Source organism: Stenotrophomonas sp. HMSC10F07, assembly GCF_001807895.1.
GTDB classification, from domain to species: Bacteria; Pseudomonadota; Gammaproteobacteria; order Xanthomonadales; family Xanthomonadaceae; genus Stenotrophomonas; species Stenotrophomonas sepilia.
The window spans coordinates 30873-74378 of the sequence record NZ_KV791374.1 but is presented as its reverse complement, the minus strand read 5'-3'; the positions used below and the strand labels follow the sequence as shown (position 1 = coordinate 74378).

The following is a 43506-nucleotide window of genomic DNA, read 5'->3' as shown; positions in this document are numbered from 1 at the left end:
TGGGGGCTCGATGGCGCCATTCATGGCGCCAACGGTCCTGGTCAGCCCCCTGCGCCATCACCAGATGATTTCACGCGAGCGCGGGAAGTAACGGCGGCGAGCAAGTAAAACGAAAACGCCGGGCAATGCCCGGCGCGTCGCACCCCGTCTGGTGGAGAGCCCCCCTTTGTTAAGGGGGGCGCGCCCCTGGGAATCGCAGGAGCGATTCCCAACGTTGCTATGCAACGGCCCGAAGGGCGCATGCCATGGATGGCATGCGTAGCGGCGCGGGGGATAGGTGGAATGCGGGGGCAGTTCTGGCGAACCGCCTCGCGGTTCGTCAGAACTGCCCACCGAACGTGAATTGCAGGCGTTCGATCTTGTCATCGTCTTCCTTCTTCAGCGGGAAGGCGTAGCTGATCGAGATCGGGCCGACCGGGGCGCGCCACAGCAGGGCCACACCGGTGGATACGCGCAGCTCGTTGGCCTTGAAGTTGTCCACGCCGGTATACACGTTGCCGAAGTCGACGAAGGCCGACACGCGCGCCGACGGGCTGTCGAACAGGCGCGGGAAGTAGGCTTCCACCGAACCGACGGTCTTCAACGAGCCACCCAGCGGCTGGCCTTCCGGATAACCAGTAGTGACTTCGCGCGGGCCGAGGGTGTTGTCCTCGAAGCCGCGTACCGAGTTGGTACCACCGGCGTAGAAGTTCTCGAAGAACGGCAGGCCGCTTGCGGTGACGGTGCGGGTGGTGCCATCCGGATTGGTCAGCGTACGGGTGTAGTCCTTGCCGTAGGCATCGCCGTAGCCGATTTCGGCGCGGGTGTTGATCACCAGCGACGGCATGATCGGCCAGTACTTGCTGATCTGGTAGTTCAGCTTGTAGTACTCGATGGTCGAACCCGGCAGCGTGGTTTCCAGGCCCACGCGCTGGTAGGTGCCGCGGGTCGGCATGAAGTAGTCGTTGCGCGAGTCGCGCGCCCAGCCCAGCTCGGTGCGCCAGGCATGGAAGGTGCGCTTACCGACGGCGTTGATGTAGTCGATGATCGACTGCGGGGTGGAGCCCTGGTAGGTGGTGATCTGGTTGCTGTCGATGCCGAACATCAGCGAGACGGTGTCGGTCTCGGTCAGCGGCACGCCGAACACCACCTGCGCGGCACCGTTGGTGCTGTTGTACTGCGCGGTGTTGAAGTCGGAGTAATCCAGTTCGCGCCAGGACAGGTTGTAGCCCAGCGACACGCCGTCATCGGTGAAGTACGGGTTGGTGTAGCTGAAACCGTAGCGCTGCAGGTAGCTGCTGCGCGAGGCTTCGACCGACACGCGGTTGCCGCCACCGAGGAAGTTGTTCTGCGACAGCTGCACCGAGGTGGTCATGCCGTAGGACTGCGAGTAACCCAGGCCGAACACGAAGCTGCCCGAGGTGGTTTCCTTGACGTTGTAGACGACGTCGACCTGGTCGTTGCTGCCGCTGACGGCCGGGGTCTCCACTTCCACCGATTCGAAGTAGCCCAGGCGCTGCAGGCGGATCTTGGAGCGGTCGATTGCGGCCTGCGAGTACCAGCTGTTCTCGAACTGGCGCATTTCGCGACGCATCACTTCATCGGACGTGCGGGTGTTGCCGCGGAACAGGATGCGGCGCACCGACACGCGCGGGCCGGGCACGACCTGCATGTTGATGGCCACGGTCTGCTCGGCGCGGTTGGTGGTCGGAATCGGGTTCACCTTGGCGAACGCGTAGCCGATGTTGGACAGCGAATTGGTGATGGTGTCCGAGCTGAATTCCAGCAGGGCACGCGAGAACGTGTCGCCGGACTTCTGGATCACCATGCGCTCGACGTCCTCCTGCGGGAGGATGGTGTCGCCGCTGACCTTGATCTCGGAGATCTTGTACTGCGCACCCTCGGTCACGCCCGCGGTCAGGAACATGTCGCGCTTGTCGGGGCTGATCGAGACCTGGGTGGAATCGATGCTGAAATCGACGTAGCCGCGATCCAGGTACCAGGAGTTGAGCTTTTCCAGGTCGCCGGACAGCTTTTCCTTGGAGTACTGGTCGTCACGGCGGTACCACGACGCCCAGTTGTGCTCCTTGGACTCCCAGGTCTCCAGGATGTCCTTGCTCTCGAACTTCTCGGTGCCCACCAGGTTGACGTGGCGGATCTTGGCGGCCTTGCCTTCCTTGATGGCGATGGCGATGTCCACGCGGTTGCGGTCCAGCGGGCTCACCGTCGGGGTGATGTCGACGTTGTACTTGCCACGGTCGTTGTACTGGCGGCGCAGTTCCTGGGTCACGCGGTCCAGGCTCAGGCGATCGAAGGTGCCGCCCTCGGTCAGGCCGATGTCGGACAGGCCCTTGAGCAGCTGGTCGGACTTGATGTCCTTGTTGCCGGTCACGGTCAGCTTGTTGATCGCCGGGCGTTCCTTGACGGTCACCACCAGGATCGTGCCCTGGCGGTCCAGCTGCACGTCTTCGAAGAAGCCGGTCTTGTACAGGGCGCGGATCGTCTCGCCGACCTTGTTGTCGGTGATCGTCTCGCCGCGTTCAACCGGCAGGTAGGTGAACACCGTGCCCGAGCTGATGCGCTGCAGGCCATCGACGCGGATGTCGCTGACAGTGAAGGGCTCGGCTGCCTGGGCCAGGGCGGGAGCGCCGGTGACGGCGGCGAGGGCGAGGGCCAGCAGGCGGCGATTGGGGAGTCGCGTCATGTCACGTCCGGTAGGAAGGTCGATTTCATTGGTGCGGGATGCCGACGCTGTAGACGGCAACAACGTGGAAAAGTTCATCGCGGGACCAGGCCGAGGATGTCGTTGTAGAACGCCAACCCCATCAGCCCGGCCAGCAACGCCAGGCCGATGTATTGGCCGGCGGCGATGGCACGCTCGCTCAGCGGGCTGCCCTTGACCAACTCGATAAGGTAATACAGCAGGTGGCCGCCGTCCAAGATCGGGATCGGCAGCAGGTTGATGATGCACAGGCTGAGCGACAGCAGGGCAAGGAACTGCAGGAACCAGTCGAGGCCGCGCTTGGCCGAGACATTGGCCACGCGGGCGATGGTGACCGGCCCGGAAACGTTCTGCAGCGAGGCCTTGCCGGTCACGATGCGACCCATCATGCCCAGCGAGTCGGCGGCCAGGCGGCCGGTCTCGCGCACCGCCACGGTCACCGCATCCAGCGGGCCATAGCGCAGCAGGGTGTCATAGGCGGGGCTGTAGCTGGTGGGGAAGCCGACGCCGATCTGCCAGACCGGATTGCCCTTGCCGTCCTTGCCCTGGCGCGGGGTGACTTCCAGCGCCAGGCGCTCGCCGCCACGCAGGACCTCGATCATTCCCGGCCCGCCGGCACGGCCCAGGGCCTGGATCTCGCCGATCACCTGGTCGACGCTGTCGATGCGCTGGCCATCGATGGCCACGATCAGGTCGCCTGGCTGCAGTTGCCCTGCCACCACGGAGTCCGCAGTCAGCGATTCCACTTGCGCCGGCTGCAGCCACGACTGCCAGTGCAGGCCAGCCAGGATCGGCACCCGCCGCTCATCGAAACCCGCCGGCAGCTGCGACAGCGGCAGGGTGCGCGTGCGTACCTGGTCGGCCGTATCCAGCACTTCCAGCTTCACGTCGCGGCGGTCCATCGCGGCTGCGGTCAGCGCCATGCTGGCCTCGCCGAGGGTGACCACCTGGCGGTCGTCCACGCGCAGCACGCGGTCGCCGCTGGCCAGGCCGGCACTGGCGGCGATGCCGCTGACACGGCCGATGGTGGGCGAGTAATCCTGCTTGCCGATCACGAACATCGCCCACAGCAGCAGGATGCACAGCAGCAGATTGGCGATCGGGCCGGCGGCAACGATCGCGATGCGCTGCCAGACGGTCTTGTGGTTGAAGGCCTGGCCGCGCTCGTGCGGGTGGACTTCGACCTCGCGTTCGTCGAGGAACTTCACGTAACCGCCCAGCGGGATGGCGGCGATGGCGAACTCGGTGCCGTGCCTGTCGCGGCGCGACCACAGCGGCCGGCCGAAGCCGACCGAGAAACGCAGGATCTTGACCCCGCACAGGCGCCCGACCCAGTAATGCCCGAACTCGTGGAAGGTGACCAGCAGCCCGAGGCTGACGATCATCCACCAGACCGATCCGATGAAGTCAGTCATGCAGGCTCACAGTGGTGGGCAGGGGCGGCGGCGTCATGCTGGGCGAGGCGGTCGTTCAGGCGGCGTCGATGGCGTTCAGGGTGAGCTGGCGTGCCCGCTGGTCGGCGGACAACAGGATCTCCAGTGTATCGGCTGGCTGGGTCGGCAGTGTTGAAAGAGCGTTAGCAACCAGCTCCGGGATCGTCAGGAAACCGATCCGGCCCTGAAGAAACGCTGAAACTGCCTCTTCATTGGCGGCGTTCAGTACCGCCGGTGCGGTGCCGCCGGCCTGCATCGCCTGCCAGGCCAGCGCCAGGCAGGGGAAGGCGTCAGTATCCGGGGCCTCGAAATCCAGGCGGCCCTGGGCCAGCAGGTCCAGCCCGGCCACGCCCGATTCGATGCGCTGCGGCCAGCCCAGGCCGACGGCGAGAGTGGTGCGCATGTCCGGCAGGCCCATCTGGGCCAGGGTCGAGCCATCGACGAACTCGACCAGCGAATGGACCAGGCTCTGCGGGTGCACCAGCACCTCGATGCGCTCGCCGGGCACGCCGAACAGGTGGTGGGCCTCGATGACTTCCAGGCCCTTGTTCATCAATGTCGCCGAATCGACCGAGATCTTCGGTCCCATCGACCACTTGGGGTGGGCAACGGCCTGGGCCGGGGTGACCTGGGCCAGTTCGGCGCGGCTGCCGCCACGGAACGGGCCGCCGGAGGCGGTCAGCAGGATCCGGCGCACGCCGGCGCCGTCGACACTGGCATCGCGCGAGCGCAGGCACTGGAAGATCGCGCTGTGCTCGCTGTCGATCGGGATGATTTCGGCACCGGCACGTTCGGCCGTCCGGGTCAGCAGTTCGCCGGCCAGCACCAGCGATTCCTTGTTGGCCAGCAGGACGCGCTTGCCGGCGGCCGCGGCAGCCAGGGTCGAGGACAGGCCGGCCGCGCCGACGATGGCCGCGACCACGGTATCGCAGGCATCGCTGGCGGCCAGTTGGTCCAGCGCGGCCTGGCCGGCATGGGCCTCGGTGGCAAGGCCGGCCTCGCGCAGGCCGTCACGCAGTTCGGCGAACAGCGATGCGTCGGCGATCACCGCGTGCGCGGGTCTGTGCTGGCGGCACAGCGTCAGCAGCGCCTGCACCTGGCGACCGGCAGCGAGCACCGTGGCCTGGTAGCGGTGCGGGTGGCGGGCGATCACGTCCAGCGTGGAGGCGCCGATCGAGCCGGTAGCGCCGAACACGGCGACCCGGCGCAGGTCTGCAGCAGCATTCATGGTCAGAACCCGAAGATTTCCTTGCCCAGCGCGAACACCGGCACGGCGGCGAGGACGCCGTCGACCCGGTCGAGCACGCCACCGTGGCCCGGGATCAGGTGGCCCGAGTCCTTGGCGCCGGCATGGCGCTTGATCAGGCTCTCGAACAGGTCGCCCAGGACCGAGGCGAACACCGCTACCACTGCGGTGATCAACAGGCCGGGCAGGTGTGCGGCATCGATGCCAGCCAGCCAGCCCAGGCCGAGGGCCACGGCGACACCGGCCAGCAGGCCGCCGAACAGGCCTTCCCAGGTCTTGTTGGGGCTGATCCGCGGCGCCAGCTTGTGCTTGCCGAAATGGCGGCCTGCAAAATAGGCGCCCGAGTCGGCCGCCCACACCAGCGCCAGCGCAGCCAGCAGCCACAGGTGGCCCTGCTGGCCCGGCGGATCGCCGCCGGCATGGATCAGCACCAGCGCGGCCCAGGCCGGGACGATGGCCAGGGTACCGGCCAGCATCTTCAGGATCCGCGAGGGTGCCGACGGCTGTGCACCGAAGTTGAAGAAGCGCAACCAGAGCAGCGCGGCCAGCCACCAGGCAACGCCCGCCAGCGTGGTTATCTGGAACAGGACCAGGGTGCTGCCATCGGCCCAGACCAGCAGCACCATCAGCAGCAGGTTCAGCACCAGCAGCACGGTGCGCGCCAGGGTGTCTTCGATACCGGCCAGCTTCAGCCATTCCCACAGGCCGATCAGCAGCACGGCGGCGGCGGCGGCGGCCAGCCATTGCGTGGGCAGCAGCAGGATCGCCGCAATGGCTAGCGGCGCCATGATCAGCGCGGCAAGGACTCGGGTCTTGGTCATGGGCTGGAAGTCTCGGTGGCCAGTGCGGCAATCTGGGCGCTGGTCAGGCCGAAACGACGCTCGCGACCGGCATAGGCGTCGAGCGCCTGCTGCAGCTGCTCGGCGTCGAAGTCCGGCCACAGGGCCTCGGTGAACCACAGTTCGGTATAGGCGAGCTGCCACAGCAGGAAGTTGCTGATGCGGGTGTCGCCGCCGGTGCGGATGAACAGGTCCGGCGGCGGCAGGTCGGCCAGGGCCACCTGGCTGCCCAGCAGCGCTTCGTCGATCTGCTCGGGCAGCAGGCGACCGGCCGCCACTTCGACGGCCAGGGCGCGCGCGGCGCGGGCGATGTCCTGGCGGCCACCGTAGCTGGCAGCGATCGACAGGGTCAGGGTGGTGTTGTCGGCGGTGCGCTGCTCGGCCAGCTGCATGCGGCTGACCAGCCCGGCGCCGAAGCGCTCGCGTTCGCCGATGAAGCGCACGCGCACGCCACGCCGGTGCAGCTCGTCCACTTCGCGGTCGAGTGCACCGAGGAACAGCTTCATCAGCGCGTCCACTTCCTCCTGCGGCCGGCCCCAGTTCTCGCTGGAGAAGGCGAACAGGGTCAGCGCCGGAATGCCCAGTTCAAGGCAGCGCTCGATGGTGCGGTTGACCGCGCGCGCGCCGGCACGGTGGCCGATCACGCGGGGGCGACGGCGCTGCTGTGCCCAACGCCCGTTGCCATCCATGATGATGGCAATGTGGCGGGGCAGGGAGGCAGGCAACGGAGGCGGGACTGAAGGCATCGACTTCAGACCGACAGCAGTTCTTTTTCCTTGTCGGCAACGACCTTGTCGACGTCCTTGATGTTGGCGTCGGTCAGCTTCTGGATGTCGTCTTCGCCGCGCTTCTTCTCGTCTTCGCTGATCGCTTTGTCCTTGACCAGCTTGGCGATTTCCTTGTTCGCGTCCTGACGGATGTTGCGGATCGCGATCTTGGCGCCTTCCCCTTCCTTCTGCACCTGCTTGACCAGCTCCTTGCGGCGCTCTTCGGTCGGCGGCGGCATGTTGATGCGGATCGCGGTGCCCAGCGTGTTCGGAGTGAACTCGGCATTGTAGAGACCCTTTTCGATCTCCTTGATCATGCCTTTGTCGAACGGGGTGACCAGCAGCGAGTGGGCGTCGGCGTTGGAGATCGACGCGACCTGGTTCAGCGGGGTGCTGGCGTTGCCATAGGCGCTGACCGTCACGCGGTCCAGCAGGGCCGGGGTGGCACGGCCGGTCCGGATGGAGGTGAGGGTGTGCTTCAGAGCGTCAATGCTCTTGGCCATGCGCGTCTGCGCGTTGTTCTTGATGTCGTTGAGCATCGCCCGGTCCTGGATGTATCTGGAATCGGGCGATTATAGGCGAATACGGGACGCTGCCGGGCCTGAATCGGCCCGGTCGTCGCTTTGCGCTCAGGCTCAGGCCGGGTCGCGGCCCTGGACCAGGGTGCCGATGTTCGCGCCGTTGAGGATCTTCAGCAGTTCGCCCGGCTGGCCCATGTCGAACACGCGCATCGGCAGGTCGCTGTCGCGGGCCAGAGCGAAGGCCGCTGTGTCCATCACTTCCAGGCCGCGGCGGATCACTTCGTCGTAGCTCAGGCTGTCGAAGCGGACCGCATCGCTGTGCTTGTTCGGGTCCTTGTCGTACACGCCATCGACCTTGGTGGCCTTCAGCAGCAGGTCGGCGCCGATCTCGATCGCGCGCAGTGCGGCGCCGGAGTCGGTGGTGAAGAACGGGCTGCCGACGCCGGCAGCGAAGATCACCAGGCGGCCCTTTTCCAGGTGGCGGATGGCGCGGCGGCGGATGTAGTCCTCGCACACGTCGTTGATCTTGATCGCGCTCATCACCCGGGCCTTGGCACCCAGCTTCTCGAGGGCGTCCTGCATGGCCAGGGCGTTGATGACGGTGGCCAGCATGCCCATCTGGTCGCCGGTTACGCGGTCCATGCCGCCGGCGGCCAGGCCGGCGCCGCGGAAGATGTTGCCACCTCCGATCACCAGCGCCACTTCGGCACCGGCCTGCTGGGCTTCGATGACCTCACGGGCGAGGCGATTGATGATCTTGGGGTCGATGCCGTAGTCCTCGTCTCCCATCAGCGCCTCCCCGGACAGTTTCAGAAGGATGCGGCGATAGGCGAGCTTGGACATGTGGACCTCGGGTGCGTGGAAATCGCGGGCGATTCTACGCGCATGCGGCGTTGTGCCAAAGTGTTTTGTGCACTGCGGCGCAGAATCCGATGGTTCGCCCCGGTCGGCCGGGGCGTCCCGTTCAGCCCAGTTCGGCGCTGGCCGTGGCTGACAGCTCGTCATGGCCCAGCGCCCCCGGCGAGCGGGCGATCACCCGGTTGCGGCCCAGGTTCTTGGAGCGGTACAGCACGTCGTCGGCCGCGCGCAGCAGGTCCTGGACGTCGGCGAAGCGCTCGTAGCCGCCCTGGGTGGCCACGCCGGCGGAGAAGGTGACGAAAAGCGGCCCGCCCTCCAGCTCGGCCATCGGCGTGGCGACGATGTTGGCCAGCACCCGGCGGATCACGTCCAGGGCCACGCTTTCGCTGGTGTTGGGCAGCAGCGCGACGAACTCCTCGCCGCCGAAGCGGGCCACGGTGTCGCTGTTGCGCAGCTGGCCCTGCAGCTTGCCGGCGAACGCGCGCAGCACCTCGTCACCGGTCAGGTGGCCGTGGGCGTCGTTGATCTTCTTGAAGTCGTCCAGGTCGATGAAGGCCACCGACAGTGGCCAGCCCTGGCGGCCGGCACGCAGGAATTCCTGCTCCAGCACCGCTTCCAGCTGGCGGCGGTTGAGCACGCCGGTCAACGCATCACGATGGGCCTGGTCGGCCAGGCGCTTGGCGCGCGCCTCGAATTCGTCGGCACGGCGGCGTGCCTGGTCGGCATCCTGCAGTTCGCGCAGGTTGCGCAGCGTGGCCAGTTCCTGCGCATGATCGATCAGCTCGCGCACCCGCGCCGGAGAATTGAGGCCGGCATCGAACAGGCTGGCGATGTCGGGCAGGGCCTCGCTGATGCGGGCCAGCACCTGGTCGAAGCGCGCGCTGTCCAGCTCCAGGCGGTCGTGCACCTGCTGCAGGGCGCGCTCGCGCGCGGCATCGGCGTCGCTATCCAGCCAGATGTCGGCCACTGCGCCGGACAGTTGCACGCAGGCCTGGAATGGCGATTCGGCGGCGTCCTCGTCCTCGCTGTGGCTGATGCTCTCCACCAGGTAGCGGGGCAGGCCCCATTGCTCGGCCACCCAGGCGCCGACGTCGGCGTGGCTGCAGCCCAGCGCCTCGCGCTCGAGGGAAACCAGGTCGATGTTGTCGCGTGCTTCGCGCAGCAGCGGCAGGTAGCGCTCCGACTCGGCCTGGGCCAGGCACAGCACGCCCAGGTCCTGCAGCAGTCCGGCCAGCATCAGCTCCTCCAGCCGGCGAAGGCCGCGCGCCTGGCCCAGCTGGCTGGCCGCCAGGGCACTGAGGATGCTGCGCTTCCACGCGCGCTGGCGCAGGTCATGATCGGCGCCACCGCCGGTCAGGCCCTGGGTGACGGTGAAGCCGAGGGCGAGGCTGATCGTGGCGTTCAGGCCCAGCATGGTCAGCGCCTGGCCGAGGTTCTCGATGCGGCGGCGGCTGGCATACAGCGGCGAATTGGCGATGCGCAGCATGCGAGCGCTCAGCGCCATGTCGATGGCGATGATGTCGGCGGCGGTGGCGATGTCCGCTTCCGGGTCCTGAGCCAGTTCGATGATGCGCAGGGCAATACCGGGTGGCGAAGGCAGGTTGCGGCAGAGCGCCAGGGCAGCTGTCAGCTCGGGAGGCATGTCGGGTCGTTCAATTCCATTGGGGCAAGAATACCTAGGAATGCATCACAGTCCGCGATTTTCGTTCCTGCTAAGTGACTGAGGATTCCCTGCGACTGAGTATCGGCTTGATTCGAGCGCAACGCAAAGGTGCCGGGACGGGTGTGCGCACCGTCGGATCTGGCCATCCACGGGTGGAGCGGCCATAAAAAAAGAGCCGCGGTTTCCCGCGGCTCCTTCTGGTCGTTTCACAGCCGAAGGGCTGGAATCAGACCTGCATCGCCTTGGCAACTTCGGCGGCGTAGTCTTCCACCACCTTTTCGATGCCTTCGCCAACGATCAGCAGCTTGAAGCCTGCCACGTCCGCGCCAGCGGCCTTGACCACCTGCTCGACGGTGGTGTCGCCCAGCACGTAGGTCTGGCCGTACAGGGTCACGTCGCTGACGATCTTGTTGATCTTGCCGCTGATGATCTTTTCCAGGATGTCGGCCGGCTTGGCCTTGTCCTTCTCGGTCATCTTGGCCAGCTCGATTTCCTTTTCCTTTTCGACGAACTCGGCCGGAACGTCCGCAGCCTTGTTGTGCGGCGGCTTCAGCGCGGCCACGTGCATCGCCAGGCCACGGGCCAGCTCGACGTCGCCGCCGATCAGGTCGACCAGCACGCCAACCTTGCCGTTGGTGTGGACGTAGGCACCGATGTTGCCGGTGGTGTCGACCTTGACCATGCGGCGGATCTGGATGTTCTCACCCAGGGTCTGCACGGCGGTGGCGCGGGCTTCTTCAACGGTGCGGCCGTCGGCCAGCGTGGCGGCCTTCACGGCTTCGACGTCGGTGGCGCCCGATGCCAGGGCAGCGGCAGCGACGGCGTTGACGAAGGACTTGAAGTTGTCATCGTTGGCGACGAAGTCGGTTTCCGAGTTGACTTCGACCAGCACGGCCTTGCCGCCGTCCTGGGCCAGGCCCAGACGGCCTTCGGCGGCCACGCGGTCAGCCTTCTTGTCGGCCTTGGCAGCGCCGGACTTGCGCATGGCTTCAGCAGCGGCGTTGATGTCGCCGTTGGCTTCGGTAAGCGCCTTCTTGCATTCCATCATGCCGGCGCCGGTGCGCTCGCGCAGTTCCTTGACCAGGGAAGCAGTGATTTCCACGGGATTACCTCACGAAAGAAAGGGGTTGGGCCGGCATGGTGGCCGGCCCGTGTGACACGGTCCTGTCACGCGCCAGGGGCTGCGTGCAGGGAGGGTGGACGCCGGGCGTCCACCCGGGGCCTGGATCAGGCCTGGGCGTCGTCGCCCTTCTTGGCAGCCTTCTTGGCCGGAGCGCGGCGGGCCGGCTTCTCTTCGCCTTCAGCAGCGGCTTCAGCGAACTCTTCCTCGCGCACCGAAGCGGCGTGCGGGGCAGCGGCCTTGCCTTCCAGCACGGCGTCGGCAGCGGCGCGGGCGTACAGCTGCACAGCGCGGATGGCGTCGTCGTTGCCCGGGATGGCGTAGTCCACCAGTTCCGGGTTGTAGTTGGTGTCGACCACGGCGATGACCGGAATGCCCAGCTTCTTGGCTTCCTTGATCGCGATGTCTTCGTGGCCGATGTCGATCACGAAGATGGCGTCCGGCAGACGGTTCATGTCCTTGATGCCGCCCAGCGAGGCTTCCAGCTTGTCGCGCTCGCGACGCAGGCCCAGCACTTCGTGCTTGACCAGCTTCTCGAAGGTGCCGTCGGTTTCACCGGCTTCCAGTTCCTTCAGGCGGGCAACCGACTGCTTGACGGTACGGAAGTTGGTCAGGGTGCCGCCCAGCCAACGCTGGTTCATGAACGGCATGCCGCAACGCTCGGCTTCTTCCTTGATGGTTTCGCGGGCGCTGCGCTTGGTGCCCAGGAACAGGACGGTGCCGCGCTTCTGGGCAACCGACGAGATGAAGTTCATCGCATCGTTGAACAGCGGGACGGTCTTTTCCAGGTTGATGATGTGGATCTTGCCGCGGGCGCCGAAGATGTACGGAGCCATCTTCGGGTTCCAGTAGCGGGTCTGGTGGCCGAAGTGGACGCCGGCTTCCAGCATCTGACGCATGGTGACCTGGGGCATTGCAATACTCCTGATATGGAACCAGCGATTCCGCCCGCGGGATAGGTATGCGGGACGCGTGGAAGCGCGATCGGTTCCGGGGTTGGGCTTCCCTGTTGCCTCCGTGGCCGAACTCCTCGCGGAGCACCCCGGCACGGATGGGGGCAGCAGGTGTGGATTCACCGGTGACGTCCGGTGTGGACGGGCTCCCGCGCACGCAGGCGGCAGGAACCCGGTCGATTATAGCCCGCTGGGGGCGCCCGCTGCAATTGCAGGGTCAGATGCGGCCAGATCGACCTCGCGGCCGTCCTGCAGACGGGCCCGGAAGTGGCCGCCCACATAGCCATCGGGGCGGGCAGGCAGGGGCCAGCGGCGTTCATGGCCTGCGAGGATATAGCCGGCCAGCCCGGCCACCAGCAGCGACGATTGGCCGTCGGCCGCTATGAATCGCAGATCGTGCAGGCGGCCATGCAGCGTACTGGAATTGCTGAGTCGCAGCATGGTCTGAGGCCCAAGTGCCTCGATGCGGGCCTGCAGCCGGGCATGCAGCGCTGGCGCCGCTGGGCCGCGGAACAACGGCAGCGAGTAGCGGGGCAATCCCGGCAAGGCCGGCGCCAGTACGATCCGATAGGCCTGTTCACCCACCGATGCTGGCGGACCGCCTGGCAGCAGCCAGACGCGCTGGGTGCTGCCAGGGGCCAGGTCCAGCCGCGCAGGGCTGACCCGGATCCGGTCGCTGGGCTGCAGTCGTTCGGCGTCCAGTTGCTGCTCCCAGGCCAGCACCTGCACCTGCCCCTGCCAGCGGCCGGGCCCCGGATTGCGCAGCCACAGTTCGGCGCGGCCGCCTTCGGCGGGTAGCTGCAGGGTGGTCGGCAACAGCTCCAGCGCCGCCGAGGGCTGCGCCAGCAGCAGTCCAAGCAGGATCAGCAGCGCGCGCATCAGTAGATGAGGGTCACGGAAGGCATTGCACTGTCGTCTGTCGCCGGTGGTGCGAGGTCGCGGACCTGGGGCGGCACCTTGGGGGCGTCACTGCGCTGGTGGGGCGCCGCGCAACGGGGAGCGCCGCCATCGTCGCTGCAGGATTCGACCACGGTCAGCCGGATCTGCAGCGTGCTGCTGCGCGGTTCGGCGCGCGCCGGCGTGCTGGCGACCAGCATCGCCCCGATCAGAAATGCGCGAACCACCTGCCACCCACCGTGCTGAAAGACTCGCTGCGCGGTATCGGCCGGATGCGCCGCAACTGTAGCGCCGAGCCCGCGCTCGGCACGGCCTTCGTCCGGTGGGTGCCGACCGTTGGTCGGCACGCAGGTCAGTAGGTGATCGTCACCGTCACCAGGTCGTTGTAGGTGCCGGCCGGGGGCTGGCCGGTGACCGGCGGTACCCGGCCGTAGATGGTCAGCTGCTGTGCGCTTCCGGTGCCGGTGCTGCTGGCCGTGTCGACCGTCAGGGTGTTGCCCCAGCGCTGGCTTCGTGCCGGATCCCGGTACAGCTCGTAGGGCAGGTAGTAGGTGCTGTTGCCGATGGTGGTGGCCATGCGCCGGGTGGTGGTGGCGGCGGGATTGTTCTGGCCGTTGTTCAGGCCGACCTGGAAGGCGGTGTTCTTCAGGCAGGTCAGGGTGAGGGTGGCGGTCTGGTCGATGTTGGCCGGGATGCCGCCGGTGACGTTGCCGAAATTCATGTTGGTGGTGACGTAGCTGCCGCATTGCGGCAGCACGTTGGCGGTAGCGGTGAAACTGAAGGCCGCGCTCGCGCTGTTGGTACCGGTGGCGCCGCCGTTGCATGTGGCGGGGACGGTGGCGCTACCGGCCAGCACCTCGTTCCAGGCCCAGGTCAGCACCACGCTGGCACCGCTGAAAGTGCTGCTGTACGCGCCGGAGGCCAGGACCTGGTTGGCCGGAATCTGACCGAACAGCTGCACAGTCTGCGCACCACTACCGCCGGTCAGCAGCGGTACGTTGTAGCTCATGGTCAGCTCCTGCGCTGGCGGCGTGCCGCGCGGGACCAGGCCAGTGACCTGGCCGAAGCTGGCGTTGTTGTACAGCTGGAAATTCATCGTGTCGCCGGTAGAGGTGGCCATCGTGCGGAACGTGGAACTGCTGCCGCCGCCACTGCCTGCGCCGATGCCCACGCAGACGCGCACGCCGGTGGTGGCCAGCAGGCTCAGCGCGGCGGTGGTGCAGGTCACCGTGATGTTGAGGTTGGCCGTGCTCGGGCCGGGTGCATTGCTGTTGATGTTGCCGAACGGCAGGGTCGGATCGGCGACCGCCGTGCAGACCGCGGTGGCGCCGGCCGGCGCCGGTGCCAGCAGGCCGGCCCACAGCAGCAGGAAGAGCAGCAGCACCCTCATGGCGCCACCTCCGGAATGCACTGCTGCGGTGCCGGCTTCGGGCGGGCACCGGACGCCACCACCTTGGGCAGGTCCGGTACCTTCACCCGGCACGGGCCATGGCTGGTGGTGACGTACAGCACGCTGCCGGCGGCGACATCTTCCAGGTAGAGCAGGCCGTCGTAGCCGACCGTGGCCTGGCGACCGTCAGGCAGCTGCACCTCGCTGCCCACCTCCAGAGGCTGGCCGTCCATCGCCAGCAGGGTCAGGCTCAGTGACGACCGCGAACGCAGCTGGAAGGTCACGCGGGTGCCGGCGCGCTGGCGCGGCGTGACCCAGTCCTCGATGCGGTCGGCACGCATGTCTTCGGGCAGGTCCAGGGTGTCGATCGAGACCCGGTTGCGCTGCCAGGACAGCAACGGACTGACCAGCAGCAGGCCGCGATCGTCGGTGACACCGATCAGGCGGTTCTCCAGCCGCACCGGGACGCCGCCGACGCCATTGGTGCTGATCACCGCGAACGCATCGGATACCTCGCGCGTGGCGAAGGCGTGCCCGCCCATCCATACCAGGCTGCCGCTGGCACTGGCGTAGGCATAGTTGAGCCCGCCCTGGCGCGAGGCGCCGAATGAATAGCGGCCGACATCGTTGAGGATGCCAACTTCGGCCAGGCCGCCGTTGCCGTCCTCGCCGTGGCGCAGCTGTGCGCGCCAGCCGACGCCGCCGGCACTGCCATCGCCGGGTACCGGCTGGGTCACGTCCGCCACCCAGCTCTGGCTGTCGCCGTTGCGCTGGCTGGAGAGGCTGGCCTGGCGATTGTTGCCCAGGCTGGCAGTCATCGACAGGTAGATGCTGCGGTCATCGCTGCGGGCCAGGTTCTGGTTCACCGACAGGTAGGCCGACCAGCGTTGGCTCCAGGTGCGCGACCAGAACAGGCTGGCATAGCGGTTGTCGTCGCCGTCGGGGTAGCGCAGGCGCAGATAGCTGGCGCTGAGCGTGCCCAGCCGCAGCAGGTCCAGGCCGACCGTGGCCTGCTCGCTGATGCTTGGTGGCAGGTTGCCCTGCAGCGCGCCCAGGTCGCGGTAGTCGCCGTGGCTGCGCACGCTGCGCAGATTGACGTTGAAGCGACGGTTGTTCCAGCTGTAGCCCAGCGCCCATTGCCCACCCTGCAGGCCGTGGTAGTTACTGTGCGCATAGGCGGCATTGAACACGCCGGCGGCGCCGAGCAGCCACCAGCCGCCAATGCCGCCCTGGGCCAGGCCGCCGCCGCCTTCGGCATGCGCCTCGCCGGTGAACGCGTCGGTGACACCGCCGCGCCAGCTGGCGCTGGCCACCGTGCGATCGTCATAGGCGAAGGAGCGCTCGCCGAAATCCCGGCGCAGGTGGCCGACGCCGACCGACCAGTCCGACAGGCCCTTGGCCAGCAGCTGCTGGGTGCCGTAGAAGCTGAAGTCCAGCGTCTGCATGCGTCCGAATGCGTCGGTCACTACCACCTGCGCGTTGCCGGTGCCGCTGATGCCGGGCTGTGCTGCGAGCTGGAAGGGACCGACCGGCACCTGCCCGCTGTACTGGCGCAGGCCATCGACATACAGCTCGACCGTGGAGGGCACCACGGCCTGGCCGAGGAAGCTCGGCGTGGGCGTCAGCACGCGGTAGGGCTGCAGGCCATAGTTGCGGCCGATCTGCAGGCCACCCAGGCGCACGGGGCGGGTCCAGTCGACGAACCCACTGTAGAAATCGCCGACCTCCAGGGTCGTTGCGCTATCGGGGAAATCCAGGCTCCAGCGTGTGTCCAGGCGCACGCTGGAGCCGCGCCAATGGCGATCGCCGGGTTGCTGGTAGCGGCGGCTGATGGCGGTGTTCTCGAAAGTGCCATTGCCGATACCGAACACGCGCAGCTCCGAGCTCAGGCTGAGGGTGCCGAGCGTGTCCACCCGGCTGCCGTAGACGTCGTAGTTGAGCAGCACGCCGGGCGAGGCGCTGCCGGTGGGGGCGCGCGTCTGCGGGCGGCTGAGCACGGTGGTGGGCAGTGTCAGCTGGTCCAGCGGCACGTCCAGCGCCAAGGTCTGCATGTGGGCGTCGTAGCGCACCACCGCACCGCTGATCTGGTCCAGGTAGACCGGTGCATCGCCGCTGGCGTTGAAGCCGAGCTGGCGCAGCACTTCGGGGCTGGCCTGCAGCCGCCCACGGTTCTCGGTGAACGGCAGCAGGCCGCGCGGCGTGCTGTTGAGCGACACATCCAGGTACAGCGTCTGGCTGGCGGTCAGTGGGGTGGGGGCGGGCAGGATCGCATCGGCCGACACGCCGGATACATCAGCCGCCGTGGCCACGCCGGACACATCGGCGGCCTCGGTCGCCGCGGGAGCCAGGGCAGCCAACAGCGCGCCCATCAACGCCTCAGCGAGCCGGTGGGGGCGACAGCGGCGTCTGTTCCGACTCGCCATTGAGCTTGGCCGTGATCTGGTCGTTGTCGCGGTCGATCGCCGTGCGTTCGATCGGCCAGCGCATCACCTGGCCGGGCAGTACGTAGCCCAGCAGCCCGGGATGGACGATGCGCGGGCGCGTGGCGCTGCCCAGCGCGAGATCGGCGATCTGAGCGTAACTGTTGCCCGAATTGGCTACTTCGACGCCGTTGCGGCCGTCCGCCAGCTTTACCAGCCGGGCCTGCAGCTGCGGCGCCAGCGTGCCGGCCGAGGGCTGCACGAACACCGGGATCGAATAGCGCAGGACGAACTGCATGCCACCCGCGCGGGTGGCCAGGTCGGGCACCTCGTCAACGATCAGGCGGTAATGTTGCTGTGCCGCTGGCGGTTCCTTGTCCGCACGCATGACCCGCACCAGCTGCTGCTGTCCGGCGGCCAGTTCCTGCATCGGTGGAGTGGCCATCAACGCATCGGTGGGCAGCAGCTGTTCCTGGCCGTCCTGCTGCACCCAGCGGAACACGCGTACCTGCAGCTTCACCGGTGAGGTGCCGCTGTTGGTCAGCCACAATTCGCCGGCACGCTGGCGGGCTTCCAGCTGCAGGCTGGTCGGGGCCACCTGCAGGCTGGTAGCGCCGGCGGCCGCGATGGCGAGCAGGTACAGGGCGAGCAGCGCCACGCCGGTGGCGCGCCACGGGCGGGATCCGGCCATGCGGGCGTGCTCCATCAATAGGTGATCGTGGCGGTAACCGTATCCAGGTAGCTACCGGCGGCCGGGTTGTTGGTGCTCAGGTTCAGGATCTGGCCGTAGACGATGTAAGGCACGGCCAGGCCGGTGCCGATGCCGGCCTGGGTGTTGGTGCCGGTTGTGGCGCCCCAGACCAGGGTATGTGCGGCATCCTGGTAGAGCTGGTAGCCGACGTAGTTGTTGGCGGTCACCGCCGCATTGGTGTTCTTCATCCGCCGGGTGGTGACGTCATTGGCGGTGCTGGCATTGGCGCCCGCATTCAGCGAGATCGTGTACGGGGTCAGTGCCGAGCACTGGGCGGTCACCGTGCCCTGGCCCAGGGTGGGCGTGGTGGTGGTTGATGCCGCGGTGCCGAAGTCCACGTTGGTCGCGGCCGCCGCCGTGATGGTGCAGGCCTTGGTGACCACCAGGGTGACATTGAAGGTGGTGGTGTCGGCGGCCATTGCCGGGCTGGACAGCAGGAACCCGGCCACGGCCCATGCCAGCGGGGATCGAACTGGGGATCGCATGAACAACCTCCCTGACCCGAAGGTCCGTTGAACAAGGCGAAGACGGCACGTTCGGTGCCGCTTTGACGACGGTGGTTCCAGCTTAGGAGGCGTAAGTGTCTGTAATCCGTGATAAATAGGCAGACAAAAGAGCGGAGGCCATCACGCTTTCACTTACCTTGCCGGAACCGTGCATGACCCGGATCGGCAGTTGGGTGGCGTTCGTTCAGATTGCGGCCGGATCGGCGATAATGGGTGCCATGAGCGTGAATCTGAAAACCCCGCAGGAAATCGAGATGATGCGCATCGCCGGCCGCCTGGCCAGCGAAGTGCTCGACATCGTCACCCCCCACGTCAAGCCCGGTGTCACCACCGAGGAACTGGACCGCATCTGCCACGACCACATCGTGAACGTGCAGGGCGCGATTCCGGCCAACGTCGGCTACCGCGGCTTCCCGAAGACCGTGTGCACCTCGGTCAACAATGTCATCTGCCACGGCATCCCCAGCGAAGGGAAGGTGCTCAAGGATGGCGACATCATCAATATCGACGTCACCGTCATCAAGGACGGCTGGCACGGCGACACCAGCCGCATGTACTTCGTCGGCACCCCGTCGGTGATGGCCCGCCGCCTGGTGGAAACCACGTACGAAGCCATGTGGCGCGGCATCCGCGCGGTGCGCCCGGGGGCCACCCTGGGCGACATCGGCCATGCCATCCAGAGCTATGCCGAAGGCGAGCGTTTCAGCGTGGTGCGCGAGTACTGCGGCCACGGCATCGGCAAGGTCTACCACGACGAGCCGCAGGTGGTGCATTACGGCCGCCCGGGCCAGGGCCTGGTGCTGCAGCCCGGCATGACCTTCACCATCGAACCGATGATCAACGAGGGCACCCGCTACAACAAGGTGCTGCCGGATGGCTGGACCGTGGTGACCAAGGACCGCAAGCTGTCGGCGCAGTGGGAGCACATGGTCGCGGTCACTGAGACCGGCGTCGACGTGCTGACGCTGTCGCCGGGCGAGTCGCAGGTCTCCTGACGATGCTGCCGGCGAGTTCGCTGCTGGACACGCCGGCCGCGTCGCTCAACGACCCGGACTGGGCTGCTGCCGCGCGCCAGGCGCTGCAGCAGGCCGACGCGCGCCTGTATCGCCGCTTCGACCAGGGCGACAACATCGAGCGCCTGCTGGCGCTGCGGGCGCGCGCGGCCGACCATCTGATCCGCCTGGCCTGGCAGCGTTGCCTGCCGGCCGACAGCGGCCTGTCGCTGTTCGCGGTCGGTGGCTATGGCCGGGGGGAACTGTTTCCGCGTTCGGACATCGACCTGCTGGTGTTCGGCGACCCGCCCGCACAACTGGCGCATGAAGCGGCATTGGCACGCTTGTTCGCGCTGCTGTGGGACTGCGGATTGGCGGTCAGCCATGCGGTGCGTTCTGCATTGCAGTGCCGCGAGGCGGCGGCTGACCAGACCGTGCTGACCGCGCTGATCGAGGCGCGTCCGATCCTGGCTGATGATGCAGCGCGCCGTGCGCTGCGCGAGGCCATCGACGACCGCGAGCTGTGGCCGGCGCGTGCCTTCTTCCTGGCCAAGCTGGAAGAGCTGCGCAACCGCCACCAGCGCTTCGGCGACACTGCCGACAACCTGGAGCCGGATCTCAAGGATGGTCCCGGCGGCCTGCGCGATCTCAACACGCTGGGCTGGATGGCGCTGCGCGCCTTCGGCGTACGCGACCTGGAAGCGCTGGTCGGCCTGGGCCACCTGGGTGCCGACGAAGCGGCTGCGCTGAAGCGCGAGCGTGCGGTGCTGGCGCGGCTGCGCTTCGGCCTGCACCTGGTCGCGCGCCGTCCGGAAGAGCGCCTGCGTTTCGATTACCAGAAGACCCTGGCCGCGCGCCTGGGCTTCGAAGACGATGCCGAGAATCTCGGTGTCGAGAAAATGATGCAGGGCTTCTACCGCGCCGCGCTGGTGGTGCGCCGGATCAGCGACCGCCTGCTGCAGCGCTTCGAGGAACAGTTCGATGGCGAGGCCCAGCCGGAACCGCTGACCGTGGGCTTCTCCCTGCGCCGCGGCTACCTGGCCGCCAACGAGGCCGACTGGCCGCGCGGTGACATCGGCCAGGTGTTCGCCCTGTTTTCCAGCTGGGCCAACAATCCGCAGGTGCGAGGCCTGCATTCGCTGACCGCGCGCGCGCTGGCCGAAGCGCTGCCGTTGTTGCCGGCCTACGACCAGGCCGATGCCGATGCACGCGAGCAGTTCCTGTCCCTGCTGCGCGGCCAGCGCCCGGTCGACACGCTTTCGCGCATGGCGCGGCTGGGCGTGCTTGGCCAGTGGATCCCCGCGTTTGCCCAGGTCAGCGGGCGCATGCAGTTCGACCTGTTCCATGTCTATACGGTCGACCAGCACACGCTGATGGTCCTGCGCAACATCGGCCAGTTCGCCAGCAGCCGTGCCGACGAGCGCTTCTCGATCGCGCACGAAGTGTGGCCACGCCTGCGCAAGCCGGAACTGCTGCTGCTGGCCGGCCTGTTCCATGACATCGCCAAGGGCCGCGGCGGCGACCACTCGGAACTGGGTGCGGTGGACGCGCGTGCGTTCTGCCAGGCGCATGCGCTCAGTGGCACCGATACCGAGCTGGTGGCATGGCTGGTCGAACAGCATCTGCGCATGTCGGTGACCGCGCAGAAGCAGGACATCGCCGATCCGGTGGTGATCCATCGCTTCGCCACCCTGGTCGGCAGCCGCGACCGCCTGGACTACCTGTACCTGCTGACCTGTGCCGACATCGCCGGCACCAGCCCGAAGCTGTGGAATGCCTGGAAGGACCGCCTGCTGGCCGACCTGTACTTCGCCACCCGGCGCGCGCTGCGCGAGGGGCTGGAGCATCCGGTACCGGCCGCCGAACGCGTGGCCGAGGCACGTGACAGCGTGCGCGCACTGGTGCGCGAGCAGGGTTACGACGATGCCACCATCGATCGCCAGTTCGCGGTGATGCCGGATGAGGGCTTCATTCGTCTGCGCCCCGAGCAGCTGGCCTGGCAGGCAGCCGCGCTGGTACCGGTGAAGCAGGGCCAGGCGCTGGTGAAGGTGCGCCGGATCAGTGTGGATGACCCGGCGCTGGAAGTATTCGTGCACTCGCCCGACCGCGACGGCCTGTTCGCCGCGATCGTGATGACCCTGGACCGCAAGGGCTATGGCATTCACCGCGCACGCGTGCTGGACGGTCCGGCCGATACCATCTTCGATACCTTCGAAGTGAACCCGGCCGACACGTTTGCCGATGGCAGCAGTGCCAACCTGGAGGCGGCGCTGCGCGAGGCACTCAGTGGTGACCTGGCGCGCCTGCGGCCGTCGCGCCGTGTGGTACCGCGGCAACTGCGGCACTTCCGCTTCGCTCCGCGCATCGAGTTCCGCGATGAACCGGGCGCAACCCGTTTTGCCCTGGTCGCTCCCGACCGTCCCGGCCTGCTGGCCGATGTGGCGTTCGTGCTGCGCAACCAGGGCCTGCGCGTGCATGATGCGCGCATTGCCACGTTCGGCGAGCGCGCCGAAGACACCTTCGTGATCAGTGACGAACACGACCTCCCCCTGACTGAACCTGCCCGGCAGCAGCTGCATGACGCAATGCTGGCCTGCCTGGACCCTGATCGAAACGCCGGAGACCCCGCCTGATGGCCACCAAGCCCGCCAAGAAGACCGCCGCGACCCCCAAGAGCGCAGCGGCCCGGAAACCTGCTGCAGCCGCACCGGCCGCAAAGAAGGCCACTGCGCCGAAGAAGGCCGCTGCGGTGAAGGCCCCGGCGAAGAAAATGGCTGCGGTCAAGCGTGCTGTGAAGAAGCCGGCCCCGGCCAAGAGCGCCGAAGCCGTCCGCGCCGAAACCATCGCCCGCAAGTCGCTGCGCAAGCCGTCTGCACCCGGCGTGGAAGAACTCAAGTTCGGCATCGAAAGCGCCTTCGAGCGCCGCGCCACGTTGACCCTGCATGAGCTGGAAGGCTCGACCAGGCCGCTGGTCAACCGCGTGATCGACGGCCTGGAGAGCGGTGAATTCCGCGTCGCCGAGCCGGACGGCCAGGGCGGCTGGAAGGTCAACGAGTGGCTGAAGAAGGCCGTGCTGCTGTATTTCCGCGTCAACGACATGGCGGTGGTCGATGCACGACCGGCACCGTTCTGGGACAAGGTCGAATCGCGCTTCGCCGGCTATGACGAAGCGAAGTTCCGCCGTGGCGGCGTGCGCGTTGTGCCCGGTGCGATCGCCCGCCGCGGCACGTACTTCGGCAAGGACGTAGTGCTGATGCCGAGCTTCACCAACATCGGCGCCTACGTCGGCGAAGGCACCATGGTCGATACCTGGGCCACCGTCGGTTCCTGCGCGCAGATCGGCCAGCACTGCCACCTGTCCGGCGGCGCCGGCATCGGCGGCGTACTGGAGCCGCTGCAGGCCAGCCCGACCATCATCGAGGACCACTGCTTCATCGGTGCGCGTTCGGAAGTGGTGGAGGGCGTGGTGGTGGGCCACCACAGTGTGATCGGCATGGGCGTGTTCCTCAGCCAGAGCACCCGCATCTACAACCGCGCCACCGGCGAGATCAGCTACGGCTACATCCCGCCGTACAGCGTGGTGGTGTCCGGCTCGCTGCCGAGCAAGGACGGCACCCACTCGCTGTACTGCGCGGTGATCGTCAAGCAGGTTGATGCCAAGACCCGCGGCAAGACCAGCGTCAACGACCTGCTGCGCGGCCTGGCCGACTGAAGGTGAGTGCGCCGGAGGACCTGGCGCAGTCCGCGATCTACCGGCATCCGTCCGACAACGCGTTCGGACGGATGCTGCCGCGCCTGCTGCACGCTCCGCGCTGGACCCGGTTGCGCCGGGCACTGTCGCGGCGCTGGCCGATGCCGGTACTGGTCAGCGACGTGCGCGACGTGGTCTACGCGAGCTGGTGGGTCGATGTGCGCCATGCCCCGCCAGCGCCACCTGGCCATCACTACGTGGTCCATGCAGGACGCACGCCTTACACCGTTCTCAGCTATCGCCATGGCCACTTCGGGCCGGCGCTGGCGGGACCGCTGCGCTGCCTGATGCCGTCGCCAGGGCAGAGCAATTGGCGCTGGTACCTGCGCCGTGACGATGATCCGGGCGGGACCCCGGTCGTGCTGTTCGATCGCAACGTGATGGACCAGCTGGCCTTCGTCGCCGGCGCGCGCGCTTTCAGCGATGCCATGCAGCCCCACCTGTCCACGCGCTTCGAGCATGTGGTGCGCGTCGATGGCGATGGGCACACCCTGATCGAAGGCGGGCAGGGGAGTGCGCCTGCGCTGCACCTGCAGTGGCGGGCCGCTGCGGGCTGGGAGGACGGGGCGTGGCGGGGGGCCTTCGGGGGCCATCAGGCCCTGCTGCGCTTCCTGACCTGCCAGGATGAGGCCATTGCGCGCACCTGTGACCGGCGCTGGGCCAGCACCCGCATCGCACTGCAGGTGGATGTCGACAGCCTGCAGCCGCTGCAGCTGGAAGGCGAACTGCAGTGCCCGCGCCTGCAGGCGATGGACGTGGCGCTGCACGAGGGGCTGGCCTTCCGGCTGCCAAGGGTACCGTTCCGGGTCGTGTCCGAGCGCCTGTTGTGAGATTCTGGGCCTCTGTTTTCCAGCATCACAGATGGCCATGAGTACCACTGTCTACGGTTTGAAGAACTGCGATACCTGCAAGAAGGCGAGCAAGTGGCTGGACCGCTTCGGCGTGCCGTACACCTTCGTCGACTACCGCGACAACAAGCCGAGCCCGGAAACACTGCTGGCGTGGGCTGAGCAGCTGGGTGGCCTGGCCGCGATGGTCAACAGGTCCTCAACCACCTGGCGGCAGCTGCCGGACAACCGCAAGGCCGCAGATTCCGAAGCGGAATGGAAGCTGCTGCTGCGCGAGTACCCGCAGCTGATCAAGCGCCCGCTGGTGGTCACCGCCGACGGCACGGTCAGCCAGGGTTTCAGTGACAATGGCTTCAAGGCCCGCTTCGGCGTGGGTGACGCATGAGCGCGGTCCTCGACCTGACCTGCGAACTGATCGCACGGCCCTCGGTGACGCCAGACGATGCCGGCTGCCAGGCACTGCTGGCGGCACGCCTGAAGCAGGCCGGGTTCCAGTGCGATCACCTGCGGCTGGGCGAGGTCGACAACCTGTGGGCGACCCACGGCCAGGGCGCGCCGGTGCTGGTGCTGCTGGGCCACACCGACGTGGTGCCGGCGGGGCCGCGCGAGGCCTGGGCCAGCGACCCGTTCACGCCGCAGATCCGTGACGGCGTGCTGTACGGCCGTGGCACCGCCGACATGAAGGGCAGCGTGGCGGCGTTCGTGGTGGCGGCCGAGCAGTTCGTGGCCGCGCATCCCGATCATCCCGGCACGCTGGCGGTGCTGCTGACCAGCGACGAGGAGGGCGATGCCATCGATGGCGTGCGCCACGTCGCACGGCTGTTCGCCGAGCGCGGCCAACGCATCGACTGGTGCATCACCGGCGAGCCGTCGTCGACCGCGACGCTCGGTGACCTGCTGCGCGTGGGCCGTCGTGGCAGCCTGTCGGCCAAGCTGCGGGTGCAGGGCGTACAGGGCCATGTGGCGTACCCGGAGAAGGCACGCAACCCGATCCACCAGGCGGCGCCCGCCCTGGCCGAGCTGAGCGCACGGCGCTGGGATGACGGCTACGAGAGTTTCCCGCCGACCAGCCTGCAGGTCTCCAACATCCATGCCGGTACGGGCGCCAACAATGTGATTCCCGGCGAGCTCGAGGTGGATTTCAACATCCGCTACAACCCGCACTGGGATGCGCCGAAACTGGAAGCGGAGATCACCGCGCTGCTGGATCGGCATGCCCTGCAGTACACGCTGAAGTGGCATCGCAGCGGCGAACCGTTCTACACCCCGGAAGGCACGCTGCGCGCCACTGCGCGTGCGGTGCTGGCCGAGCACATCGGCCGTGCACCGGAGGAAAGCACTGGCGGCGGCACCTCCGATGCCCGCTTCATCGCGCCATTGGGCGCGCAGTGCATCGAAGTGGGGCCGGTCAACGCCAGCATCCACCAGGTGGACGAGAACGTGCGCGTGGACGAACTGGAAGCACTGCCCGGGCTGTACCAGCGGCTGGTGGAGCGGCTGCTGGTGTGAGGAGGGTGGGTGCCGATCGTTGGTCGGCACACCTTCCGCCGGAGCGACATCTCTGTAGAGCCGAGCCATGCTCGGCTGATGTCCACCGGCAGAAGCAGCCGAGCATGGCTCGGCTCTACTATTCTGAAAAAAGGAAGAACGGCGGCTTGTTCGCTTTTTCCCAGTAGCTCGGCGCGGCCATGTAGAAGTGCTGTGCTTCGGCCCTGGCGAACCAGCGCGCGGCTGCGTCGGTGTCCTTCTCCATGCCGGGCGCGCCGCGGCCCAGCAGCAGTCCGGCGAAGTACTGGCCGAACACACTGCCTTTCTCGCCAGCGCGCTGGTACAGCTGCAGCGCACGCGCAGGATCGCGTGGCAGGCCTACGCCCTTTTCCAGCAGCGCGCCCAGATCGACCTGTGCGTCGGCATCGCCACGCTCGGCGCGACGCTGGATCTGCGCAACCCGCGGATGTACGGTGTCACCCTGTGCGGCGACCGCATCCGGCAGTCGTGACGATGAACTCGGATAGCGCTCGTAGATCATTCCGCGCAGGTCCCAGCGCAGTGCCTGCTGCGCGTCGCCTTGCTGGCGATAGGCCTTGGCGAGTTCGTGGAACGCATAGGGATTGCCGTGGTAGGCGGCCGCCAGATAGGCACGTTCACCGCGTCGCCAGGACGCGCGCAGCACCGGTGCCGGGGTGATGTGGGGGCTGTCGGCATGGCGCAGCGTGCCGGAGATCCAGATCCTGCCCAGTGCTTCTTCCGCCCTGGTGTTGTGGAAGGTCCACGGCGTGACCGCTGCGGCGCGCTCGTAGTAGGCGATGGCGCGCGGATCGTTGAAGCGCTCGAAGGTCTGCGCGGTATCAAAGGCACCCTCGAAGCTGCCATCGGCGCCCCGTTGTTCCAGGCCCTGCAGCTGAGCCGGCGGCAGGGGCGACGGCCGGGGCGGGGTCTGGCAGGCGGCCAGGCCCAGGCAGAGCAGGGCGGCCAGCGCGGCTCTGCGTCCAGTGCGGTGTTGCATTTCCATTACACGTTTCGCGGCGGGCCATTATGCGCGCCGGGGAGTGGTTGCCAACGCAACGGTTGCGCCGTGCCGGAAACCGGGGTAGGGTCGATGCCATGTCGATCCGCCTGGCCACCGCCGTCAATAACAACAACCGCAATAATCTGCGCGCGAATAATCGTGCGCGGCCGATGCGGGACTGCGCCCTGGGTAGATAGACAGCAACACACGCCCGGACACCAGAAAACCCGCATCGGTCGATGCGGGTTTTTTTTGTGCCCGGGCGCGGCCCCACCCGGGCCTGGATGGCCGGTCGAACACCCTCCCACCCGTGAAATTCCCCCAACAGGAGCTCCCCCATGTGTTCGATCTTCGGAATCTTCGGCCTGCAGGCCGGTGACGATCTTCCGGCCCTGCGCCGCCATGCGCTGGAACTGTCGCAGCGCCAGCGCCACCGCGGCCCGGACTGGAGCGGCGTGTATCTTGACGAAGGTGCGCTGCTGGTCCACGAGCGGTTGGCCATCGTCGACCCGGCCGGCGGCTCGCAACCACTGCTGTCGGCCGACGGCCAGCTGGCGCTGGCGGTCAACGGCGAGATCTACAACCACCAGCAACTGAAGGCCGCACTGACCACCGCCTATGACTTCCAGACCGGTTCGGACTGTGAAGTGATCAATGCGCTGTACCGCCAGGGCGCTTCGCCAGCGCAGTGGCTGGAGCAGCTCAATGGCATCTTCGCATTCGCGCTGTGGGACCGTGGTGCCGGTCGTGTGCTGGTGGCGCGCGACCCGGTCGGCGTGGTGCCGCTGTACTGGGGCCACGATGCCCAGGGACGCCTGCGCGTCGCCTCGGAAATGAAGGCACTGGTCGATACCTGTGCCGACGTCGCGCAGTTCCCGCCGGGCCACTATTTCGACAGTGCCAGTGGTGAGCTGGTGCGCTACTACCAGCAGCCGTGGCGCGACTACGCTGACGTGCACGGTCGCCAGGCCGATCTGGCCGAGCTGCGCCAGGCCTTCGAGCATGCGGTGGAACGCCAGCTGATGAGCGATGTACCGTACGGCGTGCTGCTGTCTGGTGGCCTGGACTCGTCGCTGGTGGCGGCGGTGGCCGCGCGCTATGCACGTCGTCGCATCGAGGATGGGGGGCAGACCGAAGCCTGGTGGCCGCGCCTGCACTCGTTCGCGATCGGCTTGAAGGGCTCTCCCGATCTGGCCGCTGCCGCCATCGCCGCCGAAGCGCTGGGCACCGTGCATCACGGCTTCGAGTACACCTTCGAGGAGGGCCTTGATGCACTGCCGGAAGTGATCCGCCATATCGAAACCTACGACGTCACCACCATCCGCGCATCGACGCCGATGTTCCTGCTGGCACGGCGGATCAAGGCCATGGGGGTGAAGATGGTGCTTTCCGGCGAGGGCAGCGACGAGATCTTCGGTGGTTACCTGTACTTCCACAAGGCGCCGGATGCGCGTGAGTTCCACGACGAGCTGGTGCGCAAGCTCGACGCGCTGCACAACTACGACTGCCTGCGCGCCAACAAGTCGATGATGGCCTGGGGTGTGGAGCCGCGGGTGCCGTTCCTGGATCGCGAATTCCTCGATGTGGCGATGCGCTTCGACGCCGCGCACAAGATGGTCGGTGCAGGCTTTGGTAGCCGCCGCATCGAGAAGGCGGTGCTGCGCGAGGCGTTCGAAGGCTACCTGCCGGACAGCATCCTGTGGCGGCAGAAGGAGCAGTTCAGCGATGGCGTTGGCTATGGCTGGATCGACGGGCTGAAGGCGCATGCCGAAGCTCAGGTGAGCGACCGTGTGCTGGCAGCGGCCGACAAGTGCTTCCCGCACAACCCGCCGCAGACCAAGGAGGCCTACTACTACCGTCACCTGTTCGAGCAGTTCTTCCCGAGCCGGGCGGCCGCCGAGACCGTGCCGGGTGGCAAGTCCATCGCCTGCTCGTCGCCAGCGGCGATCGCGTGGGATGCCAGCTTCGCCGCTGCTGCAGATCCGTCGGGGCGTGCGATCGCTGGCGTGCACGAGCAGGCACTGGCGTAAGCCCCGAAAAGGGCCGGAGGGGGGCGGGGTGCTTGTGCCACCAACGACTTAATCCCCTCCGTCCCCTTTTTGTATGATCGCCCCCCTGCACATTGGGGAATGTTCATGGACGTACACAGCGGGGGCCAGGTGCCACCGACGAAGTGGGGATGGCGCTACCTGGCCTGGGCCGGGGTCCCGCTGCTGGTCGGCGTGCTGCTGGCCCGTTATGCCGGGCCGGCGGCGCCCGAAGCTGTTGCCCGTGCCACGGGCCCGGCTGAAGCCACCTGGGTGCAGCATCTGGCGTCGCCGCTGGGCCTGTTCCTGCTGCAGCTGCTGGTGCTGCTGCTGGTGGCCAAGGGCGCAGGCGCGCTGCTCAAGCACTTTGGACAACCGGCGGTGATCGGCGAGATGGCCGCCGGCCTGATGATGGGCCCATTGATGCTCGGCAGCCTGTTGCCGCCGCTGCATGGAGCCTTGTTCCCGCCCAGCTCGCTGGGCCCGCTGGGCATGCTCAGCCAGTTGGGTGTGCTGATGTTCCTGCTGGTGGCCGGTGCCGAGCTGGACCTGGCGGCGCTGCGTGGACGCCGGCGTTTTGCCTTTACGGTCAGCCATGCCGGCATCGCGGTGCCGTTCGTGCTTGGCGTCGCCCTGGCGATCTGGCTGTACCCGCAGCACGGCCCACAGGGGGTGGGCTTCACGGCATTCGCACTGTTCGTCGGCATTTCGATGAGCATCACCGCCTTCCCCGTGTTGCTGCGCATCCTTGCCGATCGCGGCATCACGCAGACCCCGCTGGGTCAGACCGCCATCGCCTGCGCTGCATTGGGTGATGCCACCGCGTGGTGCCTGCTGGCGCTGATCGTGGCCGCCGCCCAGGCCAGCGGATGGCTGCCGGCCAGCCTCAACCTGCTGTGCGTGGTCGCGTTCGTGGCGCTGATGCTGGGGCTGGTGAGGCCGTGGTTCGCCCGCCAGCAGATCGCGCCGGGCCGTGAGGGGCGGTGGCTGTTGGGCATCCTGCTGCTGTCGCTGGCCAGTGCCCTGGTCACCGAGATGCTCGGCATCCATGCGCTGTTCGGTGCGTTCGCGGCGGGCGTGGCGGTGTCGTCCAATGTGCAGTTGCGCGAGCTGCTGATGGCGCGCGTCGAACCGTTCGCGGTGACGCTGCTACTGCCGCTGTTCTTCGCCATGACCGGCCTGCGCATGCGCGCCGATACACTGCAGGCCAGCGATGGCCTGTTGTGCGTGGTGGTGATCGCGGTAGCCACGACGGGCAAGCTGCTGGGCACCTTCAGTGCCGCACGCAGTGCCGGCATGCCCGCCCGTGAGGCGTGGCGGCTGGGTGCACTGATGAACACCCGTGGCCTGATGGAGCTGATCGTGCTCAACCTGGGCTACGAACTTGGCCTGCTCGGTGACCGGCTGTTCGCGGTGCTGGTGATCATGGCGCTGGTGACAACGGCGATGACCGGGCCACTGTTGAACCTGATCGAGCGGCGCAGGGGCTGAGCGTTGAACGGTAGTGCCGGCCGCTGGCCGGCAACCTCATGATGCTGGATGCACCTGCATGGATGCCGGCCAGCGGCCGGCACTACCGCGCCGGCACCAGCGTCATGGTGTGCTGCGCCTTGCCGGGCAGGAACGGCGTCGGCCGGCCATGCACCCAGTCTTCGTGGCCGGCACCCCAGTAGGGCGACAGTGGATGCCCACTCTGGCCGCCGGGCATGTGCACGATACCGTCGGCCTCGTGGCCCGGTGAAACCACCATGCGCTCGGAAGCGCCGAAGTTCGGCGTCTGCACGCGCGGCATGTCGCGGTCGCCGGGCAGGCGGTCGGCCGGCATGCACAGCCAGCGTTTGGCGATGTCCGGCAGCGCCCGTGCGATGGGATGGCAGATCGCCGCGGTGTTGCGTTCGCCCCAGCTGCGTTTGGCCAGCGGTCCCTGCCTGGTCAGCTCGTTTTCGGTACGGCGTGCGGCGTCGATCAGCAGTGCATCCCAGCTGTCGAAGGCCGGTGGCAGCAGATTGGCCGGCCGCTGCTGCAGCATCGGCCAGGCCACGCCTTCCAGCTGCGCCAGGCGCGGCTCCAGATAGTCATCGCCCAGCTGCGCATTGGCCGGTGCCAGCAGTGCATCGGACAGTGTGTTCATCACCTGCGTACGGAACTCACGCACCACCCGGTAGCTGACCGAGCTGGCCGAGGCACGGCCGCCCCATTGATGGCTGGCCTCCGTCAAGCGCTTCAGTGCAGGGTCGTCACTGCGTTCGATGACGTCGTGCAGCAGCGCCCACCAGCGCTGCAGGAACACCGCGCGATCGTCGAGCTGGATCGCCAGCAGGTCGTGTTCATCGAAGCGCTCCTGGATCGCCAGCAGGTCGCGGATCTGCCGCGCACGGGCACCCAGGTCATAACCGCCATTGCCGACGGTAGCCAGCGCCTCGCCGTCGAGGACGCGGCCGTTGGCGGTCCACAGGCGATGGTTGGGGGGATCGATCAATGCCGGCGAGGCATCGCTGCGGATCGGCCAGGGGGCGCAGTCCTGGTTGTGGGCGGCGTTGAAGCCGGCCGGCGCGCAGCCCGGACCGCGATCCGGGCGGGCGCCGATCAGGCGCCAGGCGATGCGTCCGGTACGGTCGCCGACCACCAGGTTCTGTGCGGGAATGCCGGCGTGGTCGGCGAACTGCAAGGCTGCGTCCAGATCACCGGCGCGGGCCAGGTCACCGAAGTCCAGGCGCACCGCACCGGGCAGCTGGGCGACCCAGCGCAGCGCGTCGCCGCTGCCATCGGCATGCGTGTGCAGGATCGGTCCCCAGGCGGTTTCGCGTACCGGGAACCGCACATCGGCCTGGCCGGCCACCGCAATCCGTTCTTCATGCACCGTCACTGCGGCATTGGCCGGTTCGGTGCGGTAGTCCGCCGTGTCGATGTAGCTGTTGGTGAAGCCCCAGGCGACGTGCCCGTTGCTGCCGACGATCACGGCCGGAAGGCCCGGCAGCGAGAAGCCGGTGACGTCGACCTGGCCGCCAGCGGCCTGCGGGTCGGGGTAGCGCAGGCGCACGCGGAACCACAGGCTGGGTGCGCGCAGGCCCAGGTGCATGTCGTCGGCAACAATGGCGCGGCCGTCGGCGGTGAGCGCACCGCCCACCGCGAAGTTGTTGCTGCCGACGGCATCGGCTTCTTCCTGCCCGGTGCCCGGTTTTCCCTTCAGCGTGCGCAGGTCCAGCTGGCTGGCACCGGGCAGCGTGGCGTTGCCGGTCGGTTCGCCGAACAGCGGTGCATCCCATTCAGTGCCGTCGTGGGCGATCAGTGCGTACAGCGCCGACGGCACCACCGCGCGGATGCGGCTGAGCGCAAGCTCGGTCTGGTTGCCGGGATCCTGCAGGTCGGCGTACATGGCCAGCCCGGCCAGCACGCTGTCGCTGGCCTGCCAAGGCTGCGGTGACTGCCGCAGCAGCAGGTACGCCCACGGCCGCACGGAGAGGTCGGCAAGGCCTTCGTTGACGCCGTCCACGTAGGCGCGCACGGCATCGCCGTTGTCGCCCAATGCAGCGTCCATGTGTGCCTCGGTGCGTGCGCGCAAACGGTGCACGCGCATGCGCTTGTCGGCGTCGATGGCCTTCGGTCCGAACAGTGCGGACAGTTCGCCGGCGGCGCTGCGGCGCATCAGGTCCATCTCGAAGTAGCGTTCCTGCGCGTGTACGCGGCCGAGTGCGCGCATCGCGTCGGCCTGGCTGCCGGCCGTGATGGTGACCACGCCCAGCGCATCGCGTTCGAGGGTGACCGGCTTCGCCAGTCCCGGCAACGCATGCTCGCCGTCCAGATCGGCCAGGCTGCCGCGCAGCAGCAGCCACAGCACCAGGGCGGTGACCAGGACGATGGCGATCAATACGCCCAGCACCCAACGCCATGTACGTCGCATCGCACGTCCTTTCCGAACTCGTGGGCCGATTGTAGCCGCAGGCGCAACTGCGACTGATTCCGATTAGATCACCGTATTCTGAAATGCGGCACCCTATGCCACATCGATTCACAGGAGCCCCCCCATGAAAGGCAACCCGGACGTCATCGCCTGCCTGAAGGAACTGCTGCGTGGCGAGCTCGCTGCCCGCGACCAGTACTTCATCCATTCCCGCCGCTACGAGGATCAGGGCCTGTTCGCACTTTACGAACGCCTGAACCACGAGATGGAAGAGGAAACCCAGCACGCCGATGCGCTGCTGCGCCGGATCCTGTTCCTGGGCGGCGACCCGGACATGCGCCCGCACGCCACCGAGCCGGGCAAAACCGTCGAAGAGATGCTGCAGAAGGATCTCGACACTGAATACGCCGTTCGGAACAATCTCGCCGCCGGCATGAAGCTGTGCGAGGAGAAGGGCGACTACGTGAGCCGCGACATCCTGTTGGCGCAGCTGAAGGACACCGAAGAAGACCACGCCTGGTGGCTGGAACAGCAGCTGGGCCTGATCAAGCGCATCGGCCTGGAGCTGTACCAGCTGAGCAAGATCGACGGCAGCGGCGCCCCGGCGCACTGAGCCGACGTCGCTCTCTGTAGAGCCGAGCCAATGCTCGGCTGCCTTCCGGTAGAGCCGACCGCTGGTCGGCTGCTCTGCAGAAAGCAGCCGACCAGCGGTCGGCTCTACCAGAAGCGGGAAGCAGCCGACCTGCGGTCGGCTCCGCCAGAAGAAGCACAGCGTTCTGTCGCACGCCAGCACCGGAGCACCGCGAGCCCGCCTTCGCCCGCCAGCCGCTCCACCGCCCGCCAGCCGACAACGAAAAAGCCGGGGAATGCCCCGGCTTTTTCGTGCCTGACGTCCGTCACAGTGTGCCAACCAAGGCTGACACCTGCCAGGAGCAATAGTCCGGGGTCAGAGCCCGTTCCGTTGGAACGGGATCCGACCCGAAGCCCTCACTCCACCGACAACCCTTCCACCTTCTGCCAGCCGCGCGGCAGCAGGTGGCCGCGTGTGGCGCGGGCGCCGAGGTAGGCGTCGAGCTCGTTGAACTTCAGCCCCATCGTGCGCTGGCCGGCGCGGACCTGCAGGGTCTGCCCCGGGCTGATCGCCACGATGGCGACCACGCGTTCGGTGGCGAGCTTGGCCTTCGGGATCTCGATGATCTTGTTGCCCTTGCCCTTGTCCAGTTCCGGCAGGTCGTTGGCGGCGATCGCCAGCAGGTTGCCGGAGCTGGTCACTGCCACGATGCGGTCGGTGGCGACGTTGGCCACTGCCGACGGGGTCAGCACCGACGAACCTGCAGACAGGTTCAGCATCGCCTTGCCGGCCTTGTTGCGGCCGATCAGGTTCTCGAAGCGGGTGACGAAGCCATAACCGTGGCTGGAGGCGAGCACGAAGCGGGTGTCCGGCTCGGCGCTGGCCAGGGTCACGAAGCTGGTGCCCGGTGCCGGCGAGAAGCGGCCGGTCAGCGGTTCACCATTGCCGCGTGCGGAGGGCAGGGTGTGCACCGGCGTCGAGTAGGCGCGGCCCTCGCTGTCGAGGAACGCGACCTGCTGGGTGCTGCGTGCGCGCACCGCGCCCTGCAGTCCGTCGCCTTCACGGTAGGACAGGGCAGATGCATCGACGTCGTGGCCCTTGGCGGCACGGATCCAGCCCTTCTCCGACAGCACCACGGTCATCGGTTCGCTCGGCACCAGCTCGGTCTCGTCGATGGCCTGCGCCGCCTGGCGCTGCACCAGCGGCGAACGGCGTGCGTCGCCGAACTTCCTGGCGTCGGCGGTCAGTTCATCGCGGATCAGCTTCTTCAGCTTGGCTTTGCTGTCGAGGATGCCGAGGATCTTCTCGCGCTCCTTGGCCAGCTCTTCCTGCTCGCCGCGGATCTTCATCTCTTCCAGGCGGGCCAGCTGCTTCAGCTTGGTTTCCAGGATGTACTCGGCCTGTTCCTCGGACAGTCCGAAGCGCGCGATCAGCGCCGCCTTCGGTTCGTCCTCGGTACGGATGATGTGGATCACCTCGTCCAGGTTGAGGAAGGCGACCAGCAGGCCTTCCAGCAGGTGCAGGCGGCGCTCGACCTTCTGCAGGCGGTGCTGCAGGCGGCGGGTGACGGTGTTGCTGCGGAAGGTCAGCCATTCGCTGAGCAGCGTCTTCAGGTTCTTCACCTGCGGACGGCCGTCCAGCCCGATCACGTTGAGGTTGACGCGGTAGCTGCGCTCCAGGTCCGTAGTGGCGAACAGGTGGCCCATCAGCTGGTCGGCGTCGACCCTGTTCGAACGCGGCACCAGCACCACGCGCACCGGGTTGGCGTGGTCGGATTCATCGCGGATGTCTTCCAGCCACGGCAGCTTCTTGGCGCGCATCTGTGCGGCGATCTGCTCGATCACCTTCGACGGCGACACCTGGAACGGCAGCGCCGTGATCACGATGTTGCTGGCTTCCTTGGTGAAGGTCGCGCGTGCACGCACGCTGCCGTTGCCAGTCTCGTAGATGTTGCGCAGGTCATTGGCCGCAGTGATGATCTCGGCGCTGGACGGGTAGTCCGGGCCCTGCACGTGTTCGCACAGGTCGCGCACGGTGGCGTCGGGGTTGTCCAGCAGGTGCAGCAGCGCGCTGACGATCTCGTTGAGATTGTGCGGCGGCACGTCGGTGGCCATGCCCACGGCGATGCCGGTGGTGCCGTTGAGCAGCAGGTGCGGCAGCCGCGCCGGCATCCAGGTCGGCTCCTGCAGGGTACCGTCGAAGTTCGGTGCCCAGTCGGTGGTGCCCTGGCCCAGTTCGCCCAGCAGCACTTCGGCGATCGGGGTCAGCTTGGATTCGGTGTAACGCATCGCCGCGAACGACTTCGGGTCGTCGCTGGAGCCGAAGTTGCCCTGGCCCTCGATCAGCGGGTAGCGGTACGAGAACGGCTGCGCCATCAGCACCAGCGCCTCGTAGCACGCGCTGTCGCCGTGCGGGTGGTATTTACCGATGACGTCGCCGACGGTGCGCGCGGACTTCTTCGGCTTGGACGCGGCATTCAGGCCCAGCTCGCTCATCGAATAGATGATGCGGCGCTGCACCGGCTTCAGGCCGTCGCCGATGAACGGCAGGGCACGGTCCAGGACCACGTACATCGAGTAGTCGAGGTAGGCGCGTTCGGCGTACTCGCGCAGCGGCAGTTGTTCGAATCCGTGGAACACGGGGCGGGCAAGTTCGGTCATGCGGCGTTGTTACCTATGTCGGGAGGCGGCGACGGCGGTCGCCGCTCGCAATCCTGTGATTATCCGGATGCGGCGGGGGATGCCAAGCCGCGCGCAGGGTCCAGCCCGGTTTCCAGGCCGTGGCCGGCCCGCGCCAGGTAGCGCCCCGGTGGCAGCCCGAAGTGGCGGCGGAACACGGTGACGAAGGCGCTGGCGCTGCTGAAGCCCAGTGCGTGGGCGATGTCGGCGACGCTGCGGCCATCGGTCAACTGGCGCAGGGCTTCGGAGAGCCGGGCCTGCTGCCGCCACTGGGCGAAGCTGAGCGTGGTCTCGTCGCGGAAGTGGCGGGTCAGGCTGCGCGGTGACAGGCCGGCCCAGTGCGCCCATTCGGCCAGGCTGCGTTCGTCGGACGGGTCGGCCAGCAGCTGCGAGGCGATCTTCAGCAGGCGCCGGTCATGCGGCATCGGCAGGTGCATGCGCTGGCGTGGCGCTGTGCGGATCTCGTCCACCAGCACCTCGATGATGTGCTGGCGTTCGGAGGTGGTGTCGTAGCCCGGTGGCCAGTCACAGATGCGGTCGGCGAGCGCCTGCGCCAGCTTGGACAGGCCCAGCACGCAGGGATCGGAGGGCAGGGTGGCGCAGACCGGAGCCGCCAGCGCCATGCCCCAGCCACGCAGGGGGCCGTCGAGGGTGACCGTGTGCGGCTCCAGCGGTGGCATCCAGCCGGCCGAGCCCGGCGCCAGCGACCAGGTGCCGTGCGAGGTACGGGTGGTCAGCAGGCCGCGCTCGACGCAGATCAGCTGCGCGCGCTGGTGATGATGCCAATCCACTTCACGGACCAGCCCTTGCGGGCTGTCGAAACGGAAACCGACCACCGGGGGACCGTCGTTGCGCTCGAACCAGTCCAGTGCCTCGTCCCTGAGCAGGCGTTTGGGAGCGGGGATTTCTGCCTTGTTCATCATGTCTGCTGGCTGAAATGTGTCATCCATTGGCTAGATTGTACTACCGGGCCACCTGGCTAGGTCATTAAGGTAGGCGCCTTCACTGATCCAGCCCACTGCTGCAACACAGCATTCGATGCCAGATCAAATATTTCCATTGAGAAATATTTTTTTTGGAAGAGAATGCTCCCCCATGATCTGTCCTGCAACCACTCCCCCCAGCTTCGGCCTGCTGCTGCGCCAGGTGCGCGACGGCCTGGTCCGCCAACTCGACGCGTCCATGGCTGAAGAAGATCTGGGCATCGGCTTCACCCACTACATCGGGTTGAAGGTGCTTTCGAACATGGCGCCGTGCACCGCCAACGAACTGGCCCAGGCCATCGATCAGGTGCCCAGCGCGGTGACCCGGCTGCTGGACAAGCTCGAAGCGCTGGGCTGCGTCCGCCGCGAACCGCATGCGCAGGACCGGCGGGCACTGCAGATCGTGCTGACCGACGAAGGCCGCGCGCTGTGGGCGCGCTTGAAGCTGCGTGGCGACGCGGTGATGGATTACGCCCTGCGTGATCTTTCCGCCGACGAGCGCACGCTGCTGCTGTCTCTCCTTACCCGAATCCGCGATTCACTGACGACCCCATGAACCCGATCCCGCATTCCACTCTCCGCCGGTCCGGGCGCGCGCTGCTGGTGTCAGCGCTGGCCCTGGCCCTGGCCGCCTGCGCCAGCAGTCGTGGCCTCAACCCGCAGGGCCACGTGCTTGACGTGGACAGCCTGCACAGCGAACGCACCTTGGCCGACACCGACCTGAGCGCCACCGGCTTCCCGGCGCAGGACTGGTGGAAGGCACTGGGTGATGCGCAGCTGGACGCGCTGGTCGCCGAGGGCCTGGCCGGCCACCCGAGCCTTGACGCCGCCGATGCCCGCCTGCGCCAGGCCCAGGCCCAGGTCGGCACCGCACGTGCCGACGAACTGCCGAGCCTGTCGGTGTCCGGTGGCTACACCGGCCTGCGCCTGCCCGAATCGATGGTCGGCAGCGAGATGGGTGGCCGTTACGGCGGCAGCAGCCAGGTCGCCTTCGACTTCAGTTATGGCGTGGACCTGTGGGGCGGCAAGCGCGCCGCCTGGGAAGCCGCCGTGGACGGCGCCCACGCCGCCACCGTTGAAGCGCAGGCCGCGCGCCTGAACCTGTCCACTGGCATCACCCAGGCCTATGCCGACCTGGCCTACGCGTGGCAGCTCAACGACGTAGCCGAGGAAGAGCTGAGCCGTTCGCAGAAGTCACTTGAACTGACCCGCCAGCGCCGCCGCGCCGGCATCGACAGTGATCTGCAGGTGCGCCAGGCCGAGGCCCGCGTGCCGGCCGCGCAGCAGCAGGTGCAGGCCGCCCAGCAGCGCATCGACGCGGCCCGCACCGCACTGGCCGCGCTGGTCGGCAAGGGCCCGGACCGTGGCCTGTCGATCCAGCGCCCGCAGCCGCTGAATCCGGTGGCACTGCAGCTGCCGGGCGTGCTGCCCAGCGAACTGCTTGGCCGCCGCCCCGACATCGTGGCCGCACGCTGGCGCGTTGAAGCGGCCGACAAGCAGATCAAGGTTGCCAAGACCAAGTTCTACCCGAGCTTCAACCTGACCGCGCTGGCCGGCGTGGTCGCCCCGGATGTGGGCGACCTGCTGAAGAGCAGTTCCACCTTCGCCTATATCGGCCCTGCGCTGAGCCTGCCGATCTTCGAGGGCGGCAAGCTGCGCGCCAACCTGGCCAATACCGATGCGCAGTACGACCTGGCGGTGGCCAACTACAACCAGACCGTGCTCGATGCGCTGCGTGATGTGGCCGACCAGGTCAACGCGGTGCGCTCGCTGGCACAGCAGGCGCAGTCGCAGCAGCAGGCGGTGGACACCGCACGCGCTGCCTTCGACCTGGCCCAGCAGCGCTACCGCGCCGGCATCGGCAGCTACCTGGACGTGCTGACCGCGCAGTCCACCCTGCTGCAGTCGCAGCAGCAGCTGGCCGGCCTGCAGTCGCAGCAGGTGCAGTCCTCGGTGCGCCTGAGCAAGGCGCTGGGCGGTGGTTTCCAACCCACTGACGCCGACCGCGCACCGATCGCCTCCCATTCCGATTCCTCGCATTCCTGAAGATCTCCGACATGAGCCAGACCCAAGACACCGCGGCCCCGGCCGCCCCCAACCGCCGCGGCAACCTGCTGCGCGGCCTGATCGTGATCGTCGTGCTGCTGCTTGCCGCTTTGGCGCTGTGGTACTTCATGTTCGGCCGTTGGTTCGAAGAGACCGACGATGCCTACGTGCAGGGCAACCAGGTGCAGATCACCCCGCTGGTGGCCGGCACCGTGGTCGCCATCAATGCCGATGACGGCATGCGCGTGGAGCGCGGCCAGCTGCTGGTGCAGCTGGACCCGTCCGACACCGCAGTGGCGCTGCAGCAGGCCGAAGCCAACCTGGCCAAGACCGTGCGCCAGACCCGCGGCCTGTACCGCAGCGTGGAAGGCGCGCAGGCGGACCTGAACGCCCGCCAGGTGACCCTGAAGCGCGTGCGCGAAGACTACGCCCGCCGCAAGGACCTGGCCGCCACCGGCGCCATCTCCAACGAAGAACTGGCCCACGCCCGCGACGAGCTGGCCGCGGCCGAAGCCGCCGTGGCCGGTTCACGCGAGACCGTCGAGCGCAACCGCGCGCTGGTCGACGACACCGTGATCGCCACCCAGCCGGATGTGCAGGCCGCCGCTGCGCAGCTGCGCCAGGCCTTCCTCAACAATGCCCGCGCCGGCATCGTTGCGCCGGTCTCCGGCTACGTCGCCCGTCGTTCGGTGCAGGTCGGCCAGCGCGTGCAGCCGGGCAATGCGCTGATGGCCGTGGTGCCGACCGAGCAGATGTGGGTCGAGGCCAACTTCAAGGAAACCCAGCTGCGCCACATGCGCCTGGGCCAGGAAGTGGAGCTGAAGTCGGACCTGTACGCCGGCGACGTGAAGTACAAGGGGCGCATCCAGAGCCTGGGCCTGGGCACCGGCTCGGCGTTCTCGCTGCTGCCGGCACAGAACGCCAGCGGCAACTGGATCAAGATCGTGCAGCGCGTACCGGTGCGCATCGCCATCGATGCCAAGCAGCTGGCCGAGCACCCGCTGCGCATCGGCCTGTCGATGAAGGCCGAAGTGAGCCTGCGCGACCAGAAGGGCGAAGTGCTGCCGAGCACCCCGGCCAAGGGCACGGTGTTCGACACCGACGTGTATGCCAAGCAGCTGCATGATGCCGACGAGGTGATCCACACGATCATCCAGGGCAACCTGCCGCAGCAACAGGCGAAGGTGGGCTGAGGTCGCCATGTCCGCACAAGCTCCAGCCGCGCCCGGCGCTCCGGGCGCACCGGCGGCGCCGGCTGCAGCCTCCGGGTTCCTGCCGCCCAGCGTCGCCCTGTGCACCGTCGGCCTGGCGATGGCGTCGTTCATGCAGGTGCTCGACACCACCATCGCCAACGTCTCGCTGCCGACCATCGCCGGCAACCTCGGTGCCAGTTCGCAGCAGGCGACCTGGGTCATCACCTCGTTCGCGGTCAGCACGGCCATCGCGCTGCCGCTGACCGGCTGGCTCAGCCGCCGTTTCGGCGAACGCAAACTGTTCGTCTGGGCCACGCTGGCCTTCGTCATCACCTCGCTGTTGTGCGGCCTTGCGCAGAGCATGGGCATGCTGGTGGTGTCGCGTGCGCTGCAGGGTTTCGTGGCCGGTCCGATGTACCCGATCACACAGTCGCTGCTGGTCTCGATCTACCCGCGCGAGAAACGCGGACAGGCATTGGCGCTGCTGGCGATGATCACGGTGGTGGCGCCGATCTGCGGCCCGATCCTCGGTGGCTGGATCACCGACAACTACAGCTGGGAATGGATCTTCCTGATCAACGTGCCACTGGGCATCTTCGCCGCGCTGGTGGTGGGCAACCAGCTGAAGGGACGCCCGGAGCAGATCGAGAAGCCGAAGATGGACTACGTCGGCCTGATCACGCTGGTGATCGGTGTCGGCGCGCTGCAGCTGGTGCTCGACCTGGGCAACGACGAGGACTGGTTCTCGTCGATGAAGATCGTGGTGCTGGCCTGCGTGGCGGTGGTGACGCTGACGGTGTTCCTGATCTGGGAACTGACCGACAAGGATCCGATCGTCGACCTGAAGCTGTTCCGGCACCGCAACTTCCGTGCCGGCACGCTGGCGATGGTGGTGGCCTATGCGGCGTTCTTCAGCGTGGCGTTGCTGATTCCGCAGTGGCTGCAGCGTGACATGGGCTATACCGCGATCTGGGCAGGCCTGGCGACCGCACCGATCGGCATCCTGCCGGTGATCATGACGCCGTTCGTGGGCAAGTATGCGTCGCGCTTCGATATGCGCATGCTGGCCAGCGTGGCGTTCATCGTGCTGTCGATGACCAGCTTCCTGCGCTCGAACTTCAACCTGCAGGTGGACTACATGCACGTGGCCGGCGTGCAGCTGATCATGGGCATTGGCGTGGCGCTGTTCTTCATGCCGGTGCTGCAGATCCTGCTGTCGGACCTGGATGGGCGCGAGATCGCGGCGGGCTCCGGCCTGGCGACGTTCCTGCGCACGCTGGGCGGCAGCTTCGCGGCCTCGCTGACGACGTGGCTGTGGGCGCGGCGTACCCAGGTGCACCATGCCGATCTGACCGAGCACATCTCGGCCTATCAGCCGGGCATGCAGGAGCAGGTCACTGCAATGGGGCAGGGCGACCTGCAACATGGCGCGGCGGTACTGAACAACATGATCAACCACCAGGCATCGCAGATGGGTTTCAACGACATCTTCTTCCTGCTGGGCTGGATCTTCCTGGCGATCATCACCTTCCTTTGGCTGGCCAAGCCGCCGTTCGGCGCAGGCGCAGGTGCGGCGTCCGCGGGCGGTGGGCATTGATCGACCATTGGCGTTGAAACGCACAAAACCCCGCCGCAAGGCGGGGTTTCTGTCTGGTGGATCCACGTCATCGCGTGCCACCCAGCCTCCGGAAACGAAAAAACCCGCTTTCGCGGGTTTGATCATCTTGAGTCGTGGTGCCCAGGAGAGGACTCGAACCTCCACGGTTTTACCCGCTAGTACCTGAAACTAGTGCGTCTACCAATTCCGCCACCTGGGCGACTCAGGAGATGAATTGTGCGGCACGGCAGAGAGTGTGTCAACAACATTTCACACTATTTTCTGCGCTTGCACGCCCAGGTGGTGCAGCAGGCTGCGCATCGCCGGTGACAGCTGCGCCCACTCGGCGAAACAGGCGCACAGGCGGCGTTGCGCCCACGCATCTGCAAGCGGCACCGCAACGGTATGCGTGCTGCGCCGATGCTGGCGCGCAATGGTACGCGGCACGATACCGACACCGATGCCGTGGCCGACCATGATGCAGACGCCCTCGAAGGTCTTCATGCGGATGCGCACGTCCAGTCGGCGACCGATGTCGCGCGCCTGGTCTTCGATGTAGGTCTGCAGTGCATTGCCATCGGCCAGGGCAACGAAGGTCTCGCCGGCAATATCGGCGAAGGTCACGCTGCGCAGTGATGCAAAGCGGTGATCGGCAGGCAGCAGCATCACCAGTGGATCTTCGGCCACCACATGCTGCTGCAGGCCGGTGGCGTCGACTGCATCACTGATGATGCCGGCCTCGGCCTGGCCAGCGCTGATTGCACGCACGACTTCGGGGCTGGTGCGTTCCAGCAGTTCGACGTGCAGGCGGGGTCGTTCGGCCAACCACGGTGCGAGCCGCGAGGGCAGGTAGTTGGTCAGTGCTGCGGTGTTGGCATACAGATGCAGGGTGCCGCGCGCCCCCTGCGCGAATGCCTGCAGTTCGCCGCGCAGCTGTGCCTGCTGTTGCAGGATCAGGCGTGCATGGTGGGCGAGGGCGGCGCCGGCTTCAGTCAGGCTGACGCCACGTGGATGCCGGTTCAACAGCTGGGTGCCGGCATCGGCTTCGATCGTGCGCAGGCGCTCGCTGGCCGAACCCAGGGCCAGGTTCGCCTGCGTTGCGCCGGCAGTGATGCTCCCGGCCTCGGCGATTGCCAGGAACAGGCGCAGGTCGGCGATGTCCATCCGCATGTGGGTGCCCTCATCGCAGGGCCACCGCCTTCGGAGCAGCCGAAGGCAGGGCCGGAAAGACCGCATTGTGCGCCGTTGCTCCGCCCGATCCAATGAAGGCATGGATGAATCGATGTACTTCTACGTGCTGCTGGTGCTGGTGTTCGTATTGGCCGGCGTGGTCAAGGGGGTGACCGGCATGGGGTTGCCGACGGTGGCGATGGGGGTGCTGGGCAGTACGCTGTCGCCGGTGGCGGCAGCGTCGATGCTGTTCATTCCGACCTTCGTCACCAATGTGTGGCAGCTGTTGTCCGGGCCAGCGCTGGGCCCCATCGTGCGGCGCCTGTGGCCGATGATGCTGGCCGTGGTGGTGGTGACGCTGGGTTCGGCAGCGCTGCTGGTACGGGTCGATCGCAGCGGGTCGCGCGTTGCGCTGGGCGTGGCCCTGATGGTCTATGCCGCCTATGCGTTGCTTGCGCCGGTGTTCCGCGTGCCGCAGCGGCGCGAGCGCTGGCTGGGGCCGCTGGTGGGCGCGCTGTCCGGCGTAGTGACCGGCGCCACCGGCGTGTTCGTGATGCCGGCGGTGCCGTACCTGCAATCACTGGGGTTGCAGCGCGAAGAACTGGTGCAGGCGCTCGGGCTGGCGTTCACCGTATCGACGATTGCACTGACCACGGGCCTGGTGCTGCACGGTGCGTTCGGCATCCAGCAGCTGGGCTTGAGTGCACTGGCGGTGGTGCCGGCGCTGCTGGGCATGTGGCTGGGGCAGGTGATCCGGCAGCGGATCAGCGCACGAGTGTTTCGGGCGTGCTTCCTTGGCTTCCTGCTGTTGCTCGGCCTGGAGCTGGTGCTGCGGCCATTGTTCTGATGCCAAATTGCGGGCATGAAAAAACCCGCTTTCGCGGGTCTTTCTCATTCTCGACGTGGTGCCCAGGAGAGGACTCGAACCTCCACGGTTTTACCCGCTAGTACCTGAAACTAGTGCGTCTACCAATTCCGCCACCTGGGCGTCGAGGAGCGAGATTATGGGGTGTCGTTATGGGGGTGTCAATACTTTTTGCTTGCCCGGAGTCGGATCCTGTTTCGCATGCGAAACGGGCTCTGACCCCATGGGACCCGCACAGGCAAAAAAAATCCCCGCCGAAGCGAGGAGTTTTTTCGTTGGTGCCCAGGAGAGGACTCGAACCTCCACGGTT

The 43506-nt window shown here is 67.3% G+C and carries 35 protein-coding genes and 3 tRNA genes (1 of these 38 cut by a window edge); 14 read left to right on the top strand and 24 right to left on the bottom strand.

Features of this window, described 5'->3' with window-relative positions:
* Window positions 1-319: 319 nt before the first annotated feature.
* From bamA to HMPREF3114_RS09535, 16 genes are all read right to left on the bottom strand, one after another.
* Complete coding sequence (gene bamA, locus HMPREF3114_RS09610) at window positions 320-2683, bottom strand: outer membrane protein assembly factor BamA (protein ID WP_053497093.1); 2364 nt, start codon at window positions 2681-2683, stop codon at window positions 320-322.
* Between the two features lie 74 nt (window positions 2684-2757).
* Window positions 2758-4116, bottom strand: a complete 1359-nt coding sequence (gene rseP / locus HMPREF3114_RS09605; RefSeq protein WP_061480177.1) for an RIP metalloprotease RseP — start codon at window positions 4114-4116, stop codon at window positions 2758-2760.
* Between the two features lie 55 nt (window positions 4117-4171).
* Complete coding sequence (locus HMPREF3114_RS09600; RefSeq protein ID WP_070489671.1) at window positions 4172-5362, bottom strand: 1-deoxy-D-xylulose-5-phosphate reductoisomerase; 1191 nt, start codon at window positions 5360-5362, stop codon at window positions 4172-4174.
* 2 nt (window positions 5363-5364) lie between these two features.
* On the bottom strand, window positions 5365-6201 hold the full coding sequence (locus tag HMPREF3114_RS09595; protein ID WP_005415851.1) for a phosphatidate cytidylyltransferase: 837 nt from the start codon (window positions 6199-6201) through the stop codon (window positions 5365-5367).
* The gene (gene uppS, locus HMPREF3114_RS09590; protein ID WP_070489669.1) at window positions 6198-6965 is read right to left on the bottom strand and encodes a polyprenyl diphosphate synthase; all 768 of its coding nucleotides are present in this window, start codon (window positions 6963-6965) and stop codon (window positions 6198-6200) included. The genes HMPREF3114_RS09595 and uppS overlap by 4 nt, the downstream gene beginning before the upstream one ends.
* Window positions 6966-6970: 5 nt before the next feature.
* On the bottom strand, window positions 6971-7525 hold the full coding sequence (gene frr / locus HMPREF3114_RS09585; RefSeq protein ID WP_005415853.1) for a ribosome recycling factor: 555 nt from the start codon (window positions 7523-7525) through the stop codon (window positions 6971-6973).
* Window positions 7526-7621: 96 nt separating this feature from the next.
* Complete coding sequence (pyrH, locus tag HMPREF3114_RS09580) at window positions 7622-8350, bottom strand: UMP kinase (protein ID WP_005415854.1); 729 nt, start codon at window positions 8348-8350, stop codon at window positions 7622-7624.
* 121 nt (window positions 8351-8471) lie between these two features.
* Window positions 8472-10007 carry a GGDEF domain-containing protein gene (locus HMPREF3114_RS09575; protein ID WP_065177433.1) on the bottom strand — a complete coding sequence of 512 codons (1536 nt, stop codon included), beginning with the start codon at window positions 10005-10007 and terminating at the stop codon, window positions 8472-8474.
* Between the two features lie 247 nt (window positions 10008-10254).
* Complete coding sequence (gene tsf, locus HMPREF3114_RS09570; protein ID WP_005415856.1) at window positions 10255-11130, bottom strand: translation elongation factor Ts; 876 nt, start codon at window positions 11128-11130, stop codon at window positions 10255-10257.
* Between the two features lie 125 nt (window positions 11131-11255).
* Window positions 11256-12062, bottom strand: coding sequence for a 30S ribosomal protein S2 (rpsB, locus tag HMPREF3114_RS09565; RefSeq protein WP_005408748.1), 807 nt, complete (start codon window positions 12060-12062; stop codon window positions 11256-11258).
* A 219-nt stretch (window positions 12063-12281) separates the two neighbouring features.
* Complete coding sequence (locus HMPREF3114_RS09560) at window positions 12282-12980, bottom strand: fimbrial biogenesis chaperone (RefSeq protein WP_070489667.1); 699 nt, start codon at window positions 12978-12980, stop codon at window positions 12282-12284.
* On the bottom strand, window positions 12980-13198 hold the full coding sequence (locus HMPREF3114_RS09555; protein ID WP_070489666.1) for a hypothetical protein: 219 nt from the start codon (window positions 13196-13198) through the stop codon (window positions 12980-12982). Before HMPREF3114_RS09555 ends, HMPREF3114_RS09560 begins: the two co-directional genes overlap by 1 nt.
* A gap of 152 nt (window positions 13199-13350) precedes the next feature.
* Window positions 13351-14388, bottom strand: a complete 1038-nt coding sequence (locus HMPREF3114_RS09550) for a Csu type fimbrial protein (protein ID WP_070489664.1) — start codon at window positions 14386-14388, stop codon at window positions 13351-13353.
* Window positions 14385-16757: a fimbria/pilus outer membrane usher protein gene (locus HMPREF3114_RS09545; protein ID WP_070489662.1), complete on the bottom strand. Its 2373-nt coding sequence runs from the start codon at window positions 16755-16757 to the stop codon at window positions 14385-14387. Before HMPREF3114_RS09545 ends, HMPREF3114_RS09550 begins: the two co-directional genes overlap by 4 nt.
* Before the next feature lie 7 nt (window positions 16758-16764).
* Window positions 16765-17514, bottom strand: coding sequence for a fimbrial biogenesis chaperone (locus HMPREF3114_RS09540; protein WP_053497108.1), 750 nt, complete (start codon window positions 17512-17514; stop codon window positions 16765-16767).
* The gene (locus HMPREF3114_RS09535) at window positions 17514-18044 is read right to left on the bottom strand and encodes a Csu type fimbrial protein (protein ID WP_032954051.1); all 531 of its coding nucleotides are present in this window, start codon (window positions 18042-18044) and stop codon (window positions 17514-17516) included. Before HMPREF3114_RS09535 ends, HMPREF3114_RS09540 begins: the two co-directional genes overlap by 1 nt.
* 230 nt (window positions 18045-18274) lie before the next feature.
* Between HMPREF3114_RS09535 and map the strand changes: the two genes are divergently transcribed.
* Genes map through dapE form a run of 6 tightly spaced genes read left to right on the top strand, consistent with a single transcriptional unit; the run spans window position 18275 to window position 25165 of the window.
* Window positions 18275-19060 carry a type I methionyl aminopeptidase gene (gene map / locus HMPREF3114_RS09530; protein WP_032955117.1) on the top strand — a complete coding sequence of 262 codons (786 nt, stop codon included), beginning with the start codon at window positions 18275-18277 and terminating at the stop codon, window positions 19058-19060.
* A gap of 2 nt (window positions 19061-19062) precedes the next feature.
* Window positions 19063-21690, top strand: a complete 2628-nt coding sequence (locus HMPREF3114_RS09525; protein WP_053497109.1) for a [protein-PII] uridylyltransferase — start codon at window positions 19063-19065, stop codon at window positions 21688-21690.
* The gene (gene dapD, locus HMPREF3114_RS09520; protein WP_053497112.1) at window positions 21690-22769 is read left to right on the top strand and encodes a 2,3,4,5-tetrahydropyridine-2,6-dicarboxylate N-succinyltransferase; all 1080 of its coding nucleotides are present in this window, start codon (window positions 21690-21692) and stop codon (window positions 22767-22769) included. Before HMPREF3114_RS09525 ends, dapD begins: the two co-directional genes overlap by 1 nt.
* A gap of 2 nt (window positions 22770-22771) precedes the next feature.
* Entirely contained in the window at window positions 22772-23638 is an 867-nt protein-coding gene (locus HMPREF3114_RS09515; protein ID WP_053497114.1) for a hypothetical protein, read from the top strand.
* Window positions 23639-23669: 31 nt separating this feature from the next.
* Window positions 23670-24041, top strand: a complete 372-nt coding sequence (locus HMPREF3114_RS09510) for an arsenate reductase (RefSeq protein ID WP_170944942.1) — start codon at window positions 23670-23672, stop codon at window positions 24039-24041.
* Window positions 24038-25165, top strand: a complete 1128-nt coding sequence (gene dapE, locus HMPREF3114_RS09505) for a succinyl-diaminopimelate desuccinylase (protein WP_005415868.1) — start codon at window positions 24038-24040, stop codon at window positions 25163-25165. Before HMPREF3114_RS09510 ends, dapE begins: the two co-directional genes overlap by 4 nt.
* A gap of 118 nt (window positions 25166-25283) precedes the next feature.
* Here the strand turns inward: dapE and HMPREF3114_RS09500 are convergent, their stop codons facing one another.
* On the bottom strand, window positions 25284-26162 hold the full coding sequence (locus HMPREF3114_RS09500; protein ID WP_070489660.1) for a tetratricopeptide repeat protein: 879 nt from the start codon (window positions 26160-26162) through the stop codon (window positions 25284-25286).
* 341 nt (window positions 26163-26503) lie between these two features.
* Between HMPREF3114_RS09500 and asnB the strand changes: the two genes are divergently transcribed.
* Both asnB and HMPREF3114_RS09490 read left to right on the top strand, forming a co-directional pair.
* Window positions 26504-28195 (top strand): asparagine synthase B, encoded by a 1692-nt coding sequence (gene asnB, locus HMPREF3114_RS09495; protein ID WP_053497119.1) that lies wholly within the window; start codon window positions 26504-26506, stop codon window positions 28193-28195.
* Window positions 28196-28294: 99 nt separating this feature from the next.
* Window positions 28295-29683, top strand: coding sequence for a cation:proton antiporter domain-containing protein (locus HMPREF3114_RS09490; RefSeq protein ID WP_053497121.1), 1389 nt, complete (start codon window positions 28295-28297; stop codon window positions 29681-29683).
* Between the two features lie 82 nt (window positions 29684-29765).
* Here HMPREF3114_RS09490 and HMPREF3114_RS09485 read toward each other — a convergent pair whose 3' ends face one another.
* Complete coding sequence (locus HMPREF3114_RS09485) at window positions 29766-32093, bottom strand: penicillin acylase family protein (protein WP_053501259.1); 2328 nt, start codon at window positions 32091-32093, stop codon at window positions 29766-29768.
* Window positions 32094-32217: 124 nt separating this feature from the next.
* Here HMPREF3114_RS09485 and bfr point away from each other — a divergent pair, with 124 nt between their 5' ends.
* A complete protein-coding gene (gene bfr / locus HMPREF3114_RS09480; RefSeq protein ID WP_005415872.1) occupies window positions 32218-32706 on the top strand; it encodes a bacterioferritin in 489 nt (162 codons plus the stop codon).
* A gap of 374 nt (window positions 32707-33080) precedes the next feature.
* Here the strand turns inward: bfr and parC are convergent, their stop codons facing one another.
* Window positions 33081-35324, bottom strand: a complete 2244-nt coding sequence (gene parC, locus HMPREF3114_RS09475) for a DNA topoisomerase IV subunit A (RefSeq protein WP_005415873.1) — start codon at window positions 35322-35324, stop codon at window positions 33081-33083.
* Between the two features lie 59 nt (window positions 35325-35383).
* Entirely contained in the window at window positions 35384-36265 is an 882-nt protein-coding gene (locus HMPREF3114_RS09470; protein WP_171958382.1) for a helix-turn-helix domain-containing protein, read from the bottom strand.
* Between the two features lie 172 nt (window positions 36266-36437).
* Between HMPREF3114_RS09470 and emrR the strand changes: the two genes are divergently transcribed.
* From emrR to emrB, 4 genes are read left to right on the top strand one after another with little or no spacing between them, the layout of a single operon-like run.
* Window positions 36438-36881 carry a multidrug efflux system transcriptional regulator EmrR gene (gene emrR, locus HMPREF3114_RS09465; protein WP_005415875.1) on the top strand — a complete coding sequence of 148 codons (444 nt, stop codon included), beginning with the start codon at window positions 36438-36440 and terminating at the stop codon, window positions 36879-36881.
* Window positions 36878-38371, top strand: a complete 1494-nt coding sequence (emrC, locus tag HMPREF3114_RS09460; protein WP_053501022.1) for a multidrug efflux transporter outer membrane subunit EmrC — start codon at window positions 36878-36880, stop codon at window positions 38369-38371. The genes emrR and emrC overlap by 4 nt, the downstream gene beginning before the upstream one ends.
* Window positions 38372-38382: 11 nt before the next feature.
* Complete coding sequence (gene emrA / locus HMPREF3114_RS09455) at window positions 38383-39564, top strand: multidrug efflux MFS transporter periplasmic adaptor subunit EmrA (protein WP_053501021.1); 1182 nt, start codon at window positions 38383-38385, stop codon at window positions 39562-39564.
* 7 nt (window positions 39565-39571) lie between these two features.
* A complete protein-coding gene (emrB, locus tag HMPREF3114_RS09450; RefSeq protein WP_005415878.1) occupies window positions 39572-41161 on the top strand; it encodes a multidrug efflux MFS transporter permease subunit EmrB in 1590 nt (529 codons plus the stop codon).
* Window positions 41162-41296: 135 nt separating this feature from the next.
* On the opposite strand, the gene HMPREF3114_RS09445 is transcribed toward emrB, so the two are convergent.
* Window positions 41297-41381, bottom strand: a tRNA-Leu gene (locus HMPREF3114_RS09445).
* 50 nt (window positions 41382-41431) lie between these two features.
* Window positions 41432-42331, bottom strand: a complete 900-nt coding sequence (locus tag HMPREF3114_RS09440) for a LysR family transcriptional regulator (RefSeq protein WP_053501279.1) — start codon at window positions 42329-42331, stop codon at window positions 41432-41434.
* Window positions 42332-42431: 100 nt separating this feature from the next.
* On the opposite strand from HMPREF3114_RS09440, the gene HMPREF3114_RS09435 reads away from it, so the two are divergent.
* Window positions 42432-43178: a sulfite exporter TauE/SafE family protein gene (locus HMPREF3114_RS09435; protein WP_053501281.1), complete on the top strand. Its 747-nt coding sequence runs from the start codon at window positions 42432-42434 to the stop codon at window positions 43176-43178.
* Window positions 43179-43234: 56 nt separating this feature from the next.
* On the opposite strand, the gene HMPREF3114_RS09430 is transcribed toward HMPREF3114_RS09435, so the two are convergent.
* A tRNA-Leu gene (locus tag HMPREF3114_RS09430) sits at window positions 43235-43319 on the bottom strand.
* A gap of 153 nt (window positions 43320-43472) precedes the next feature.
* Window positions 43473-43506, bottom strand: a tRNA-OTHER gene (locus tag HMPREF3114_RS09425) (it continues 52 nt past the right edge of the window).

Coding starts and splice junctions, on each gene's coding strand:
- HMPREF3114_RS09600 (WP_070489671.1), bottom strand. CDS start 5,362: ATGAATGCTGCTGCAGACCTGCGCCGGGTCGCCGTGTTCGGCGCTACC.
- emrA (WP_053501021.1), top strand. CDS start 38,383: ATGAGCCAGACCCAAGACACCGCGGCCCCGGCCGCCCCCAACCGCCGC.
- rseP (WP_061480177.1), bottom strand. CDS start 4,116: ATGACTGACTTCATCGGATCGGTCTGGTGGATGATCGTCAGCCTCGGG.
- HMPREF3114_RS09470 (WP_171958382.1), bottom strand. CDS start 36,265: ATGATGAACAAGGCAGAAATCCCCGCTCCCAAACGCCTGCTCAGGGAC.
- HMPREF3114_RS09595 (WP_005415851.1), bottom strand. CDS start 6,201: ATGACCAAGACCCGAGTCCTTGCCGCGCTGATCATGGCGCCGCTAGCC.
- rpsB (WP_005408748.1), bottom strand. CDS start 12,062: ATGCCCCAGGTCACCATGCGTCAGATGCTGGAAGCCGGCGTCCACTTC.
- HMPREF3114_RS09435 (WP_053501281.1), top strand. CDS start 42,432: ATGGATGAATCGATGTACTTCTACGTGCTGCTGGTGCTGGTGTTCGTA.
- HMPREF3114_RS09550 (WP_070489664.1), bottom strand. CDS start 14,388: ATGAGGGTGCTGCTGCTCTTCCTGCTGCTGTGGGCCGGCCTGCTGGCA.
- map (WP_032955117.1), top strand. CDS start 18,275: ATGGGTGCCATGAGCGTGAATCTGAAAACCCCGCAGGAAATCGAGATG.
- HMPREF3114_RS09490 (WP_053497121.1), top strand. CDS start 28,295: ATGTTCATGGACGTACACAGCGGGGGCCAGGTGCCACCGACGAAGTGG.
- emrB (WP_005415878.1), top strand. CDS start 39,572: ATGTCCGCACAAGCTCCAGCCGCGCCCGGCGCTCCGGGCGCACCGGCG.
- asnB (WP_053497119.1), top strand. CDS start 26,504: ATGTGTTCGATCTTCGGAATCTTCGGCCTGCAGGCCGGTGACGATCTT.
- emrR (WP_005415875.1), top strand. CDS start 36,438: ATGATCTGTCCTGCAACCACTCCCCCCAGCTTCGGCCTGCTGCTGCGC.
- HMPREF3114_RS09555 (WP_070489666.1), bottom strand. CDS start 13,198: ATGCTGGTCGCCAGCACGCCGGCGCGCGCCGAACCGCGCAGCAGCACG.
- emrC (WP_053501022.1), top strand. CDS start 36,878: ATGAACCCGATCCCGCATTCCACTCTCCGCCGGTCCGGGCGCGCGCTG.
- bamA (WP_053497093.1), bottom strand. CDS start 2,683: ATGACGCGACTCCCCAATCGCCGCCTGCTGGCCCTCGCCCTCGCCGCC.
- dapE (WP_005415868.1), top strand. CDS start 24,038: ATGAGCGCGGTCCTCGACCTGACCTGCGAACTGATCGCACGGCCCTCG.
- HMPREF3114_RS09575 (WP_065177433.1), bottom strand. CDS start 10,007: ATGCCTCCCGAGCTGACAGCTGCCCTGGCGCTCTGCCGCAACCTGCCT.
- HMPREF3114_RS09510 (WP_170944942.1), top strand. CDS start 23,670: ATGGCCATGAGTACCACTGTCTACGGTTTGAAGAACTGCGATACCTGC.
- uppS (WP_070489669.1), bottom strand. CDS start 6,965: ATGCCTTCAGTCCCGCCTCCGTTGCCTGCCTCCCTGCCCCGCCACATT.
- HMPREF3114_RS09540 (WP_053497108.1), bottom strand. CDS start 17,514: ATGGAGCACGCCCGCATGGCCGGATCCCGCCCGTGGCGCGCCACCGGC.
- parC (WP_005415873.1), bottom strand. CDS start 35,324: ATGACCGAACTTGCCCGCCCCGTGTTCCACGGATTCGAACAACTGCCG.
- dapD (WP_053497112.1), top strand. CDS start 21,690: ATGGCCACCAAGCCCGCCAAGAAGACCGCCGCGACCCCCAAGAGCGCA.
- pyrH (WP_005415854.1), bottom strand. CDS start 8,350: ATGTCCAAGCTCGCCTATCGCCGCATCCTTCTGAAACTGTCCGGGGAG.
- HMPREF3114_RS09525 (WP_053497109.1), top strand. CDS start 19,063: ATGCTGCCGGCGAGTTCGCTGCTGGACACGCCGGCCGCGTCGCTCAAC.
- HMPREF3114_RS09485 (WP_053501259.1), bottom strand. CDS start 32,093: ATGCGACGTACATGGCGTTGGGTGCTGGGCGTATTGATCGCCATCGTC.
- bfr (WP_005415872.1), top strand. CDS start 32,218: ATGAAAGGCAACCCGGACGTCATCGCCTGCCTGAAGGAACTGCTGCGT.
- HMPREF3114_RS09560 (WP_070489667.1), bottom strand. CDS start 12,980: ATGCGCGCGCTGCTGATCCTGCTTGGACTGCTGCTGGCGCAGCCCTCG.
- HMPREF3114_RS09440 (WP_053501279.1), bottom strand. CDS start 42,331: ATGCGGATGGACATCGCCGACCTGCGCCTGTTCCTGGCAATCGCCGAG.
- HMPREF3114_RS09545 (WP_070489662.1), bottom strand. CDS start 16,757: ATGGGCGCGCTGTTGGCTGCCCTGGCTCCCGCGGCGACCGAGGCCGCC.
- HMPREF3114_RS09500 (WP_070489660.1), bottom strand. CDS start 26,162: ATGCAACACCGCACTGGACGCAGAGCCGCGCTGGCCGCCCTGCTCTGC.
- frr (WP_005415853.1), bottom strand. CDS start 7,525: ATGCTCAACGACATCAAGAACAACGCGCAGACGCGCATGGCCAAGAGC.
- HMPREF3114_RS09535 (WP_032954051.1), bottom strand. CDS start 18,044: ATGCGATCCCCAGTTCGATCCCCGCTGGCATGGGCCGTGGCCGGGTTC.